Raw genomic sequence first — 57,671 nt, 5'->3', positions numbered from 1 at the left:
ACCGGTAATGAGCGCCGTTTTGCGCAAGGCCATAGGGGTTCCCTTATTATTCGGGCGCGAAATACGCTATCAATTGCTGCCGACTATCGAAGGATGCCGGAAACGTCTAGGTCAGATCGACATTCGGGATTCGCAAACTTGCGGATTGAAACGCATCGGATTTGTCGGAGCTCCTGGCTCCAGATAGGAAGCAGGACCTAGAGGGGGCGGTTCCGGCTGAGGGCGAATGAAACCCTAAGCGATGGTGTCCTTGGGCCAGAGGTATTCGCCGGTGAGCAGGATGCGCGCCCATCCCAGCGGCGAGACATGCGCCAGCAGATGATACGGGGTATACAGTCCTTCGCGACGCCGCGCCTCGACCGCATGACTGAGATGCAGGGTGTTCCAGTAGACGATGATGGCGGTGAGCAGGTTGAGGCCGACCTGCGCGCGCCGCTGCATCCCGGTGTCGAGGATCCATTCGATGATGAACAGCGTGCGCTCGATCCGGCCGACCTCGCGCAGGGCGGCGGCCAGGTCGTTCTGGCGCGGATAGGTAGCGAGCTTGCGCAGGATGCGGCTCGGCGCGACCTGCCCTGCGCTCATGGTGGCGGCGCAGCGGAACAGGTCGGGCCAGTTGGAGACGATCAGGGCCTCGCGGGCCTTGCCGCCCACCAGTGAGCGTAGTTCGGTTGGCGTGGCGGCGGGGTCGAGCACGTACAGTCGCTTGGACGGCAGATCGCGGATGCGCAGCACGAGGCGGTAGCCGAGCATGGCGCTGATCCCGAACAGGATGGTCGGTGAACCCGCTGGTGTTGGCATATTGCCCCTCGATCCGCCGCCCGGCCTCGTTCATCGTCAGCCGTCGAGCAGATAGGGTGCCTCGCTGACGGTCGCGGGGATCGGCTGCGATGCGAACGGCGCGAACCGGTCGGTGACATGGGTATAGGCCTTGATGCCGGGATCGTTGCCGTAGCGGGCATGGACCGTTTTCATCGCCTGGCCCTGTCGCGCAGCGGGGTAGAACTGTCCGCTGGCGGACGCGGTGGTCCCCATGCCCTAGACCCACACCATGGGCAGGTAGCGCTACGCAGCGTTCCGTATTCGATACTGCCATGCGGGATCGCCCCGTTGCGCGCGGCGCGACCGAGCCGGGTGAGGCCATCGGCAAGCCGCGCCTTGCGGTGGCCCATCGAAGCCTGCCGGCGAGGTTACCGTCTCGCTTCTAAATTGCAGGAGAGTCTCATTTCCACGTTGCGCTTACAAACAGCCATATATCCCCACGTATGATAATATATCTTATGTAAAATCTATATCAACAATCGTGGTTGGCCGCACGTCCCACTACGGCCAGCCCGCACGGCATCTGCCTGTCCTATTAGCGTCTCGTGTTCGTCATGACAGCGCTGGCTCAGGCGGTTCTTCTTCGAAGCGGTGAACGCAGGTTTCACCACCCCATCCACCCAGCGTCATGCCAATTTCCGGCATGTTTGAGAGACTACAATATCAAGGAAAGACGCCTGTCTGAGGGATGGCAGGATATGCCTCGTGGCACCAATGTATACATTGGCGCGAAAGGCACCGCTGCACGGGGCTCCCGAAGAGGTGCTCGGCGTGCGATCGGACGATGGTCCGGGTCATTAAGTCACGAGGGAATATATTGCTCCGTCACCCCGCAATGCCGTGCGACGAAATCGCCATGTACCGGCAGATGCTGGACTGCCGCGCGCGTCACCTCCGCGATGCGGCTTAACCGCGCCTTCGCCGCCTCCAGCGGCACCCCAGGGCGATCGGATCGAAACCCTCCGCCGTCAGACCCCGTCCGTCCATCACCGCCAGCCAGCTGGTGCGGGTGAAGAGGTCGTCGGCTTCGCGGTAGACGCGCTCCGCCCGGCAGTAGATGATGATGCGTTCGGCGAGGTTGTCGAGAATCGGCATGGCGGCTAGGTCGCGCCAATAGGCGGTGTCGCCGCGGGCGTTGGCGTGGAAGTGCAGGATCAGGAAGTCGCGGATGCTCTCGAACTCGGCGATCATCAGGCGGTTGTAGCAGCGGATGTCGGCGCCCTCGAAGGCGCGGGTGGGCAGCATCTCCAGCAGCCGGGCGATGCCTGCCTGGACCAGGTGGATGCTGGTCGATTCCAGCGGCTCCATGAAACCGCTCGCCAGGCCGAGCGCCACGCAGTTGCGGGCCCAGAAGGCATTACGCCTGCCGGTACGGAAGCGCAGCAGGCGCAGGTCGGCCAGTGCTTCGCCGTCCAGCCCCTCCAGCAGGGTCGCGACCGCTTCGTCGTCGGAGATATGCGCGCTGGCATAGACATGGCCGTCGCCGATGCGGTGTTGCAGCGGGATGCGCCATTGCCAGCCTGCGGGCTTGGCGGTCGAACGGGTATAGGGCGCGGGCGGCGCGGTCGTTGGGCAGCCAGTGCCCCCAATCCTCGAACCCCGTCCCCAGCGCTTGCCCCAGCAGCAGCGAGCGGAAGCCCGAGCAGTCGATGAACAGGTCGGCGGACAGCTGCGCGCCGTCGGCCAGCGTCACGTGCTCGATAAACCCCGTCTCGGGGTGAAGGCCGACTTCGACCACCTTTCCCTCGTGCCCCCTCGGCATGGTGGCGAAGGAAGGCGGCATAGAGCGTCGCGTCGAAGTGAAAGGCATAGCCGATCTGGGCGAGCGGCGTATTGCCCGGCTGGGGGCGGCTGAAGCGCCCCGCCATCGCCGCGGCGGTGCAGATCGAATAGGCGGCGAGCGGCTCGGCCTCGCCCGCCTGGTGCAGGCGCCGCCACAGCGCCTCGAACGGCACCGCGCCCGCATCGAGGCCATAGACACCGAAGGGGTGGAAATAGCTTTGCCCGCGCCGCCACCAGTTGGCGAATTCGATGCCCAGCTTGAATGTGCCGCCCGTCGCGCAGATGAAGTCGCTTTCGCCGACGCCGATCGTACCGATCTCTTCGAATTCGACCAGCGTGATCGCCGGTCCCTGCGGCCCCGCCACGCTGGCGAGCGCGGCTGCGGCCATCCAGTCCGCCGTTCCTCCGCCGACGATCGCGATATTGCGTAAGGGGGCGTCGGGGGTCATGCGGTGGTCCGGCACTGGAGGAACAGATTGCCCGTCAGCCGCCCACGCATAGGGTCGTCGGCATGGGGCGGGACGGTATCGATCAGGCGCTATGGAGCAGCGCAGCGCGGTAGAGGATCAGCCAGTCGGGCTGCGCCTCCACCCGATCGATTGCGGTGAAATAGGCGTGGTCGCCCGTCACGTAACCGCCTTGCCCAAGCTCTGCGAGTTCGGTGTCGAGATGCTGGCGATAGACGGCCAGGCGATCGGCATTGATCGTCTCATACCCGGTGGCGCGGTGGTGGAAAAAGCCGGTGCCCGCCGGGTGCTCGGACAGATAATGGACGCCGGCAAACTGCATCCGGTCGGCCGCGTCGACATGCGGCACGCGCTGGTCGGGCGACAGCGCGGCGGGCGGGGTCGTGACCAGCGAGAAATTGCCGCGCACGCGGGCGGGCCGGTGCCGAAATGCGCCGCGATCAGCGGGAGCGCAAAGCGGACCAGCCCATCGAGATAAGCGACCGGCGCAGGCGCAAGCAGGCCCGGGTAATGGCTGTCGACCGTGGCGGCTGGCGTAAAACCCGCCCCCGCCGCAACGGCCCGCAAGGGCCCCAAGTCAATAGGTGGCGCGCAGCGAGAAGCCGAAGCGCCGGTCGTTCATCGTATATTGCAGCGGCTGGCTAATCGTGCCGATATAGGTCAGGTTCACCGCATCCAGCGACACCGCGGTATGCGTGTTCACATTATAGCTGACCGAGGCATCGAGCGAGGCATAGGGCTTCTGGAACTGCGGAATGCCGTTCGCGCCGCTGCCTTACGTGGTGTCGAAATATTTGCCACGCCAGCTCCAGGCCAGACGGCCGGTGATCGGTCCCTTCTCATACAGGCCGACGAGATTGTAGCTGTGCTTGGACAGCTTTTCGAGCGGCACCGTCGTCGGGATGTTCGACCCCGTGGTCGCGAACGGGTTCGTCACGCTGCTGTCGACATAGGTGTAGTTGGCCTGCACCCCCAGCCCGCTGAGCGGCCCCGGCAGGAAATCGAAGAACTGCTGATACGCCGCCTCGAAGCCCTTCACCGTACCCTTGCCGGTGTTGACCGTCGTGCCGATCGCATAGGTGACGCCGTTGAAATTCTGGAAGGTGGTGCCGCCCGCCAGGAAGCCGTCGACCTTCTTGTAGAAGCCGCCGATCGTGAACGAGCCGGTTGGCGCGAAATACCATTCGCCGGTCACGTCGTAGTTGTCCAAGGTGATTGGCCGCAGGAACGGATTGCCCGAACCCCCGGTCGGATATTGTGCGATGATATTGTTGTTGCTGTCGCGCGCGATGAATTTCCGCTCGGTCGGATTGTTGAGCGAGACTTTGGGGGCCATCTGGTCGAAATTGGGCCGCGCCTTGATATAGCGGCGCTCGACATAGATCGGCGCCTGGGTGCCGTCGCTGTTGAAGATCGTGCCCGCAGAGCCCGTATCGGTGCGGACCAGCCGCACCCCGGCATTGCCATCGATCTTCACGCCCCCAGCACGCCTTCGTAATCCGCCGCGATATAAGCGGCGAGCGTCCGCTCGGTCTGGTGGTTCAGGTCGCGGGGCGAGAAGCTGTCCTTGGGCGTCGCGCCGAACTTCGCCTCGGTCTTGGTCAGGCCGTCCCAGAGCGAGCTGTCCGGCTCGAAATTGGGATAGAGGATTCCGCCGGTCAGGGTGCGGTTGTCGAAGAAATTGGGCGTCAGCCCCTTCAGTGCCAGCTCGGGTAATTGCGACAGGCGGACGAAGGGGATCCCTGCGGCCGACGAGCAGCTGGGGTTCGGGCCGGAGGGCAGCAGGCAGAAGCCGTTCCAGGTGCCGCGCAAATCGATCGTGCTGCCCGAATAGCAAAGCCCGCCGCGCAGCTTCTGGAGGAAACCGCCCTCGACATCATATTCCAGATCATATTTCAGCGAGAGCCGGTCCGCGTCGTTCCGCTTGATCGCATCCGCCATATAGGTGAAGGCGTAATTGTTCAGATCGGACAGCAGCGCCGGGTTCTGCACGCTCCAGACGGGGCGCGATCCGCGCAGGTCGAAATCGACGATGCTCTGGTTCTTGGTATTATAGGGCGTCTGCCCGGTCTGGTCGTAGAGCGAGATGACGAAGCCATTGCGGTGGGCACTGTAGCTCGACTTCAGATACTGGCCATCGAAGGTCGCGTGCAGCCGGTCGGACACGTCCCATTTGGCGTTCAGCGTATAGTTGCCGGTGGTGGTGGTCAGGTCTTGATTGAAGCGCGCGGACTCGAACACCTGATTGGCCAGCGAGCCAGAGGTCGCGTATCCGGCCTTGTCGAAGGTAAAGGCCGCGCCCGCCTGCGGCGTCGTGACCATGTTGCCGTTGTTGTTGTAATAGAAGTATTTGCCCTGGCGGTAGAAATTGTACCGCGAATAGAGCGCCTGTGCCGTGATCAGCAGATTGTCGGCCGCCTGCCACTGCCACGCACCCGCCATACCGATGCACTAGCGGTCGCCGCCATCGTCATAGATCTGCTCGCCATAAGGCACCTGCGCATTGGCAGGCGCGCCGGGGATGATGATGCCCGACGGGATGGGACCGAAGGCGCCGATCAGGATCGCGTCCTGCCGGGAGGAGCTGCGCGCATAGCTGGCGTTGATGAGGAAGCCCATCTCGCCGATGCCGGTCTGGAAGCGGTTGCTATAGAGCGCCGATCCCGATCCGCCGAACTTGTCGGCGCGGTGGTAATAATTGCCCTTCAGCGTAGCGCTGATGAGCTGGCCCGGCTGATCGAACGGTAGGCGGGTGCGGATGTTGACCACGCCCGCGATATCGCCCTCGATCATGCTGGCGGGCGGGTTCTTATAGACGTCAATGCCCGCCAGCAGTTCGGGCGGAGTCGCCTCCAGGTCGCGGGTGCGTCCGCTCGAGGCCGAGATGGCGGCGCGGCCGTCAATGAAGTTGCTGACCTGGGTCAGGCCGCGCACGGTGATGGCGGGGGTGGTGCGATGGCCGAAGTCGGTCGCGCCCTCGCCGTAACGGCGCTAGATCTGGACGCCGGTGATACGCTGGAGCGCCTCGACCGTGTTGGCGTCGGGCAGCTTGCCGATGTCCTGCGCGTTGACCGAATCGACGATCTGGTAGGCGTTGCGCTTGATCACCTGGGCCGAGCGGAGGGATTCGCGGACGCCGGTGACGACGATGTCCTGATCGCTGACCGTCCCTTGCGCAGCCTGGTCGGCAGTGACGTTACCGGTCGCCTGGACGGGCGGGCTGGTGGTCTGCGCCTCGGCAGTCCCGCAGGCGCCGATTGAGAGTGCCGCGATCGAGGCGCTACAAGATACGCGAGTAATATTCTTTCATCATCGCTCCCCTTTCGTACCAATCGCGTTGGCTTGAGAAGGCCATAGTATAGATTTACATTGTTAGATAAATAGCAAATTGGTCATGTTTATGGTGGCGTGACTTTTGGCCCAAGGCGAAGGGCAAGGAAGACATCACAAGGCAATCCCTGCTATCAGGGATGAAATCAGTTGTCGGATGATAAGGACAGGCGTCCGTCGCGGGAGCAGCCAGCGGGGGCCGTGGTCGGTCGCGCCGTGACGGTGACGGGCCTTCGCGACAACGCCTCCCACTCCTCCACCGCGAGGCCCGCATGACGGTCCCCTGACCCGGACGCCTCCAGCACCGCGCGCAGGCAGCGGGTGGTGACGGGGGCGAAGCGCACCTCCTGGAATCGCTCCACCCCGGTCGGATAGGTCCCCGCGATCCGCCGCCAGCCCCCCTGCCCCCAATATTCCAGATGCCAGGCGGCGGGCGGAGCGACGCCTTCGTCCGAACCTGCGGGATGGTCGGCGAAGAAGCGGATGCGCGCGCCGTTCAGCGTCACCGGCCGGAGCCAGCGATATTCGATCCAGGCGCTGGCCGGATTCTGCTTCGTCCAATTGCCCCACATATCGGGCGGCAGCGGACTTGCCCGCACCACGCCGTCGTTCAGCGCGGCGATCCAGTATTGCACCGGGCCGGGCGCGTTGGAGACGGTGGCCCAGGCGCTCAGTGCCCGGTTGCGCGTCGGCGGGGGCGGCGGGGCGGGCGCCCTGCTCGGCTTTACGGGGCGGATCGCGGGGGGCGAGACGCTGTCGTCCCACGCCATCGGATCGAGCGCGACCGAGCGGCGGAAATGCCCCCCGCCCTTCGCATCGGCGGTATGATAGGCCAGATACCAGCGTCCCTTGAACGGGACGGCCCCGGCATGCGAGGTGGTCGACGACACCGGGGGCAGCACCACCCCGCGATAGGTCCAGGGCCCCATCGGGCTCGGCGCCGAGGCATAGGCCTGGCACGCATGATAGAGCGTCGGCGTACAGGCGCTGCCCGGCCCGGTCGTGTTGGCGGCGTAGAGCAGATAATAGGTGCCGCGCCGCTTCATGATCCAGGGCGCCTCGAAGAAACCGGTCGCGCCGGTCACGACCTGCTCGGGGCCCTTGGGGGTGACCATGTCGGGGGCCAGCTCCATCGCGCGCAGCCGCCCGAACGTGCCCCAATAGATATAGATACGGCCGTCATCATCGATCAGCACGGTCGGATCGATATTCTGGATGTCGTTGGCCACCGGCACCGTTTGCGAGATGATCGGGCCGGAGGGGTGCGCGTCGCGCCATGGCCCGGTCGGGCGGTCGGCCACCGCCACGCCGATCGCGAACCGGTCCTTCGCCCCGCCGTCCCGCTGGAGCACCGGCGCATAGAGATAGAAGCGCCCGTCCCGCCCCTTCACGATCTGCCCGGCATAGGCGCGGCCCCGCTCGGCCCAGGCAAAGACGCGCTCGGGCCGGGCGATGGCGGGATAATGCCGCCACACGCCGCTGGCGGGGTCTTTCGTGGAGAGAAGCTGCCACTCGTTCATGATGAAGTCGTTGACGCCTTTGGGTGCCTCGTCGCGCCCCGCCAGGATCCACAGCGTGTCGCCATCGACCAGCGGCGCGGGGTCGGTGGAATAGTAACGTCCGTCGGCCAGGATCGGATTGCCCCGGCTGTTGATGGTTTCGGGGGCGAGCTGGGCGGCGAGGAGGATCAGCGGGATCATGGCGGGCATAGTGGCCGAGCCCGTCGCGTCTGTCGATATAGTATACGGTTTTATCCGCCTCGAGAGGGGGAGAAACGGCTATCGATCCAGCATCGCCGCACCCGGACACCCCGCCGCCCCCGCCCCCGCGCCCGGCCGATAGACCAGCCGCACCCGGCTCGGCCCGGTGGGGATGCAGGCGGCCAGGTGATAGTCGCGCGCCAGCACCTCGCGCAGCACCGCGCGGGTCGCCGGGTTGCCGAAGGCGAAGCGCGGATAATCGTCGACGATCGCGCCGGGCCGCGCGGCCAGGATGCGGCGGACCTCGGCGACGGGATCGACGCCGATCGCGGCCGCGCTCGCCTCGTCCCGGGTGGCGAGATGCCCCGGAAACACCCATTTCGACGGCAGGCAGCTATGCGTCAGCAGATAAAGCGCCGGATAGCCGTCATAGACATAGAGACAGCCGCGCGTCGGCATCGCGGCATTGGCGACGGCCCGCGCCTCGCCCGCGCCGCCCTTGGTCCGCTCGCTGAGGTGGAGCACGATCTGCCCCGCCGCGCCGATCGCCAGCAGGAAGGCCGCGATCCCGGCGCGGCGCCAGCGGGCCAGCGCGGGCGCGGCGACCAGCGTGGCGGGCAGGACGATGGGCAGCGCATAATGCGGGCTGCCGAACCGGCCATAGAGCAGGACCGCCGCGCTCGCGACCGCCAGCCAGACGAGCAGCAGGCGAAAGCCCTCGCGCCGCTCCGCCGGGACATGGCGCCAGGGCCGCCCGAAACCGATCGCCAGCGCCAGCGGCGACAGGATGCCGACACAGGCGGCCAGCCCCTCCAGCTCGTCGGCCAGCGGCCGCGCCGCCTGTCCGCCGAGCGAGACGATATTGGCGAAGAGCCAGGCCTGCCCCTGCCCCATCGCGGCATAGCCGCCCAGGGCGACCAGCGTCGGCAACAGCGCCAGCGCGACCCAGACCAAGGCCATCCCCGCCAGCCGCCCCAGCGGCACCGCCGTGCGCCAGCCCCGCCAGAGCAGGATGCAGCCGAACGCAAACCCCTCGGGCAGCACCGAATATTTGATCTGGAGCGCCAGCCCCACCGCCGCCATCGCGACCGCGCCGCAGGGAAACAGCCGCCCCCGCCCCTCGACCGCGCGCAGCACCGCGCTCGCGGCGACCAGCATCGGCGCATTGTAGAAGACCGGGGACTGGCCCCCTTCCCCCTCCATCAGGTTCAGCCAGAGGATATAGAGGATCGCCGCCACGACCGCCGCCCCCGGCCCCGCAAAGCCCCGCGCGACACGCTGGATACCAAAGGCGGTGGCGATGACGAAGCCGGTCGCGACCAGCTTATAGGCGAGGAACCCGTCCCCTCCCAGCCACCGCGCTCCCGCATAGAGGAGGAACAGCCCGATCGGCTTGCGGTCGAAGATATCGACATAGGGCATCGCGCCATGGAGCATCCGGTCGCCGACCAGCAGATAATATTGCTCGTCGAACCCGATCACCGGATTGCCGAACGTCCGCGCCCGCACCACCAGCGCGACCAGCGTCAACAGCAGCAGGACCAAAGCCTGCCCCCGCCACCCGCTTTGCCCCTGTCCCTTGCTCATGAGACGCGCGGGTGGGTCGCTTTGCGGGCAAAGGCAAGGATAAAGAGGGCCATGTCGAACGGCCCCGCCCCCGTTTGACGAAGGAAACGGCATCGATCAGCATCACGCCATGTCATCCCTCCTCTCGCGATTGAGTCGCGCAGCGATGCGCAAGCCACGGTGGCGAACACCATCGAATATCGCCGCAATGGGATTGGCCTGGCTGTTGAGCCGGTTGTCAGGCTTGAGCCGATGGCCTCTGAACCGCCATGATTGTCTTGTCGCCGCTGCGTTTCTGAGCGCGGGCCTGGCGGTGGATATATGGGGTTTGCGGTCGGAGAGACGGTAGGCGTCAGCCTGCGGTGTATCGTTCCAACATCGGCGGTCGATGCAAACACTCCGAGAAGCGGAAAGGTCGGGTGGATAGAGGGGCTATGTCGGCCGCGTCCGCGTGCAGCGGGTTCATTAGAATTATGTCGGCTTCGGGCAGGACGGCGGACTGGACGGCAATTGCGAGCGACCGCCGCTGCTTTGCCCAGGCGTCGACGAAAGCAACCTTTGCCTCGCTGCCCAATGCGTGGGGAACCCGCTCGACATCACAATCGATGGTCGTCCAACCCAAAACGAAATCGTCGTCGGAGAATGCCGGGGTGGCCTGGACATAGCGCAGTGCCACCAAGACCGCTAATCCCGGCTCGCTTGCGAAGTTGACCAATGGGATGCCAGGCGATGAATAGCGCCCACCCGATTTCGCCGCACCCGCCCCATCGAGGGCGACATATTCTGGTCGCGTAAGCCGCCATAGTTTCATTTGACCGCGTTTATCAGGCATGGAGTGGTTGCCTCAATACACCAGCCTTGCCGATCGGAAACGACGAACGAGACGCTGTGGGCGCTTCCGGAATCGATCGGAAAAGGAGAATGCGAGCGGCTCCTCAAAACCCGCGGCGGATAGGGAAATGAGAACTATCGACGCACGGTGATCGTCTGCGATATATGGAACATCCGGTATCGAGACGGGGGTTGAACGGTGAGCAAGGGGTATGATCTACTCGGGCTTTATCATGATGCCGACGATCCCCGCGTAATTGTTCCAAAGCGCGTCAAGGCGCTTGGCTGGACGATCAATGTCGGCCATCAAAGGGGCCGATTGGCTCTTGCCGGTGTCGGCGTGGCGATCCTGATAGCTGCCGCCTTGCAGTATGGATGAAAGCAGCTGCCGCGCAGGATCTAATCCCTATCGGGATCGAATATCAGGAAGGACCGAGTTGGGTGGGAAGTGGACCGACAGCTTGTTGCCAAAGCCATATGAACGCTTCCCTTAGATTCATGGAAGCTTCCGCTCCCAATCTTTTCGCTGCCCCTCCTGTGCGGCTAGTGGTGGAACGCCGGATGCTTGACGCACGGAGTCCGAGAGCAGGTCTCGCCGATATGGCTCCTGCGTCCACTTCTGTCCTGGCGGGCGCAGAAACTGAGTACCGTAAATCTGTGGCTGGCCGATGCGTTGAAGATAGCGGTCAAGCGTCGCGGCAGCGATCCAAGTGGCTTCTCGTTTTCCTCGTGCGACTGCGACGACAGCCAAGGCATGAGCCTTTAGACAGTCCTCGGCTTCATCACCGTGTTGAAAGACATAGGCAGCGTGGTAGAAATCATCGGCGCTGCTCAGTTTGCCAGCGTCGAGCAACGCCTGCGTCTGCGCACGTCGCGCTTTATCGGCTGGCAAAAGCACCTTCCAATCAATTGCCGCAGGATGATCCCGTGCCGCCTGGTCAGCGGCGAAGATGGCCGTCATCTCCTGATTGTTCGTGAGGGCGACCTTTTGTCCTGCACCAATGTGCTGAGCAGCCAATGGTGGCGAACTGATCAGTAACAGTGCAGCGATGAAAAAGCGCATTGTGATCCGCCAGCTTGTTCTTGCTTTCGCACTGATGACGGAATGGTCGCTTTTGGGGAAGAATAATCTGATCGCGAACGGCAACGATTGGGCCAGGCCGTGTAAAAACGGCTTCACAGCAGCTGGTCGTTATTTCCGGCACGGCGCGTTGAAGGTTGAGCGTTGGCGCTCAGCTCTGGATTGCTGCGATCATCGCCCGGACGCCGAGGATGGCGATCAGCCGCTTGAAGTTATAGGCCAGGATATGGAGGCTGGCCTCCGTTCTGACATTCTTGAGCGTTTTCGTTTGGAAGTGCGTCGAGCCCATCCATGCTTTCAGCGTGCCGAATGGATGTTCGACAGTCTGCCGGCGGATCCGCATGGCGTCTGGCGCACGATCGAGGCGTCGCTCCATCGCCTCGACGACTGCCTCATGTTCCCATCTTTTGACCCGGCGCTCCTTGCCGGTCGTGCATCGGTCATGAAGTGCGCATGTCTGGCAATTTGAGCTCCAGTAGCTATGGAGCGTCATACCGGCCTCGACCGACGTGTACCGATAGATCAGGTCTTCGCCGGCGGGACAGCGATAGACGTTTTCCTGCTCCAGATAGACGAAGTCCTGCTTGCCGAAGCGACCTCGCGCCTTTGCCCCCGAGGTCAGCGGCCTGGGCACGAAGGCGGTAACGCCCATCCCCTCGCAGGTCCGGATGTCCTCGCCCTTGAAATAGCCCTTGTCGGCAATGGCATCCAAAGCCTCCACCCCCATGGCGTCCTTGGCTTTCGCCGCCATGGGGGCAAGTTGCCCGCGGTCATAGCCAATGTTCAAAAGCTCGTGCGCGACGATGAGGTGATGTTCGGCATCGACGGCCGCCTGGAGATTTTAGCCGACGATGCTCGTGCCGCGCCCCGCACTCGCCATGGCGCGGGCGTCCGGATCGGTCAGCGACACCTGCTGGTCCGGCGCATTCCGGACTTCCTCCTCACGTACCGCAAGATCGCGCAACTGCGCGCGCAACCGGGCGATCTTCTCCGTCAATCGCTTCGCCTTCGGCTCGGCAATGTCACTTTCTTCGCGGTCGGCGCGATCAAGCGCGTCGAGATACCGGTCGATATTGTCCTGCACCTGCTTCATCCGCGAGGCGACCTTCGCGGCGGTGTAGTTCTTGTCGCGGTTGTTGACCGCCTTCATCTTGCTGCCGTCGATGGCGACCACCGCGCGTGTGAACAGCCCCAATTGCCGGCACAGCGTGATGAACCGGCTGCACACTGCCCGGATCGCAGCGCCATTCGCCTGGCGGAAGTTGGCGATCGTCTTGAAGTCGGGTGCCAACCGCCCCGTCAGCCACATCAATTCCACGTTGCGCTGCGCTTCACGCTCGAGCCGTCGGCTCGACTGGATCCGGTTCAGATAGCCATAGAGGTAGATCTTGAGCATCGTCGCCGGATGATAGGCGGGCCGTCCCGTCTCAGCTGGCGTCATGCCCGCGAACTCCAGCGCCTTCAGATCCAGCGCATCGATGAACGCCTCGACCGCGCGAACCGGGTTATCTGCCGATACGTAATCATCAAGCGATGCAGGCAGCAGATAGTCCTGCCGACGGTCTTCCCCGTGTACGAAATGGCCCATGCCCAAGCCTCCCGAAACGCCAAAGAAGCATAGCAGATTCCGACGTTTTTACACAGCCTCGGGCGTTAGCGTACACCTGTTATCCAGATGGCGATGTCAGCTTTCAATAAAGGCCGGAACCGAAACGGCTCACCCTGGAGGTATAACGGCGTTGAAAGCTTAGACGGCGATCTCCTCGCGTTGGCATTTGCCAAGATAAACGACATAACTCCTTCCCATGCTCGTATCGGGCGTGATCGAGGTGAAGACGATGGCATGGTTTCAAGCGGCTTCGGTTATCACGGCGACTGTTCCTGCGCTCCTAGGAGGCATACAAGCGGGTGGGGCTTCAAGCGCGTCAGCGGCTCCGCCTCAGATGATCGGCAGTCCGATCAGCTTCGAGGACTACCCACAACGAGCTTTGCAAAACAAAGAAGAGGGCTATGTGTCGGTCGAGGTTAGCGTCTCGGCGGATGGTGCCCCCTTGTCCTGCGAGGTTACCGAAAGTGCCGGGCACTCGGCGCTTGACGAGGTGACTTGCAGACGGCTGATGAAGGCGCGTTTCGAACCGGCGCGCGGCCCGGATGGCGTCGCGATTTCCGGCATTTTCCATACCGCTGTGGGCTGGAGCATGCCATCCCCAGGCGTGGTGCCGGACAACCGCGTGCTTGTACCGCTCGCGGCTTTGCCGAAGGGCTACGTGCAGGCGACCTCGACCTTTTTGTCGTTCGATGCCACTGGCTCTCTGGCCACCTGTGAGATTAGGGCGTCCAGCGGGAGTAAGGCATTTGACGAGATAGCCTGCGATCTTTTGCGCAAGCAGATGAAGATAACTCCACCTCACGCCCTCAAGAATGCGCCAGCAGCAGGATACCGCTACATCCCCGTCGCGGCTCTCCCGACCTCAAAGCGGTGAGCGCGAAGTTTAGAGGCGCGACGAATGTCCGCAGTTGGGCGCTTCCAGCCCTTCTCGTTTGGGAATGGTCGCACGGGACGGCGTTGCTCGATGGGCCTGAGCACGCCTGCCTCCGCCGCTGGCGTCTCGCAATCCGGCCCCGATTGCTCCTTCCCGCAATGATGCCGGATCGACGGCCAACGAGGGCGCAGCTGCCGTCGCCCCCCATCGGGCCGATAACGCGCAAATTCAGTCCACGACCGCGATCAGCGCCATCAGCGCAAAGCCGAACCAGGGCATGACCCATCGCGCCCTGCCGGACGTGGGCGCGCGGGCGCGATGGCGTTGCAGGCCGAAATGCAGGAAGGTGCCCGCGCCCAGCGCCAGGATGGTTGGCTTGGCCAGGGGCCAGGCCTGTTCCTGCCGTATCGCCACCGCCCCCAGCACGACGCCCAGCGGCAGCGCGGCGATGAACATGTTCTGCATCGTCAGGGCCCTGCGGCGGGAGAGCGGGCTTTCGGTGAGCACCTGCGCCAGCGAAAACGACGCCGCTCCCTTGTGCGCGATCAGCGCGAGGAACAGCACCAGGATCGCGGCTTCGCGCGACGTGGCGCCCAGGGCCGCCCCGGCCAGGAAGCTGTGCGCCGCCAGCGCGATGGCGGCCGCGAGCGCGGGGACGGCGGAGCGGCCGCTGCCCAGTGCCAGATGCTCGAGCAGGGCAAGGCCCAGGATCGTCGCGCCGCAGATGACGAAGGGCCAGGGATAGCCGGTGCCATGGGCGGCATAGCCCTGCGCTGCGTCCGGCAGCATGTGGATCAGGCCCGCACCCAGAAAGATACCGGCGGCCAGCGCGTCGCCCGTCGCGGCGATCGGCGACCCGTGCAACGGGCGGCTCGTGCGGAACCAGGGTATCGCCGCGACCACCGCCACGACGACCAATGTCCCGGTCAGCAGGATCAGGAGAAGCTCCCGGTTCACGCTGTCACGCCTCCCATCGCCTGTGCCCATCATGGATCGATGGCGATGTGATGATGTATCATTGGCAATTGGTCAACGTGGCTTGGTCGTCGGCGACACATAAGGGTCGGTGCTGCCCGACACGCCCCTTCGGCGTATTCTCGAATGGATAGCGGCTATGGTCTGGCGGAGGGAAAGATGCGTCTTTCAAACCGGCAAAGTTAAGGCGGGGAAAACCCGCCTTAACCAAGCATCGCTGCCGACCGTCAGTTCGTTTTGAGCTCCACCGTGTAGGAGAATTTGTCGCCGGTCTCCTTGATCGTGAACTCATAGCGCAGGTTGACGCTCTGACCCCGCGTGAAGCCCGACTCCAGGCTGAAGTTGACCGTCTGTCCGTTGGCGATCACCGTGCCGTTGCCCAAGCCGGTGAACGACGCCGCAACCGTCGAACCCGTGGTCAGATTGACCGCCGTCGGATTCTGGATGGTGAAGCTGCCGCCATTGGCGACGAACCGGAACTTGTCGACGGTAACGGTGGTCGGACAGCCCGTCCCCGCGCAGCTCTGCGACTTCTGCATCGATGCGGAGGTGGTGTAAGGCAGCTTCAGAAGCTCGGTGGAGAAGCTGTCGACGCGGTACAGGGACAGGGTTGGCGCCACCGCCGTGATCGCGACCGTGACAGGAGCGCTGTCGACCGTGCCGTCGTTGACGACCAGCGTGGCGACATAGGTACCGGCCAGATCGGCGGTGAAGTTGGTGACCGCCTGTGTGTTCGCCGACAGGGACGCGCTGCTTCCGGCGGGCTTGGACGTCAGATTCCAGTCATATTTCAGCGGATCGCCATCGGCGTCGCTGCTGCCCCGTCCGTCCAGCGTGACGGTCGATCGCGTCAGGACATTCTGATCCTTCCCCGCATTGGCGACGGGCGCGGCGTTCGCCCGGCTCGACGTGATCGTCACGCTGTCGGCCACGCTCTTCAGCGCGCCGTCGCTGACGATCAGCGACAGGATATAATTTCCGGCGACATCCGGGGTGAAGGTCGGCTTCGCGGCCGTGGTGGACGACAAGGCGGACGAACTGCCCGAAGGACGGGCATCCATCGTCCATTGATAGGTGAGAGCATCGCCATTGGCATCGCTGCTGGCACTGCCGTCGAGCGTTACCGTGGTGCCGTTCTTGACGTTCTGATCCGGGCCCGCATTGGCGACCGGCGCCGCATTGGCGACCGCAGCCGTGATGGTGACATCGGCAGGCGCGCTGTCGACCTTGCCGTCGTTGACGATCAAGGTCGCGACATATGTGCCGGCGACATCGGCCGTGAAGGTCGGCTTTGCGTCCGTCACGGACGACAAGACCGCGGCGCTACCCGATGGCCGTGACTTGAACGCCCATTTGTACGTCAGCGCATCGCCATTGGCATCGATGCTGGCGCTGGCATCCAGCGTTACCGACGTCTTGGTCAGAACATTCTGATTGGCGCCGGGATTGGCGACCGGCGCCGTGTTGGTCGGGGTCGGAGTCGATGTCGCGGTGGGCGTCGGGGTCGGGGTCGGCGTGGGCGCGGTAACCACCGGTATATTTCCGCTCCCGGAACTTCCATCACCCCCACATCCTGCAAGCAGGACGGTCAACGATATACTTCCTACGACAACAAGGTTCTTCAACTTCAACATATGGCATCCCCCCTGTGACTTGCCTTTAACTAATCCCTTAGGGGTGATTTTTGCAGGTGTATAGTCCAGTTTCCCCTGACTTTCATAAATCTCCATATCGGACCAAATTGCGTCATGCCGCTATGCTTTTCCGGATCGATGGCGACAGCGGCGAATATAGGTCGCAACAGCGCGGGCCCAGGCCCGTAGCTGGTCGATGTCACGCATTCCCGACCAAAGAACCGGCGCAAGGATGCCGGAACGGGGCGTCGCCGATCGATCATTTCCCGGCCTGTCGGAAGCGGACCGCCGCCCCCCTCATAACGAATACGTCACGACAGGGTATCGTTTTTGCCGTCAGTCATGCTATCGGCCGGAAATATGGGCGGGCTTTCGGTGGATCCTCTGCGGCGATCGGGGTGGACGGCGTTTTGCGCGTCCTGACCTTCCTTCACAGTTTCGAGCCGGGCGGGGTCGAGCGGATCGCATTGCGGCTCGTCCGGCGCTGGCGGGACAGCGGGATCGATGCGCCGCTGTTCCTGGGGCGGACCGATGGCGCGATGGCGCGGGATGTCGGGGCGGGGCTGGACTTCGCTACGCCCCGGCGCCGCTGGCCGGGCATCGCGCATTGGGAGACGATCTGGATGGTCGCCACCCTGCCGCGCGCGGTGCGGGCGATGCGGCCCGACATGCTGTTCTGCGCGGGCAATACCTATGCCTTTGTCGCGGTGATGCTGAAGCTGATCCTGGGGCGGAACTGCCCGCCGATCGTCGCCAAGATCAGCAACAATCTCGACCGCACCGACGCGTCCTGGTTCTACCGGTTCTTCTACCGCATCTGGCTGCGCATCCAGGGGCTGGCGATCGACCATTTCGTCGGCATGGAAAAGCCGATGCGCGCCGAGATCGTGCAATGCGTCGGCGTGTCGCCCGCCCGCGTCGCGATCATCCCCGACCCGGCGCTGTCCGAGGCGCAGATCATGGCGCTTCGGACGCCGGTCGCCGCGCGGCCGCCTGTAGCGGGGCGGCGCTTCGTCACCATCGCGCGGCTCGCGCCCCAGAAGAACCTTGCGCTGATGCTGCGCGGCTTCGCGGCGGGCAGCGATCCCGCCGACACGCTGACCCTGTTCGGCGAGGGGCCCGAGCGGCCTGCGCTGGAGGCGCTGGCGGCCACGCTCGGCGTCACGGACCGGGTCGACTTCCGCGGCTATGTCACCGATCCGGCGGGGCGGCTGGGGGAGTATGACATGCTGCTGCTGTCCTCCGACTATGAAGGCGTGCCTGCGGTGATCCTGGAGGGGCTGGCCGCCAATATCGGCATCATCGCCACCGATTGCAGCCGGTCGATGGCCGCGCTGTTGCAGCAGGGGGTGCTCGGGACGCTGGTGCCGGTCGGCGACGCGGCGGGCTTTGCCGCGGCGATCGCACAGGCCCGGCCGGGGGCGCAGGACGCGCACCGCACGCTGCACCAGGCGCGGCGCTTCGCCATCGAACAGGGCGCGGACCATTATCTGCGCGTGATGCACGGCGTCCTGCGGCGTCGCGCCGCGCCCGCCCCGCTCTGCGGCGAACCGGTCCTGCCGCTCCTGTAAGTGGCTTCGATCAGGGGGGAATTCCTGACCGGGCGAGAGGCTCCGCCGGATAAGTCAACCCTCCCGAAGAAATTCGCCTTAATTGTGACATCATCGCCACAGTATGAAGGGCCCATCACGTCGGCGATGGGAGTGGCTGGACGATGTTCTACAAGGGGAGCGCGCGGCCCGGGTGTCGCGCGGGATGGTCGACGATCGCGCTGGCCTGGGGCATGGCGACACCGCTTCAGGCGCAGACCGCGCCGCCCCCCGCCACCACCGACATCCCCCCACCCGAAGTCACCGTCACCGGCAAGCGCATCCCCGGCTCGGTCGTCGGCGCGGTCGAGCCGGTCGCGGTCCTCGATGCGCAGGCGCTCGACGCGCTGGGGGTGAGCAGCCTGAGCGACCTGTTGAAGAAGGTGAAGGCGCTGGCCAGCTCGTCGGGCGGGGGCGATCCGGTCATGCTGCTCAACGGGCGGCGCGTGTCGGGCTTTTCCGAATTCCAGTCGCTGCCCTATGAGGCGATCGAGAAGGTCGAGGTGCTGCCCGAGCAGGAGGCGGCGCGCTTCGGCTATCCGCCCAATGTCCGGGTGATGAACTTCATCACCAAGAAGAAATTCCGCGCGGTCACCGTCCATGTGCTGCCCGGCATCACCCCCGAGGGCGGGGGCGGCACCCAATACACCGAAGTCACCTCGGCCCGGATCGACGGGCCGCGCCGCCTGACCTTCAACGTGTCGCATCTGCGCCAGGACCCGGTGCTCCAGAGCCAGCGCGCCATCGTCCCCGATCCCGAGACGCTCTATGCGACGACCGGCAATGTGACGGGCGTCAACGGCGCCAGCCTGGACCCCCGGCTCGATACGCTGGCGGGGCGGGCGGTGACGATGGCGGGGGTGCCGCTCGATCCCGCCGCGCGGGCGTCGCTGGCCGCCTATGCGAACAGCCCGGCCGGGGTCACCGACCTGGGGCCCTATCGCACGCTCCAGCCGCTGAGCGACACCATCCATAGCGAGGCCAGCCTGGCCGCGCCGCTCGGCAAGACCATGTCGGGCTCGCTGATCCTGTCGATGGAGGCGGTCCAGACCAGGGGGCTCAACGGGCTGGCCCCCGCGCTGCTGCGCGTGCCGGGCGGCGCGGGGAATCTTCCCTTTGCCAACGACACGCTCCTCTATCGCTATCTGCCCGGCAGCGTGCTGCACCAGCGGACGACCAGCATGGCGCTGCATGGCGGGGGCACGCTGACCGGCGATGTCCGCCGCTGGAGCTGGGCGATCACCGGCAATTACGACCGGATGGTGTCGCGCGGCACCTCGGAGACGGGGGTGCCGCTGGGCGCGCTCCAGGCGTCGATCGATGCCGGGGGCGATCCGATGGCGGCGATCGATCCCGCCCTCGCCACCGAGCGCACCCTCAACCGCAGCCGCGCGGTGTCGGACACGCTGGGGGTCAAGGCGACCGCCAACGGCCCGGTCGCCCGCCTGCCCGCAGGCGAGGCGATGCTGACCGTCACCACCGACTATGCGCGGGTCGACAGCGATGCGCGCACCGATCTGGCGCTGCCCGCCGACGGCATCGGGCGCACCACGCGCGGGGCCAGCGTCAATGCCAGCGTGCCGCTCGCCTCGGCGCGCGAAGGCTCGCTGGGCTTTCTGGGCGAATTGCAGCTCAGCGGCATGGCGGGCGTGTCGCAGGTGTCGGGCTTCGGGCGGCTCGGCACCTCCAATCTGGGGCTGAACTGGACGCCATTCCGCCCCGTGCAGCTCAACGCCTCGGTCAATGTCGCGCAGGCCGCGCCCGCCGTGACCCAGCTGGTCGCGCCGGTCGTGGCGACGCCCAACACGCCCTTTTTCGATTTCGTCACCGGGCGCAGCACGCTGGTCACCACGATCATGGGCGGCAATCCGAACCTGGCCCCCGAAAAGCGGCGGGTGACGACGCTGGGCCTGGCGGTGCAGCCGATCAAGGACAAGGAGATCCGGCTCAGCCTGGACTATCTCGACACGCGGATCGACAACCAGGCCGCCTCGCTGGGCGGGGCGACCCCGGCGTTCCAGCGCGTCTTTCCCGACCTGTTCGCGCGCGACGCGCTGGGCGCGCTGACCCGCGTCGACCTGCGCCCGGTCAATCTGGCGTTCGAGCGCGAGCGCAAGCTGCGGCTGACCTTCGACGTGCAGACCCAGCTGGGCAAGAGCCCCCCGCCCCCCGCTGCGCCCCCCGCCCCGGATGCCGCCAAGACCGCGCCCCCGCCGCGCCCGCGCAAGCAGCCCGGTTTCCTGATGCTGTCGGCGACGACCAGCTACCGGCTGGAGGACCGGCTGACCCTGCGCGACGGCGGGCCGGTGCTCGACCTGCTCGACGGGGCGACGCTGAACGGCACGGGCGGGCGGCCGCGCTGGGATGTCGAGCTGAACGCCCATGTCTCGAAGGGGGTCGCCAATCTGGGCGTGTTCGGCCGCATCCAGGGCCCGACCCGCATCCGCAGCGACATCGCCGCCTCGGACCTGCATTTCTCGGGGCGGACCTGGCTGGTCCTCTACAGCTTCATCAAGGTCGAGAGGATCGTCGACAAGCCCTGGGCCAAGGGGCTGAACGTCAGCATGGCGGTCGAGAATCTGCTCAACGACCGGATCAACGTCACCGACCGCGACGGCCAGACCCCCAACCGCTTCCAGCCCGCCTATCTCGACCCGATCGGCCGCTCGATCCGGATCGGGGTGCGGAAATTGTTCTGAGGGGGGCGAGGTGGGAAAGGTTTGGGATATAAGCGAGAATCGGATAGGTCCTCGCGATGCTTCTACGTCTCGTCTTCATGGGGCTGACCTTCGCGATCGCGACGGCGGCCATCGCGCAGCCCCCTGCCCCGGACAGTCGATTGCTGCGCGCGTCGGGCCGCTTCGTCGATACGACGGTCGGCTTTTGGGAAATGCACAGTCAGCCGGAATTTGCCAAGACACCGACGCTTGCCGAGCTGACGCGCGCGGCGCCCCGCGAGGCGGCCGTCGACTTCAGCCTGTCGTTCAACTGCGCCGTCAGGACGAACGGCAGCCTGTCCGATTGCCGGCCGATCTACGGGTCCCCCGACTCCATCGACAAGGCCGCGTTGGTGCGTGCGCTTGCACCGCTATACCGGCTGAGCCGGGCGAGCGCCGCGTTGGCCCATGACCAGGCCTATCGCCTGACGATCGATGTCGCGCTCGACGCCGTCGACAGCTATGGCATGCCGAAGGAGTGCCACCCGCCCTTCTGCATGATCGAGGGCGCCACGCCTCCCCCGCCACCACCGCCCATCCACGACCCGGTGCTGGCCGCTGCCCTGGCACGCACGCGGGCCTGTTTCGACCCGGCATGGGAGCGATGGGGAACGCTGAGATTCGCGGCGGAAAAGGCATTGCGGGATCGGTCGGGGCGACCGGCGACCGACGAAGATCGACGGCTGGCGCTCGATTATGTCCATAGCAGGCATGCGATCGTCGCCTGTATCGCGGACCTTCGTGCGACGGCCCGGCTCTTGCCCCTCGATGCCACCGACAGCAAGTCCGTCCAAGGCGCCATCGACGGGATGACCAGCAGCTATGAGGGCCAGACCCGCTATGAACTGGCGATTCTGATCGGCTTGCTGGACCCTGCGGCTGCCAAAGTCGAGGCGTCCATTCAGTGAGTCCTGACGCCCCCCCGCTTTGATCGGAACACCCCGCCTGGCGATGTCGCCGCAGTCGCACGAGAGGTGGCGACGGAGCGCGCCTGAGGCGTGCCCGCGTCTCCAACCCGACATTCCTGAACGCCAGAGAACAACCGCGTTCAGCCTCGCGAAGGACGGCCCGTGATACGTCCGTGCCATGCCCGGTGATGGGCATGGAGGGACCAGTCATGAAGGTGACGCGTATCATTGTCGCCGGCCTCGCGATCGCAACGCTGGGGCTCAGTGCAAATGCCAGTGCGCAGGAATGGGGACCGCCCCCGCCTCCGCCACCTCCGGGCTGGGGTCCCCCACCGCCCCCACCCCCGCCCCCTCCGCCGCCTCCGCCCCCGCATTGGGGTGGCTATGACGGGGGCTATGGCTGGCGCGATGCGGGCTATGGATACCGGCCCTATCGGCCGTATCGCCCCTATCATCGCTGCTGGACCGAATATCGCGGCTGGGAGCGGGTGCGGATTTGCCGGTGATGGAAAACCGGGCGTGAGGCAAGCCGAGCCCCTCCCCTTCAGGGGAGGGGTTGGGGTGGGGCCTCTCTACCGGGCGATGCGCTTGTGGAACCGCCCCACCCCCTGCCCCTCCCCTGAAGGGGAGGGGTGTATCGGTCGGGAAACGCCGATCGATCAGTCCGAGCCGAAGATATCCCGCGTGAACAGCTTGTCCGCGACGTCGGCCAGTTCGGGGTCGTTGCGATTGGCGATGATGACGTCGCAATCGGCCTTGAACGCGGCCAGGTCGCGGACCACCCGCGAGCCGAAGAACGCGTCTTCGTGCAGGGACGGTTCATAGACCACGACCTCGATCCCCTTGGCCTTGATCCGCTTCATGATCCCCTGGATCGAGGATTGGCGGAAATTGTCCGACCCCGCCTTCATCGTCAGGCGGAAGATGCCGACGCGGCCGGGCTTCCTGGCGATGATCTGGTCGGCCAGGAAATCCTTGCGGGTGCGGTTGGCGTCGACGATCGCGCGGATCAGGTTCTGCGGCACGCTGGTGTAATTGGCCAGCAGCTGCTTGGTGTCCTTGGGCAGGCAATAGCCGCCATAGCCGAAGCTGGGATTGTTGTAGTGCGTGCCGATGCGCGGGTCGAGGCCGACGCCCTCGATGATCTGGCGCGTGTCCATGTCGCCCGCGATCGCATAGCTGTCGAGTTCGTTGAAGAAGGCGACGCGCATCGCGAGATAGGTGTTGGCGAACAGCTTGATCGCCTCGGCCTCGCGGGTGCCGGTGAAGAGCACGGGAATGTCGGTCTTTTCGGCGCCTTGGACCAGCAGGTCGGCGAAGATGCGCGCGCGCTCCGACTGTTCGCCGACGATGATCCGCGACGGGTGGAGATTGTCGTGCAGCGCGCGCCCCTCGCGCAGGAATTCGGGGCTGAAGATGACCTGTGTCGTATCCAGCCGCGCGCGGACATCGTCGACGAAGCCGACCGGGATGGTCGACTTGACCACCACCGTCGCTTGCGGCGCATGGGTCTTGGCCAGGGTGATGACCGCCTCCACCGAGTGGGTGTTGAAGCTGTTGGTGTCGATGTCGTAATTGGTCGGCGTGGCGACGATGACGTAATCGGCGCCCGCCAGCGCCTCGGCCGCATCGGTCGTGGCGGACAGGTCCAGGTCGCGGCCGGTCAGGAAGTCCTGCAACTCGGCATCGATGATCGGCGAGGTCCGCGCATTCACCATCGCGACCCGCTCGGCCGAGATGTCGACCGCGACGACCCGGTTGTGCTGGGCCAGCAGCACGGCATTGGACAGTCCGACATAGCCCAGGCCGAAAACGGCAATCTTCATTTCAACATCCCCAGACGGGGCGGGCCATCGGTCCGTCCGTCAGCTTGCGTTGCACCTTGTCCCGCGTGCCATGCATGAGCGGTCCCGCAATCGCAAATGCCGTGGCGAAGGAATGGGCCCCCCTTTCCTCCCTGCAAGGGGAGGAATGCTGCGCCCTCCCTACAACCCCAGCGCCTTCCGCACCTTGTCCCAGCCGACATATTTGAAATTCTGGGTATCGGGCGCATTGTCGCCGTCCTGCGCGACGAACAGGCCCTTGGGGTAAGTGGGGCCGAAATCGCCCAGCGCCAGCTCGATCCCGTCGGTGTCGCTGGTCCCGTCGATCGCCCCTCCGCCGATGCGGAAGCGCCCCGCATAGATCACGCCGGGCAGGCGATAGAGCGTATAGGCATTGTCGCCCTGGCTGGAGACGACCAGATAGCCGCCCTTGATCCCCTTGGGCGCCAGCGCCAGCCCCTCGGCATCGGCGACGAGGGTGCGGCCGTCGACCCGCGCGATCGGGGTGGCGGTGCCGGGCGCGGCGGGGTCGGCCGCGAAGCGCCACAGCCCGACATCCTCCTCCGCCACATAGAGCAGCCCGGTCCGGTCATCGACCACGCAGCCCTCGGCCTGGCTGCCCAGTGTCATGCTGCGCACGGTCTCGACGCGCGGGGTCGCGCCGGACAGGTCGATGCGGACCTGATCGATCCGCCCGTCCTTCAGCACGACAAAGCCGAACAGCGCCTTGTCGCTGGCGCGGGTCCACAGGCACATGCCGTACGCCTCGCCCGCCCCCACCGGATAGCGGCCCATCGGCACCAGCCGACGCGCCACGGTGTCGAGGGTGAACAGCGCGACATGCGCCTGCGCCTTGTCCGCGCGGTCGCTGGCCGCGACGATCACCCGCCCCCCCGTCTCGCGCAGATCGACATTGTTCAGCCGCGCGGCCGGGGTGAAGGACAGCCGCCTGCCCGCCAGGTCATAGACATGGATGCCCGCCTGCTTGTCCGTGCCGATCACCAGGCTCGCGGCCGGATTGGCGGCGTTGCGCCAGATGGCGGGATCGTCGGCCGCATCGGAGGTGCTGTCGACCGGATCGGTCTCGGCGCTGGCCGCCACGGTCGGCGCGGTGATCGGCGTCGCGGCGGGCACGCTGGCGCACCCGGCGAGCAGCAGCGCCGTCAGCGCCGCCCTCACAGCTTCACCCGCACGCCACCGAACACGGTGTAGCCGAACTTCTCATATTCATAGGTCCGGTAACGCTGCCCGAAATAGCGGACGCCCGGCGTGTTGGTCAGGTTCTTGCCCTCGGCGAACAGGTTGATGCCGCGCGCCAGCTGCACGCTGCCCGTCACGTCGAGCTGGCCGCGCCCTTCCCAATACAGATCCAGCGCGGGATTGTCGGCGTTGATCTCGTCCAGATAGTCGCTGCGCTTGGTATAGGCGACGCGCAGATTCACCGGCCCGCGCTCGTAGAAGACGCTGGCATTCCACATATGCGTCGACTGGCCCGGCAGCGCGAAGCGGCTGCGCCCGGCATAGCTCCCGTCGAAGCGCGCGCTGCCCTTGGTATAGGTGTAATTGGCGAACACGCCCAGCCCGCCCAGCATGCCGGGCAGGAAGCTCAGCTGCTGCTGCCAGTTCAGCTCGACGCCGTACAGCTCGCCACGCCGCGCATTGACCGGACGGCTGAGGATCGCGCCGCCCACGCCGTTGTAAACGCCCGTGCTGGTCAGCGTGTAGCGATAGTCGGACAGGTCCTTGTAGAAGCCGTTGACCGAGATCACCCCCAGCGGCCGGATGTAATATTCCAGGCCCGCATCGACATTGTTCGACAAGGTCGGCTTCAGGTCGGGATTGCCGAACTCGACCCGCACCGTATTGCCCTCGGTCGTCTCCAGCACGCGCGGCGCGATCTGCGGGAAATTGGGGCGGTTGATCGCGCGGCTGAGGGCGGTGCGCAGGATCAGGTTGGGGGTGAAGGCCTGGCGCAGCGTCAAATTGGGGAAGATATCGGCATAGCCATTATGCCCCCGCGCGGTCGTCACCGCCCCGGTGCGGGAGACGCTGGGCGCGCTGCTCTCGAAATCGGTGGTCTCGACGCGAAGCCCGGCGATCAGGGTCGTGCCGTCCTTGACGTATTTGGCCATGCCGAACAGGCCGAGGATCTTCTCCTCGGCGGTATAGTCGGCGGTCAGCGATTGCGGCAGGCGACGCTCGGACGCCGCCTTGGTCGCATCGAAATAGGCGTCGGCCAGCCCGGTGTCGAAGCGCTGGCCCAGGTCATAGCCGAAATTGCGCGACTCCTGGTCGGACAACAGCCCCGCCAGGCTCTGGCTCGGCGCGGCGGACGAACGGCGATCGCGGAACCGCTCCTCATCGGCATTGATATGCCGCGCGCGATATTTGCCCCCGGTCGAGAAGGTCACGAGATCGCCGACCGGCAAGTCGGAGCGGACGGCGACGGTGAACTCGTCATTCTTCGTCGTGTTCGACCGATAGGCATTTTCGCGGAAGCTATAGGTGCCGAGCTGGAGATGCTCCTTCGAGCTGAACAGCGAATAGCCGGGCAGGTCGGAATCACTGAAATCATAGGACAAGGTCGGCCGCAACGACGATCGGAACAGCAGTTCGTCGCGACGCGGATAGGTCTGCGAACTCTCGCTATACGCCACATCCGCGCGAATCGTGCCTTCGCCCAGCCGCTGCTCGATCCCGGCGGTCGCCGACCAGATCTCGTTCACCTGTTTGCGGTGGCGGACCTGCTTTTCGATGCGGGTGTTGCGGTAGGTCGCGGCGCGGTCGGTCGATCCCGACTGGATCGTCCCCTCGCTCCACAATATGCCGATACGGTCGCGATATTCGTCATCCTCGAACCGGGCATAGGTGCCGCGCACCCAGGCATGCGTCGCGTCGGTCGGGCGCCACTCGAACGCGCCGGTGCCCGCGATCCGCTGGCGCTTGGTGTCGTAATCCTTGAACAGCGTCTCGGTGACGCGCAAGCCGGCGGGCGTCTGGCTCCATGTGTTCTCGACATTGTCGGGCCGGCGATGGGTCATCGAATAGCTGCCCGAGAGCAGCAGGCCGAACTGGCGATCCGGGCCGAAGGTGTCGCTGACCGCGGCCGATCCGCGATAGTCGCTACCCTTGCCGTACTGGTTGTAGCTGGCCCCCGCCATGCCGGTCAGCGCAAAGCCCTTGCGGTCGAAGGGCGAGCGGGTGGTGATGTTGACCGCGCCCGCGATCGAATCCGCATCCTGATAGGGGAGCAGCGACTTCGTCACTTCGAGGTTCGCGACGATGTCCGAGGGCAGCGTGTCGAGGTCGACGGCGCGCGTCGTCGGGTCGACCGAGGGGATCTGGATCCCGTCGACCGAGACGGCGGACCATTCGCTCGGCGCGCCGCGCACGTTGATATAGCGGCCCTCGCCCTGGTCGCGCTCGATCCCGACGCCGGGCGCACGCTGGAGCGCCTCGGCGATGTTGGGGTCGGGGAAGCGGCCGATCGCGTCCGACGAGATGATGGTGACGGTGTTGTCGGCGGTCCGCTGCTGGTTGAGCGCGCGCGCGGTATTGTCGAGCAGCGAGGCGCCGGTGACGACGACCTCATGGTCCGGGCCAGCGGCGGGCGGCATGGTCAGCACCACCGGGCGGCCGCGATCGGCCGCGGGCACGACATGGGTCACCGACGCGCGGCCGAGATAGTCGATGCGCAGCGTGACGTCGCCCGCCTCGTCGGGGGTGACGATGCTGAACGCGCCCTGGAGATTGGTGGTCGCCTGCGCCTCGGTCCCCTCGACGGTGACGCGCGCACCGGGCAGCGCGACGCCGGTCGCGTCATAGAGGCGGCCCGACAGGATCGGCCCCGACACGGGCACCCCCGCCGGTGCCCCCGCCGGCATTTCCCCCGAAGCCTTGGCCAGGACGGGCGCGGCGGCAAAGCCCAATGCGATGAGCGAGGCCCCCGCGAAACCGCGGATGCCGAAACGGATGGCGTGCATGATGCTTCCCCTGGGCGCTTGGTCGTGCCGACACCCCCCGGCGCCGGTCGTTCCCGCCCCCGTGGCGGGGGTTTGTTACGAAGCGATGTGAAAGGGATGACGATTGGGTGACGCGGGCGTCACGCAATCGTTTTTCGAGGCGAAGGGCGGCCCGGCACAGGATGATCCGAAAAGGGATAAGGCGGCCATTCGGCATCTGGACCGCCGCCCTCGACGCGATAGCATGGCCCGATGCGTATTCTCGTCACGGGTGGGGCCGGTTTCATCGGGTCGGCGCTGGTCCGCCATCTGATCCGGAATAGCGGCGATGAGCTGCTCGTCCTCGACGCGCTCACCTATGCGGGGACGCTGACGGCGCTGGCCCCCGTGGCGGCGGATCCGCGCTATCGCTTCGTCCGGGCGGATGTGCGCGACGGGGCGGCGGTCGCCGGGGCGATCCGGGATTTTCGCCCCGACATCATCACCCATCTGGCGGCCGAGAGTCATGTCGACCGCTCGATCGACGGCCCCGCCGCCTTTATCGACACGAACGTCACCGGCACCTTCACCCTGCTGGAAGCGGCCTGCGCCTATTGGCGGGGCTTGCCGCTGCCCGCACGGGCGATATTCCGCTTCCACCATATCTCGACCGACGAGGTGTTCGGTTCGCTGGGGGAGACGGGCCGGTTCACCGAGGCCACCGCCTATGACCCGCGCTCGCCCTATTCGGCCAGCAAGGCGGCATCGGACCATCTCGTCAGCGCCTGGGGCCACACCTATGGCCTGCCGGTGATCGTGACCAACTGCTCGAACAATTACGGTCCCTATCACTTCCCCGAAAAGATGATCCCGCTGATGATCGTCAAGGCGCTCGCCGGAGAGACGCTGCCCGTCTATGGGCGCGGCGAGAATGTGCGCGACTGGCTGTTCGTCGAGGATCATGTCCGCGCGCTCCAGGCCGTGTTCGAGCGCGGCACGCCGGGGCGGCGCTACAATATCGGGGGCGATGCCGAACGGCGGAACATCGACGTGGTGCGCACGCTCTGCGCGCTCCTCGACCGCCTGCATCCGCGAGCCGACGGGGCGTCCTATGCCGCGCAGATCGGCTTCGTCGCCGACCGCCCCGGCCATGACCGGCGCTATGCGATCGATGCGACGCGCATCCGCACCGAGCTGGGCTGGACGCCGCAGGAGAGCTTCGAGAGCGGGCTGGAAAAGACGGTGCGCTGGTATCTCGCCAACGAACCCTGGTGGCGCCCGATCCTGTCCGAACGCGCGACCGACCAGCGACGCGGGCTGGCCGGATCACTGAGCCCGATCTTCAATGCCTTGTGATAGGATGCGCGCCATGAAAGGCATCATCCTGGCGGGCGGCACCGGTAGTCGGCTTCATCCGGCGACGCTGGTCGTCAACAAGCAGCTGCTGCCGGTCTATGACAAGCCGATGATCTATTATCCGCTGTCGGCGCTGATGCTCGCCGGTATCCGCGAGATCCTGATCCTCTCCGGCCCCGACAGCCTGCCGCATTACCGCACCCTGTTCGGCGACGGCAGCGCGCTGGGCCTGCGCATCGCCTATGCCGAGCAGCCGCGGCCCGAGGGGCTGCCCCAGGCGTTCACGATCGCGCGCGACTGGCTGGCCGGAGAGGCCGCCATGCTGGTGCTGGGGGACAATATCTTCTTCGGCAACGGGCTGGGGCCCATGCTGCGCCGCGCGGTCGCCGATGTGCGGGCCAGGGGCGGGGCGACGGTCTTTTCCTACCGGGTCGAGGATCCGGAGCGTTACGGCGTCATTGCCTTCGACGAAGCGGGGCGCGCCATATCGATCGAGGAAAAGCCCGAGCGGCCACGGTCGCGCTTCGCCATGACCGGCCTCTACCTCTTCGACGCGGCGGTGTGCGACCATGCCGCCACCCTGACCCCCTCGGCGCGCGGCGAACTGGAGATCACCGATCTGGCGCGCCGCTATATGGAGGCGGGGACGCTGCGTGTCGAAGCGATGGGGCGCGGCTTCGCCTGGCTCGACACCGGCACGCATGACAGCCTGCTCGAAGCGGCGGAGTTCGTCCGCACGATCCAGCGTCGCCAGGGCATCCAGATCGCCTGCCTCGAGGAGATCGCCTATCTTCAGGGCTTCATCCCGCGCGAGCAGGCCGAGGCACGGGGGCAGGCGCTGGCCCGGACCGCCTATGGCCGCGCGATCCTGAGCGCGATCGAGGACGCGCCTGCGCCGCTGCCGTTCGGCGAGCGGCGCCAGGGGGACAGGCGGCAGGGCTGAACCCTCACCCCCTGATCAGATACAGCGCGCGCAGCTTGGCGATCTTGGCCGCGTCCAGCCCCAGCTCGTCCTTGAGATACCCCATCGTCCCGCCCGGATGGCGGTCGGTCACCGCGAACACCGCGTCGATATAGCGGCGGTCGACCCCGGCAAAGGTGCGCGCCGCCTCGGGGGAGAGTTTCGCCCAGAAGCCGGTCGGGTGGGCGGGCGGCGGGGCCATGTGCTGGTTGGAGAGGAGGTAATCCTCGACGATCCTCGCCCTCGGCACGCCCAGCGCGGTCAGGAGCAGCGCGGCCGCCACCCCCGTCCGGTCCTTGCCCGCCGTGCAGTGAAAGGCCAGCGGCACGTCACCCGCCAGCAGCTCGGCGAACATGCGGGCATACTGGCCGCGAAACTGGTCGAGCAGCTTCGGATAGGTCGCGGTCATCGCCGCGACCACCTGCTCATGCGTCCAGGTCGACGGATCGCCGGGCAGCGCCAGGCCGCTCATGTCGAGCGCGTAATCGTCGCTCAACACCTTCGGCTTGCGGCCCGCGGGCCAGAGCGTCGGCTCGCCCGCCCGCTCGCGCGCGTCGCGAAAGTCGCAGACGGTGCGGATGCCCAGCCTTTGCAGATAGGCATAGTCCGCCGGGGTCAGGTCGTGCATCTGCCCCGAGCGATAGAGCAGCCCCCATTTCACCATCCGCCCGTCGGCGGTGCGATAGCCGCCCAGATCGCGGAAATTGCGGCCGCCCTGAAGCGGCAGCACGCGCCGATGCACCGCCCCCGCCACCGGGGCGGGCGCCGAAGCCCCCACCCCCGCCGGGACCGCCAACAGCATCGCCAGGGCGACCGCGCGGCGCATCAGAACTTCACCGTCGCTTCGAGGCCATAAGTGCGCGCCTCGTTGAAGAAGCCCGACACGCCGGTCGCGGTGTTCAGCGTCTTGTAGAACAGATGCTGCTCGTTCAGCAGGTTGCGCGCCCAGGCCGACACGCTCAGCCGCGCGCCGGTGTCGTTCAGCGCGATGTCGGTCACGCCGATCCGGCCGTTGACGATGAAGCCCGGATCGCCCTTGGGCTGGTTCACCCCCGGTGCGGGGTCGTTGTAATTGGCATAGAAGCCGCTGTCGTAATTGGCGTCGAGATGCGCGACCAGGCTGTAATCGCCCATCGGCCGCTCATAATCGATCGCGCCGCTGGCGGCATGCGCGGGAGTATAGACCGGATAGATCTTGATCGGCGTGGCGACGACCGTGCCGTTCACCCCCTGCGGGAAGGGGTTCACCGTCGCCGGGATGGTCAGGTCGTTATAGGAATAGCTGGCGGTCAGCGTCAGGCCCGCCATCGGCGCCACGGTCAGCTCCGCCTCGATCCCCTTGGCGCGGCCGGTGCCGGGCGCATTGGTCGTCTCGATCGTGGTGCGGGTGGTCTCCAGCAGCTTGCCGTTCGCGTCGAACTGCAAATAGTTGGCCTGGAAATCGATCTGGATCGACTTGTACGCGCCGGTATAGGCGGCCAGGTTCAACCGGACGCGGCGGTCGAGGAACTCGCTCTTGGCGCCGATCTCGAACATCGACAGCGTTTCCGGGTTGAACGGCGCATAGGTCAGCGAGCGTGAATTGGCGCCGCCCGACTTATACCCCTCCGACCATTTGCCATAGACATGCACCGCCTGGGTCACGTCATAGGCCAGCGTCACCAGCGGATCGACCCGCGACCAGGCCGCGTCCAGCGCGCGCGGCGCGACCACGCCGTTGACGCTGGGGGTCTTGCCGTTGACGATGAACAGCTCGCCCCGCTTCATGTCGCGGGTATAGCGCGCGCCCGCCGTCAGGTGCAGCCGGTCGTCGGCGATTCCCGGAGTCCAGGTCGCCTGGCCGAACGCGCCGATGCTGCGCGTCGTGATCCGGCTGGCGCGGTCATAGGGGACGGTGGCGATATTATAGGTGGCGACCGTGGCGGCGGTGCCGTCGGCGTTCCACACCATCGAGTTGAACGCCTGGGCATTGTCCTCGGTATGCTCGCGGTACGCCATCGCGCCCAGCACATATTTCAGGCGCGGCGTGTCGCCGATCAGCTGGATTTCCTGGCTGAACTGGTTCTGCGCGAACCCGGCCAGGCTGTAGCGGCTGAACGCGCCGTTCGGCTTGTAGGTCGAGCTGTTCTGCCCGCCATTGTCATACTGGCTCTGGTTCAGCTCGCGATAGGCGGTGATCGACTTGAGCTGGAGCCCTGGCGCGATGTCCAGGCCCAGGGTCAGGCGGTGGCCATGGGTCCGGCCGATGCTCTCCTGCTGCGGCACGCCGATGCTGGCGGTGCGGACGCGGTTCGGCTGGAGCGGCAGCGCGGGCGCGCGGGCCAGCGTTCCGGCCGTGATCGACTGGAGATAGAGCGGGGTCGAGGCGTCATAGGAGGTGTCGAAGGCATAGTCGGCGCTGACGCCGCTTTCGGGCTTCCACAGCACCTCGACATGCGCGCCGTGCCGGTCGAAGCCGTTGAAATCCGACTGGCCGGGCAGCGGGTTGGCGACCAGGCCGCCGCGCTTGGTGACGACGCCGTCCAGCTTGACGCTGAAATTATGCCATTCGGGCAGGTTGAGATGCGCCTCGGCCTTGTGGCTGCCGAAATTGCCGATGCCCGCGGTCGCGGTCAGGCCGAATTCGCCGGTGGGCTTCTTGGTCACGATGCTGACCGCGCCGCCCTCGGTATTGCGGCCGAACAGCGTGCCCTGCGGACCTTTGAGCACCTCGATGCTCTCGATATCATAGAGCGCGGTGCCCAGCCCCTGCGCGCGGCCCAGATACACGCCGTCGATATAGACGCCCACGCCCTGATCGCGCGCGGGCTGGTTGCTGTCGGCCAGCACGCCGATGCCGCGGATGTTCATGATGAGCGCCGAGTTGCGCGAATAGAAGGGCGCGACGCGAAGCGACGGGATCGCGCCGTCCTGAAGGTCGACCAGCGACTGGACATGGCGGTTCTGGAGATCCTCGGCGGACAGGACCGAGATGGCGATCGGGGTCTTCTGCAGGCTCTGGGGGCGCTTCTCGGCGGTCACGATGACCTCGTTGAGCGAACCGTCGGCATTGGTCTTCTGGTCGTCGGGCGCGGCGGTCTTGGCGGGTTCGGGCTCGGCCGCAAAGGCGGGCGTGGCAAGCAGAAGAGCCAGCGCGCTGGACGCAAAGAGCCGCCCCGCGAAACACAGGTTGAACGAGGTCATGATATGGATTCCCCCCAAAGGATTATGCGGCCGTCCCTTGGTACCGGATCATTGCGGGATGATGACGTTTTGCGGGGATGCTGCGGTTTTTATGATGACGATTGTGTCATCATGGGGGCGGGTCAATCCTACGCCGAGCCCGGCAACCCGAGAATATCGCTGCGATCCGTGCCGTCCATCGGCAACGTCGCCTTCAGAACAGGCGGTCGAGGTCGCGCACGCCTTCGACAACCGCAACGATCTCGACCTGATCGGCGTCGGCGTCATGCTCGTAGAGGATCAGATAGCGCCCATGAACGAGCGTGCGGGCGCCTGGTCGGATGTCGTCGCGGGACGTGCCGATGCCGGGGAAATCCCGCAACCGTTCGATCTTGGCGTCCAGCGCCAGCAGCAGCCTGTCGGCAGCATGGTCGTCATCCCGCGCGATATAGGTCCAGATCCGTTTGAAATCCTCGCGGGCGCGACGCGATAGGACGATCGCGGTCATCTCAGCCCGCAGCGTCGGCTTCGCCTCGGGCTTCTTCGATAATCGCCTTCATGTCGAGTGGACCGGCAATACCACTGGTCTTGCCCTTGTCCCATGCGTCGCGCAGCAGCCGCAATTCCTCCGCACGAAAGGCCCGGCGCTCGTTCCACAGGCGCATCGCATCGCGCACCACTTCGCTCGCCGACGCATATTCCCCCGCCGCGATGGCGGCATGGATCGTCTCCGCCATCGGCTCGGGGACCACGACGGTCATTCTGGCATATTCACCCATCGTAGAACTCGCATCCATCGATGCCGTTCATAATAATTCATACCGGCAGAGGCTGCAAGGATATCGCCTGCCCGCTCTGTGAGGAGCAAGGGGTGGAGCAACATGGCCCGCTCCACCCCCGGTCGATCAGAAGCGCAGGCGCAGGCCCGCCGCGATCGTTTCCTGGTGATCGTCGCGGCCGGTCTGCGCGCTGCCGGTCGCATAGAGGTCGATCCCGTTGCGGAAGCGATAGGCGACCCCGCCCGTGGCCGTGCCGACCAGCGGCGCGCGCGCGGAGCCGAGCGCGACCAAGCCCAGGCCGCCCCCGGCATAGCCGCCCAGCGCGACCGCGCGGTTGCCCTCGATCTGGTAGCGCGCGCCCAGCGTCACGAACGGGCGGAACGGCGCGTCCGACGCATCGCTGCGCCCGACCGTGATCCCGGCATCGGCAAAGCCCGCGACCAGATCGCGCCGCGCGACGGTGAGCGCGAAGGGGCTGCCCCCCGTCTCGCCCACGCCCGCCCGGCGGGTGCGCAGATAGGTGATCCCGGCGCGCGGGGTCAGCGCCCAGCCCTCCGGCATCTCGGCGGCATAATGGACCGACAGATCGCTGGTCCATGTGTGCAGGTCATAGCGGCCGAAGCCCGAGGCCGTGCCCGGCAGCGCACGGGTGGTCCGCGCCTGCGCACCGTCATAGACGATCGACGCGCCGAAGCCGAAGCCGTTCGGCATCGCATAGCGGCCATGCACGCCCGCGACCACGCCATCGGCCCTGGTCGAGGCGGCGAGCGGGGCGATCGACTGACGCGTGTCGAGCCAGCCGCCGAACGCGCCGATCATCCACTGGCGATCGCCGTAACCGACCCCACCCAGGAAGCCATAGCCGCGCGTCTGCGCCGTGCTGGTCCCCTGTGCCCGGTCGGCGCCCAGCGTGTGCCACTGGCCGAGCGTCTGGGCGAAGGTGAAGACGCCCGCATCCTCCCGCGTGGTGGCGAAGGCGGGCCCGCGCGCCGCCTGGACCAGCCCCAGCGCATTGTCGACGCCGATCTGCGAGGCCGAGGCATAGGCCTCCGGCGTGATCTGCGCGAAGCCACGCGGATTGGACGCGCCCGAGGCGGTCAGCAGCGACGGCAGCGCGGCGAACAGCGTGCTGGTCGCGGGCTGCTTGGCCAGGGTCGCATTGGCATAGTCGATGCTGCGCGCCACCTGCGGACTGAAGGCGGCATCGCCCAGGAACTGGCCGAGCAGCTGGATGCGGTCGGCACGCTGGACGATGAAGCCGAACAGGTCGGCGGGCTTCAGGACATTGGCATAGCTGCCCGAGATTCCGCCGCTGGCGACGATCAGGTCATAGGAGGTGCCGGGGCGCAGCGCGCCGCTGGAGACGATCTGCAACGTCGATCCGCTGCCGATCGTCATCGCGCCGTTGACGATCAGCTTGTCCGACACGGTCGGGGTCAGCTCGAAATAGGATAGCGAGCCGCTGGCCAGCGTGACGTTGCCGTTGACCGTCATCGTGCCCGGCGACGCGCCGGGGCTGAGGATGCCCGCGACCGTCACATTGCCGTTGACCGTGCCCGCCGAACCGAAGGTCGCGCCCTGGCGAACCAGGAACTGCGCGGCGCTCATCGTCGAACCGGCGAAACCGACCAGGCGACCGCTCGTCATATCGACCGAGCCGAAGGCGGCATTGCCCGACACCGTGGCATAACCGCCGGTCATCGCCAGCGCCTCGACATTGGCGACGTTGGTGAAGGCGACCGGCGCGGCAGCGGTGCCGCCCGACAGCGCGATCGTGTCGGTGCCCGCCCCGCCATCGACCGCGCCCGCAAAGGTGCCCGCGATGGTGAAGCGCTGGTTTCCGCCGGTGAAGGCGACCTGGCCCGCGGTCAGGCTGCTGCCCGAGGCGATGGTCAGGTCGGTCGCGGCGTTGACCTGGGCATAGCTTTGCGCGCCCGTCAGGGTCAGCGCGCCGGTCCCTTCGGTCGCCAGCGTCTCGAACCCGGTCAGCGTGCCCGCCGCCAGCATCTGGTTGCCCGCCAGCTCCAGCGTGACGGTGTCGTTGCCCGCGCCGCCCGCGACGCTGCCGATCAGGACCGAACCCGCCGCCAGGCGGAAGCTGTCATTGCCCGCGCCCAGGTCGATGACCCCGGCCAGCGTGCCGCCCCTGGCGATGGTCAGCGCCGTATCGCCGTCACCGAAGCCGAGCGGCGCACCCTGCGACCCCAGCGAACCGGTGACGGTCAGCGCGTTGCCGGTCAGCGACACAGTCTCGAATCCGGTCGCCACCCCGCTCAGCACCACCGGCGCATTGGCGGCGAAGCGCAAGCTGTCGGTGCCCGCGCCGCCATCGTAACGGCCCGCCGCATTGGTCGTGCCCAGCGCCAGCAGGTCGTCGCCCGCGCCCAGCGAAACGCTGGCGATGTCGCCATCGACGCGCAGCTGCTCGGCCGCGTCCGAGCCCGTGACCGATCCGATCCGGTTGCCCGCCAGCGCGACGTTCAGCCCGGTGCCCGCCAGCGCGACCGTGTCGAAGCTCTGGTCGAGCGTCAGCGACAGCGTGCCGGTGCCGGTCACCGCCAGCTGCTGGAAATTGCTGCGCTGGCCGATGCCGCTGCGGTCGCCCGCGAGCAGCACACCGTACAGGTTGGTGCCCGTGCCGCCATCGAGAGTGCCTAGGACGCGCGAATTGGGCCCCTCGACGAAGCTGTCATTCCCGCCGCCCAGCGCGACCGAACCGGCGATGGTGCCGGAATTGACGACCGTCTCGTTCGCATCGGTGCCGGTGATGGTAACCGGGCCGGTGCTGGTCAGCGTCTGGCCCGCCGCGACGGTCACCGTTCCGCCCGCAACCCCGATCGTGTCGAAGCGGAAAGTACCGGCATAGGTGACATTGCCCTGCCCGACCTGGTTGAAGCGCTGGAAATTGACGAACTGGTCGCCATTGACCGTCCCGCCCCCGGTCGCGTCGACGATCAGGCTGTTCGTGCCCGTGCCGCCATCGACCGTCCCGACCAGCGTCGCGCTGGCGCGGTGCAGGAAGGTGTCGTCGCCCGCGCCGAGGAACACATTGCCCTCGATCCGGCCGTAATTCTCGATCCGGTCATTGCCGTCGCCCAGCGCGATCGACCCGAAAATGCTGCCGGTGTTGACGATCCTGTCGTCGGTCGCGCCGATGCTGTGGATCGCACCCGCCAGATAGGGACTGCCGATCTGGCGCACGAGCGTGTCATTGGCGGCCAGCGTGGTGCCCGCCCCGCCGCGAATCGTCCCGGCATTGGTCAGGTCGAGCGCGGCGCCGTTGGTCCTGACCGCGACGGACAGCGGCCCGGTCGCCTCGATCGTGCCGGTCGCGGCATTGGTGATCGTGGCGGTCGCGGTGCCGTTGCCGAAGACCGACACGGCCGCGGCGATATAGGTGGTGGGTGCGGTGGGATCCTTCGGGACGCTGGCGCCCGCATAGGGATCGGTGATCGTCACCCCGCCGCCATTGGCGCGGATCGTACCGCTGTTCGTGATGGCGATGCTCTGCGCGCCGGTGGCGGCGGTGCCCGAGCCGTTGAAACCGGCGCGGACGCCATAGGCCGATGTCCCGCTGGCGTCGATCGTGCCGCTATTGTCGAGGCGGATCGCACCGCCCGTGCCCCGGTAATCGTCGATCGTCAGCAGGGCGGCCGACCGGCCCTGCCCGGTCGCGGTGATCGATCCGCTGTTGGTGACGGCGATCGCATAGGAGCGCGCGGCGTCCGATACCGGCGTGCCGTAATAGCTGTAGCGGCCCGCATAGGCGTTGACGCCCTGGGTGACCGTGCCGCTGTTGTCGAACTGGATCGACCCGCCCAGGTCATTGTTCATCTGAAGCAGGACGCCCGATCGGCCCTCGTCGGTGGAGGCGATGGTGCCGCTGTTGGTCAGCGCGATCTTCTGCGGCTGCGGCGCATCCGGTGGCGTCGTACCGTAATAGCTATAGTCGCTGGCAAAGGCGTTGAACCCCTGGGCGATCGAGCCGCTGTTGGTGGCGGTGATCGCACCCCCATTGACCGACAGGTTGACGCTGCGACGGCTGGCGTCGTTCAGGATGCTGCCCGAATTGGCGAAGCTCAGGTCGCCGACGGCATAGATGGAAACGGCGGTGCGCTTCAGCGCCGCATCGCCGACCGTGCCGGTGTTGGTGAAACGCGCAACCTGGCCCGAGATGGCGCCCTTGACGACGGCCTGGTTGGTCAGCGCCGCCAGCATGGCCTGCGGCTGCGGCTGGTAGTAGGAATAATAGCTGTCGCCCAGCACCAGATCGCCATCGACATTCGCGGTGTTGACGATCTGGCCATCGCCCAGAATCCCCAGCGAGGCCAGCGCGGTCTGGGACTGGATGGTCACGACGGTATCGGCACCGATCGCCTGAAGGTCCTCACGCTCGAAGTTGACGGCGGTCAGGGTGCCCAGCGTCGCGGTCGTCGATTTGGTGAAGGCATGGCGATAGATGTCGAACCCGCCGCCCCCGTCGATCGTGCCGCTGACGCCCGACTGGCCGTCGGTCTCGACGAACAGGTCGCTGCCGTCCCCGAAGCGCAGATTGCCGGTCAGCGTGCCTCCATTGGAGGTATAGATGGCATTGGAATAGGAGCGGCCGCCATAGCTGGCATAGCCCAGGTCGACATCGCCGGTGATCGTGCCCGCATTGACGATCTGGCCACCGCCCAGCCGGATGGCCAGTTGCCCGGTCGCGCCCGCGATCGTGCCACCGGTCAGATTGCGCAGCGTGGTGCCGTAACTGTAATTCTGGCCGATCGCGATGCCGTCCGTGCTGGCGATGCGGCCGCTATTGTCGATCGTGCCGGTCGTATAGTCCATGATGACGGCGGTGCCCGCCACCTCGATCGTCCCGCTGTTGACCAGCGTGGTGAAGCCCGAGACGCCGGTCGCGGCGCGGCCGCCCGAGGCCTGGACGATGCGGCCGCTATTGGTGATGCTCTTGGCATATTGGATGCCCGCCGCGCCGTTCAGCGTGATCGTGCCGTCATTGGTCACGCTCTTGCCGCCCGAAATGGCGGTCAGCTGGCCATAGGTGGTCGGCCGCGTGTCGGCGACGCTGATCGTGCCCGCATTGGTGAAGCTGTCCTCGCTGCCCAGCGAAACGGCATTGGCCGCATAGACGTTCGTGTTCGACACCGCGAGCGACAGCGCGCCGCGGCTGGTGATGGTCAGCGCATTGGCGGCATAGGTTTCGCCCGGTGCCTGGCTGCGCGAGATCAGCTGGATCACCGAGCCGGCGGTGCTGGCGATATCGGCGGTCAGGTCGACCGTCCCCTGCCCCGCCAGATAGAGCGGTCGCGTCGAGGCGGCGCCAGTCAGGGTCAGCTTGGCCTTGTCGAACAGTTCATAGCCGAGGGTGACGAACGGGCTGGTGGTCGGCAGAGTCGCGGCCGTGTCGGCCCGCACGCGCAGGCGCAGCCCCGCGCTCGCCCCCGACACCGTGCCGGTGATCCCGGCGAAGCGGTCGCCGCTGCTGCCGGCGAGTTCGGTGACGAGCAGATCGCCGCTCGTCAGCCTCAGATTGCCGTTCAGCACACCGCCCGGCAGCGCGAAATAGGTGTTGTTGTTGCCGTAATAGCTGGTCGACGAGGACGGGCCGAAGGTGACGTCGCCGTTGATCGTGCCCGCATTGGCGATGCGGGCATTGAACACCGCGAAATCGCCGTTCGGCCCGATACCGCGCGTGCCCCCGGTGACGACGCCGCCCGCCTGGTTGTTGAGCACGCCGTAATAGTCGATGAACACGCCGGTCCCGGTCGCGGTGATCGTGCCGCTGTTGCTCAGGCTGCTCGACAGCTTGAGCCCGGCGGTCGTGCCCTCGATCCGGCCGGTGTTGGTCCAGTTCGAGCCCGACGAGCCCGACAGGATCGCACCCACTCCGCCAGTCGAGCGGATCGTGCCCGAATTGGCGAAGCTCGGCCCGAACAGCGACACCGCGGTGCCGCTGGCGGTGATCGTGCCCGAATTGACGAACGCACCCTGCGAGTTGAACGAGACGCCGCCCCCGGTTGCGGTCACGGTGCCGCTATTCTCGAAACGGTTCGCATAGTTCATCGAGACGGCATAGAGGCCGGTCTGCGCTCCCGTGCCGGTGATGCTGCCGGCGTTGGTGACGCTGGGCGAACCGGACGAACCATATTCATCGGACAGCACGGTGCCGGTGTCGCTCAGCGCGGCGTTGTTGACGACCGCTCCGCCGCCCGCGACCCGCAACGGCCCCGCCACCGCAAAGTCCTTGGCCAAGGTGGTCGTCGTCTTGGTATCGGGAGCGAGGGTCAGCTGTTCGAAATTGGTCGGCAGCGTCAGCGCCGAGGACAGGGTCGTATCGCTGGTGAAGCGGATGCGCAGCGTGTCGGTGCCCGCCCCGCCGTCGATCGTACCGCTGATCCCGGTGCGGATCGCGCCATTGGCATAGCCGACGGTCAGCGTATCGTTGCCCTGACCTAGGCGGACATTGCCGGTGATCGTGCCGACGGCGTTGTCAATGGTCATGGCTCCGCTGAAGGTGACCGTTGAGCTGGTGACATCGCCGACGATCGTACCCGCGTTCGTCAGACTGAACGTACCATAGTGGTCAATCGCCGTCGTACCGGCCGTGGTGATTCGCCCGCCCGCCGCGTTGGTGAGCGTCATGCCCCCCCCCGAGATCGCCGCGCCGGTCCCGATATTGCTGATCGTGCCGCTGTTGGTCCACGACATCGACGTTATGTTGGCCAGCGTCGCAGCCGTGCTGTTCGTCGTGATCGTGCCGCTGTTGGTCCAGCCATAGCTATACGCTACGGCCGAACTGTAGGTCGCGCCCACATCGATCGCGCTGCGGCTGCCGCCATCGATGGTGCCGGCATTGGTCAGCGTGCCGACGGGGCCGCTGATCGCGCCGATCGTGCCGCCTGCGCGGTTGGTGATCGTCTGGAAGCCCGCATAGGTCGGGTTGCTCGACAGCAGCGCATAGCCGTCCGAGCCGGTCCCCGTGCCGCTGATCGTGCCGCTATTGTCGATCGACGCGGTCGTGCTGCCATAGCCGTTGCCGGTCTGGCCGAGGACGATGCCGTTCGCGCCGCTGATGCTGCCGCCCGCGCGCACCGTCACCGACAGCTGGCCGCTGGAATAGCTGTTGGCGGTGGTCTGGCGGACGAACTGCACGCCGGTCTGGCCTGCGCCATCGACCCGGCCGCCCACGGTCAGCACCCCATAGGGATAGCTGGTGGCCGAGGTCGGGATCGCAAAGGCGATGGCCGGCGCGCCGCTGTTCGTCACCGTCGCCCCGGTCGCCACATCGACCGTGGTGCCCGAGGTCGTGACGGTCAGGCCGTTGCTGTCGGTGCCGCTGCACGTCGTCGTGGTGTTGGCCTGGGTCGGATCGGGGGTGCATTGGGCAAAGGCCGGGCCCGCCACCATCACCGCAAGCAGAATGGCACTCGATTCCAGAGCGCGCGCCTTCACCTGCCGAGCGCGCGACATTGCCTTCACCATTTTTCGAAAATCCCCAATTGTCGGACGATTCCTATGATGAAGTCGGCGTCATGTCACGTGAAATCATGACGTGATCGTCATGACGAAATAAAGTCATTTATCTTTTCTTGGTACGACCGGAGTTACCGAATTTCCATCATTGACGGTTCGGGGGTCGGAAAGGATCGGGCGTTCCGATCACTTGCGCGGCCAGTTGCCGGTCGACGGCACCGAAGCAAATCGGCACCGCTCAGGGATGCGGCGTCAGTACATGGTCCGGATCGAGCAGTTCCAGCGCCGCGCCCTCCCTCGATTCGTCGGCCCCCAATCCGTCAGCACGGTGCCAGCGCCACAGCACCAGCGCGGTGCCGCCCGGATTTTGCGCGGAGGGGACCAGCGCGCCCTCCGCGCCGCTCGCGATCAGTTCCTGCGCCAGCACCCAGCTGGGCGGGAGGCCGCCCTCGATCCCGGCGATGGCCTTCCAGGGTGCGGCCAGGGCCAGGGCGATCCGCTCGTCGGCCGCGCGGCCCTGTCCGTCGGTCAGGTCGGCGATCGCGGTCGCGTCCAGCCGATAGGGGGCGAGCGTGCCGGGCTTGGCGAGGCCCTGATAATATTCGGCGATGGCGGTGGCGTGGTCGGTGCCCAGATAGAGCGCCGCCTGCCCCGGCGCGTTCCAGCGTCCGCCATGCCGCCGCGCCCCCTCCCCCGACCAGGGATCGCGCTGGTAACGGATCGCCAGCATCCGCCAGAGCGGGCAGCGCAGCGCGCGCAGGGGATAGGGCACCCTGTCCCCCTTTGCCGTCAGGAATAGACCCCCTCGGCCATGCGATCCAGGTCGCTGAGGACCAGCGCGGCATGGCCTTCCTCGACCAGCTGTTCGGGGGTCTTGCCGAAGCCGGGCAGCGGCTGGTGGCGGAACCAGATGATCGCGCGCCCCTCGTCGCCCGACAGTTCGGCCGCGCGCGCGATGATGCGGGCGATCTCGCCGAGCCGCGCCTGGACCGCCGGGCTTCCCGGCTTGGCGGCCATGGTGTTGCGGTTGACCTGCGCCAGCTTGGCCAGCCGGGTCAGCGGCAGCCGCAACCGCTCGGCCATGCGGCGCGGGGCGATCATGTCGTGATCGCGGATATCGTCGAGAAAGGCGGCGAGCATCGGCACACTCCTTGCCCGTTATATGCCTGTTTTATGCCCCATTCGCAAGACGAGCCTGACAGGCGGAGCCATTGCGGCCATGGGGAATTGATCCAGATCACCCATCCGGCATCGGGATCGGAAAGGGTGAGGATCGGGAGCGGGATTTGAAGGAAGCGATCGGCTTTTCCAGCGAGGGCCTGGCCGAGCATGTCGCCTTTGCCCGCTACCGCGAACTTTATGCGCAAGGGGCCGATGTGGTGCGGCTGGACGGGCCGTTCCGGGCGCGCGTCACCGGCTGGCGCTTTCGCCACCTGCTGCTGTTCGACCGGCATCTGTCGGGCATGGCGCATGCGCGCGAGGAGCGGGTGCAGGCGGACGGGTTCGACCATATCGTCCTCCACCATGTCCTGTCGGGCACGCTGGTCGGCCATCCGCGCAGCGGATTCGAGCGGGCGGGGCCGGGCGACATCGTCTTTCTCGACACGCGGCGCGGCCACCGGACCGAGGCGCGCGACCTGCACATGATCACCGCCAGCATCGCGCGCGACCTGGTCCATGCGGCGCTGGGCAGCCTGGGGGCGCTGCATGGCCAGGTCGCGCACGCGCCCGACACCGCGATGCTGGGAGATTTCCTGCAATCGCTGGTCCGCCATGCGCCGATGCTCGACGACGGGCACGACCGCGCCTTTGCCCGCGCGCTGATCGAGCTGCTGCCGACCGCGCTGGGCGGCCCGCGCGACGTGGCGGTGGAGGCGCGGCGCCAGGACCATCTGCGGCGCGAAACGGTCGACCGGCTGATCGACCGCGAAATCGCCGACCCGCAGCTGACCGGCACGGCCATCGCCGAGCGGGTCGGCCTGTCGCGCGCGACGCTCTATCGCCTGTACGAGCGCAATGGCGGGATCGCGCGCTATGTCCGGCATCGCCGGGTCGACGCGGTCCGCCGGGCGCTGGAGGGGGCGGTTCCCGTATCGCTGGACGAACTGGCGCGGGCTTATGGGCTGGGCGATGCGGCCGGGCTGACCCGCGCCTTTCGCGCCGAACATGATGTCGACCCCGACGCCTATCGGACCCGGATGCGCCAGGGCCAGGCGGACAGCGCCACGCTGGGGGCACGGCGCTGGAACGGCTGGATGAGCGAACTGGACTAGCGGGCGCGCCGATAGGCGAGTAGTGCCGCGCCGCATCCCAGCGCGCAGGTCGCGCCCAGCACCAGCGCCACCGCATCGGCCAGCCCGGTCAGCGCATGGCTGGCGATCCCGACCAGCCACGGGCCCAGCGCGGTGCCCGACAGGGTGATGACCGTCAGGAAGAGGGCCGTCGCCTCGACCCGGAGGGCGGACGCGATGCGCGCCTGAAGCCCGATCAGCCCGTTGGCCAGCGTCACCGACAGGCCGATGACCGCAACGGCCAGCGCGGCCAGCGTCGCGTCCCCGGCCCCAGCCCAGCCCCCGGCCCGCGTCAGCGGCCACAGCGCCAGGCCGCACAGCCCCAGGCCCAGCAGCATCAGGCCGGGCGTGGTCCCGCGCCCCCTCCCCCGCCCCAACCGGTCGGACAGCCAGCCGCCCAGCCCATGGCCCAGCACCCCGGCCAGCATCATCACCAGCCCGACCTGCGCGCCCGCCAGCGGCGGGGTCAGGCCATGCTGCCGGATCATCAGGCTGGCCGACCAGCTGGTCAGCGACTGGAGCGCCAGCGCGGCGCACAGCGCGGACAGGATATGCGGGGCCAGGCTCGCGCGGTCGGCCACCATCGCGCGCAGCGCCTGTCGCATCCGGATCGCGGCGCTGCCCGGCCGGGCGACGGGATCGGGCCTTCGCCCCACATGCCAGGCGAGCGGCAGGCCGACCGCCCCCATCGCGAACAGCACCAGCCGCCACGGCGCCGGCCCGGTCGCGGGTGCCAGTCCGGCGAACAGCGCGAGCAGCGCACCGCCCCCGATCATCGCCAGCCCCCGACCCAGCGAAGCCCCGGCGGTGAACAAGGCGATGCCGCGCCCGCGATGGCCGGGCTCCATGGCCAGCCCGATCAACCCGACCGCGGCGGGGCCGATCGCGGCCTGGGCCAGCCCCATCAGCATCCGGGCGGGGACCAGCAGGGCGACCGACGCCGCGCATCCGCACAAGATCGTCGCAACGCTCGACCCGAGAAGCGCCAGCGCCAGCAACCGCGCCAGCGGCCAGCGCCGGGCCGCCAGCACCATCGGGACGATCGCCAGCCCATGGACCAGCGCGAAGGCCGGCCCCTGGACGAAGCCGATCGCGTCGTCGCCCAGATGCAGCTCGGCCTTGATCGGCTCGACCAGCACGGACAGCAGGAAACGGTCGCCGACCGCCAGCATATGGACCAGCGCCATCAGTACCGCGACGCCATATCCCCTGTGCGGTGTCGATCGCGTCACGCAATGCCCCTGGCGTCAGCCCCGCGCGGTCCTCCGGGATGGGGGCCATGCGCTGTCGCGATCGCAACGCTCATAGGATGCGGCGGGCCCCTCGCAAAGCCCGATCCGGATCGGCAGCACGGGCGACGGGTTTTGCAGCGCGGTCACGTCCGCCCAGTCGCCACCCAGCCAGCGGGCGCGGTCCTGGGGTGCTACGATCATCGGCAGCGTCGACCAGGGCCCCTCGCCCCCCACACAGCCCAGCATCGCGAAGCCATGCGCGCCCGCATGGCTTCGCCACAGCCCCGCCACGGTGAAGACCGGCTGGCCGTCGAGCGTGAACCAGACCGGGCGATCCTCCCGCCCGTCGGGCGAAGACAGCGCGCCGCGCGCGGCGGTCACCGGAATCAGGCAGCGTTGCGCGGGAACCTCGGCCAGTCGCCGCCACCAGGGCAGGGTCAGGCTGAAGATCCGGGTGGTCGGCCAGCACGCCTCGCCCCCGCTGATGTCCCAGCGCTGGGTGTCGAGGCCCAGCCCCTGCGCGCCCTGCCGCAGGACGAAGGCGGGATGGCCGGGCACGAGATCGCGCAGCCGCGACCATGCGCCCCAGGAGGCCCGATGCGTCCAGGCGACGGCGAATTCCGCGCACAGCTCGTCCGCGCTGCGGTCCAGCGTCGCGCGGTCGGACACGGGATGCGTCGCGCGCGGCAACGGCCCGGGCAAGGCGGTCATGACGCCCTGGCCCACACCCATTTGCGACGATTCTGCGAATAGCGGCGTCGGACCGGCTGGCAGAACAGCAGGTGGCGGCGATGGTCGTTCTCCAGCGTCACGACCCGGCACAGGACGAAGACCGTTCTCCACTGGCGCGTCCGGGCGAACGGAAGGGCCAGCGACATCTTGGGGAAGCGCAGGATCACGATGGTTTCTTACCAGCTTGGACAGGGTGGGACGGGGTGACGCCATGGGAAGCGGCCCCGGCCCGGTCTTCGCAATCTAGATCAGTCCGGGGCGGCTGCCCATTACGGAATGGCCGGCGTCTCACGATTGAGACGATCGCTCCGGAACCGGATGGAATCCGGGGTTAAAGCCGGATTTCGGCCCCGATCGCCTCCGCCGCCAGCCCGCGTATATCGACCCGCGCCTTCAACCGCGCGCACAGCAACGCCGTGCCGCTGATCTTGCGCTGGACGAACAGCGTCTCGACATGGGGCACGTGCCAGGTGTCACGGTCGGCGATCATCGCCTTGGTCTCCTCGCGCACCACCGGCACGAAGGCGCGGTCGCCGAAGTCGAAGGGGCCGGGACGCGCCATCGTGTCGTCGATCGCGGCGATGATCCGGTCGACCGCCGGGCGGTGCGCGGCGACCGCCCTTTCGCCCAGGAAACCCGTCTCCACCGCGATCTCGCGGATGCGGTCGCGGTCATGCGCCAGCCCCGCCTCGATCAACCGGCGATAGGAGGCGGCGGTCTCGGGCGGCACTTCGCGCGCCGCGCCGAAGTCGAGGAGGACCAGACGCCCGGTCTCCGCCTGCCAGCGGTAATTGGCGAAGTTCGGATCGGTCTGCATCATCCCGAAGTCGAACAGCTCGCGCAGGACGAGCTGGATCAGCGCGGTCATCGCGCCGTCGCGGGTGGCCTGGTCGGCCTCGACCAGCGTCTCGATCGGCTGGCCGGGGATATAGTCCATCGCCAGCACCAGCGACGTGGTCAGCGACGGCTCGGGCGCGGGCACGACATAGCGCGGATCGCCCGCCAGCCGCTCGCCAAAGCTACGCATCCGATCGGCCTCACGCCGGTAATCCGCCTCCTCGGCCAGTTGCCGCTTGGCTTCCTCCAGCAGCGGCTTCAGGTCGACCGAGGGCGGGATCAGGTTCGACACGCGCAGCAGCGTCGCGACATTGTCGACATCCGACCCGATGCTGCCCTGTACGCCGGGATATTGCACCTTGATCGCCAGCACCCGGCCATCGGGCAGGGTCGCGCGGTGGACCTGCCCGATCGAGGCGGCGGCCATGGGGGCCGCCTCGAAATGGCGGAAGCGGCGTCGCCAGTCGGGGCCCCATTCGGCCCGGAGCAGCTTGTCGAGCTGCGCGGGCGGCATCCGGTACGCCTGGTCGCGAAGCCGCGCGAGGATGGTCTGGAGCTCGGGCGGCAACAGGTCGCCCGCATCCATCGAGATCATCTGGCCCAGCTTCATCGCCGCGCCGCGCAGGTGCGACAGCCGGTCGGCGACCCGCGCGGCATTGCCGGGGGTGAGGATCAGGTCGCCAAGCTTCGGCCGCTCGCCGCTGGCCAGTCGCCGCGCGCCCTCGGCCAGCATCCCGCCCGCGACCCCGCCCGCCAGCCGCCCGAACGCACCCGCGCGCGCGAAGCGGCCGCTGGGAACGGCGCGGTGCCGGGGCGGCTGCCCGGGCTGGGATGGGGGATTGCTGTCGTCATCGGCCATGATCCGGGATAGCGGCGGGCGGGCGGCTTGGTTCCGTCGCCCCGGCGATCACGCTTGCCGCGACCCAGCCCGCCAGGATCATGACGAAGGGCATGGCGGGATAGTGATAGCGGGTCTGGCCGGTGAAGCCGAAGGCCAGGACGGTGCAGAAGACCGGCATGGCGGCGGGGATCAGCATCGCCGCGCCGGGCGTCCCCCGCCACGCCGCGCGCGCCGCCCGGCCGGTGCCGACCAGGCCCAGCGCCAGCACCGCCAGATAGAAGAGCTGGTTCACCCCCTGCATCGCGCGCCACAGCCCGCGCCGCGCGGGATGGCTGGCGTCGAGCGGCCAGAAGCCGTCGCTGTCCTTCCACCAGAGCAGCGCCATCTTGCGCAGGCCGAGCAGCCCCCAGCGCAGCGGATGCGCGGCGATCCAGTCGATCGCCAGCGTCTTCAACCGGCGCTCCATCTCCATCTGGCGCTCGACCCGCTGGGCAAAGGGGATGCCGACCTGATCCCACAGCGGCGACCGCTCGACCTGGAAATAGCCGCCATCGGCCAGGTCGTTGGCCCCGGCATGCAGCGCGACGCCGCTATTGCTCGACACCAGGACCGGCGCGCCGAGCATCGCCTGGTTGCGCCAGCTCCAGGGCAGCAGGACCGCCGCCATGCCCGCCAGCACCAGCGCCAGCGTCAGCCCCGCCCGCCGCACGCCATGGCCGCGCCACGCCACCGGCAGGACCAGCGCCAGCAGCACCGGGAACAGCATCATCTGCGGCCGCATCAGCGCCCCCGCCCCCAGCACCAGCCCGGCGAGCAGCGCAGGGCCGATCCGCCCCCGCGCCTTCAGCATCAGCGCGGTCCCCGCCATGACGATCGCGGTCGAGCTGGGTTCGGCCGCGGTGTCTCCGCTATAGGCGATATGCGCGGGATAGACGGCATAGAGCAGCGCCGCGAGCCGGGCCGCCCCCTCCCCTGCCCCCAGATGCCGCGCGAACCACAGGATCAGCGCCAGCGTGGCGGCCTGCGCGATCAGGTTGACCAGGATCGGGCCGACCAGCGACGGCCCGAACAGCGCAGTCGCCAGCCCCAGCAGCGCGGGATAGCCGACCGGCCAGAAGGCAGTGGGAAAGCCCGCTTCCTGATAGCCCAGCCCTTGCGCGATCTCGCGCCCCCGGATCAGATACCAGAGCGAGTCGCCGCGCGGCGCGATCGGAAAGGCCAGGATCAGCCCCAGGCGCAGCGCGATGGCGATCAGCAGGATCGCGGGGATCACCCGGCGCGAGGTGGCGAAGCCGTGCCAAAGGCCGGACGGCGCGCGCACAGGATATGGCATGGCGTGATCCCCCCGTGACGATCCTGTCCCCATCGCCGTCCCCTTCCCCCCGGATGCCTCCCCCAAGCCTCCCCCACGGGACAGGCGAGGGCGGCCGCGCATCGGAACGGCGATCCGGCTTAGGATAGCGGGGGCGCCGGGGACAAGGGGACGGCTTCGGGGCGCTGTGCCGGGGCGGGATGGCCGACCGCGCCCGGCTCGTCAGCCGGTGACGGCGACGATCCCCAATGACGGCTCCATCGGCAGCCGATCGGCGCTGCCGTCATGCACGCCGTTCAGATCGTCGGGATCGGTGGCCAGGCCATAGGAGACGCCGCGTGCGCCGGTCCCGATCGCGCCGTGCGACAGCAGGATCGTCGTCCGGCTGGTCCGCACCGCGCCGGTGATCGGCACGGCCTGTCCGTTCTCGGTGACCTGAAAGCCCAGGATCGCGCTGGCCGGGGTGAAGTCGACGCCGTCCGCCAGCGCCAGCGTCACCTCGGTCTGGCTCGCCCCGACCGCGCGCGCCGAGGCCAGGCGCGGTCCGCGCGGGCCCGGTTGCCCCTGCAACCAGGCCAGGACCTGCGCGGCGAAACGCTGGCCCGACCGGACCTGCCCCTGTTCGCTCTGGTGGATGCCGTCGACCACCGGCAGGTCATAGGTGGTGAAGCCATAGCGGACATGGGGATCGCCCAGCGCGACGGTCATCTCCGCCTGGCGCTGGATCGCCTGCATCCGGTGCAGCCCGGCGTCGTTGCCCCCGATATTCTGCGACCCGCCGATGAAGACGGTCAGGTCGGGCAACCGCGTCTCGCTGCGCAGCGCGGCGATCAGCGTGCGGATCAGCCCCAGCTGGGTGGCGAGATCGCCGGTCAGCCGGTCCGCGACGTCGTTGCGCCCGACCTGCAACAGCACCGCATCGACCCCGCCCGCCGCGACGATCGCCCGGACCAGATCGGCGCGCATCGTCGATTGGGACGCGGCCCATTGGATCAGCGTCGTGCTGCCCACCCCGCCACGGACATAGCGCACCGTCCGCCCGGTCGCGGCGTTGATCGCCAGCCCCGCCGTCTTGCCGAACGCCCCCCGGCCGAGCGGCACGAAGCTGATCCCGTCACCGGTCGACACGACCGCCGAACTGGTCGCCGGGCCGTCATAATTGGACAGATATTGCGCGCTGCTGCTCGACCCGGCGAAGGCGATGGTCAGCCGGTCGGCCGCCAGCGTGGTCGGCCGCGCGGGGGTCGGTGTCGGCGTGGGAGTCGGTGTGGGCGTCGGGCCGGGTTGCGGGGTCGGGGTGGGGGTCGGGATGATCAGGTCCGACGGCGCCTTGTCGTCGGCGCAACCGGGGATCAGCGGCAATGCAATCGTACAGGCGGTGCCGGTCAGGAAAAGGCGTCGGCTCGGAAAGGGCGTATCGGTCACGGATCAACTCATGGCGGGGGAAGCGGAGCGGCCCTGCGCCATTAACCATCAATATAGATTAAATGTGACGCGAAATTTCATTCCGGCGTCATGCGCCCCTCCCCCTCGAACGACCGGAGGATGGGGCACGGCCCCGCCCCCTCGCCCGCGCACCGCTCGGCCAGCGCGTGGAGCGAGGCGCGCGCCTGTTCGAGCGCGGCGATCTGCGCATCCAGCGCGACGATCCGCTCCCGCGCGAGCTGGCGCACCCGCGCCCGGTCGTCGGTCGCGTCGAGCGCCAGCAGCTCGCCGATCTGCTCCAGCGTGAAGCCCGCCGCCTGGCCCGAGCGGATGAAGCGCAACCGCCCCAGATCCTCCGCGCCATAGCGCCGGACCCGCCCCCCCGCGCTCGCCCCGGCGGGGCGTTCGGGCGTGTCGAGCAGCCCGCGCCGCTGGTAATAGCGGATCGTCTCCACCCCCACCCCGCCTTCTCGCGCCAATCCGGCGATGGTCCATTCCGACACGTCTTGACTCCGTACCATGGTACGGATGCCATATGGCGCATGGACCCCAGTCGGAGAAGGACCATGACCGCCACCCGCAAAGCCATTCTCTACCGCATGGTGATGCCGACCCACACCTGCCCTTACGGCCTGAAGGCGAAGGACCTGCTGCGCCGACAGGGGTACGAGGTCGAGGACCATTATTTGCGCACCCGCGAGGAGACCGACGCCTTCAAGGCCCAGCATGGCGTGAAGACCACCCCGCAAATCTTCGTCGAGGGCGAGCGGGTGGGTGGTTATGACGATCTGCGCCGCTTCTTCGGCAAACGGGTCGCCGATCCCAAGGCGACCAGCTATCGCCCGGTCGCCGCGCTCTTCGCGATGACCGCGCTGATGGCGCTGGCCGCATCCCAGGCGGTCTATGCCACCCCCTTCACGACCCGCGCGGCCGAATGGTTCATCGCGTTCAGCATGGCGGTGCTCGCCCTTCTGAAGCTCCAGAATGTCGAGAGCTTCGCGACCATGTTCCTGAACTACGACCTGCTCGCCAAGCGCTGGGTCCCCTATTCCTATATCTACCCCTTTGCCGAGGGGCTGGCCGGGGTGCTGATGATCGCAGGGGTGCTGACCTGGCTGTCCGTCCCGATCGCGCTGTTCATCGGGGGCATCGGCGCGGTGTCGGTGGTGAAGGCGGTCTATATCGACCGGCGCGACCTCAAATGCGCCTGTGTCGGCGGATCGAGCAACGTGCCGCTGGGCTTTCTGTCGCTGACCGAGAATCTGATGATGATCGGGATGGCGGTGTGGATGGTGGTGGCCAGGTAAATTCCTCCCCTGCAAGGGGAGGTGGCGCGCGTAGCGCGTCGGAGGGGTGTCCCCCTCTCGATAGCGCGACACCCCTCCGTCAGCGCTGCGCGCTGCCACCTCCCCTTGCAGGGGAGGATTTGGGAAAGTTTCCCCGGGGAAACATCCTTCCCCCTTCCCTCCACCTTGCCCGATTGAATGAACTTTGCCATTAACCACCCCCAAAAGCTTCAAGGGGTGCGCGAGTGGCGGAAGATCATGCAATGCTGTCCCAGATCGGGGATCTGGCCAGCGCGGGCGAGCGGATGATCGAGCGGCTGCGGCGCAAGGCGTTCCTGCCCGAAAGCCGCAAGGGCCTGCACGTCCGCTTCGGCATTGCCGAGGCCGCGCAGCTGCTCGGCTGTTCGACCAACCGCATCCGCATGGCCGAGGAGGATGGCCGCCTCCCCCCCGCCCCGACCACCGAGAATGGCCGACGCCAGGGCTATACCGTCGAGGAGCTACTCCACATGCGCGAGGTGCTGGGCGCCTCCCCGGCGCGCGCGCCGCTCGACATTCCGGCGATCATCGCGGTGCAGAATTTCAAGGGCGGCGTCGGCAAGTCGACCGTCACCACACATCTCGCCCATTATTTCGCCGTGCAAGGCTACCGCGTGCTGGTCGTCGATTGCGACAGCCAGGCGACGACGACGACTTTGTTCGGCTTCAACCCGCATTTCAACGTCACCCGCGAAGAAACGCTCTACCCCTATCTGTCGATCGACCCGACCCAGACCGACCTGGCCTATGCGGTCAAGCCCACCCCCTGGCCCAATGTCGACCTGATCCCGTCGAATCTCGAACTGTTCGACGTGGAATATGAGCTGGCCGCGGCGGGCAGCGACGGCGGATCGGTGCTGGCCGCGCGGTTCCGCAAGCTGAAGCGGGGCCTCGCCGATCTGGCGCGCAATTACGATGTGGTGCTGCTCGATCCGCCCCCTGCCCTGGGCACGATCAGCCTGGCGGTGATGCAGGCGGCCAATGCGCTGCTGGTGCCGATGGCCGCGACCACGCCCGATTTCTGTTCGACCGTCCAGTTCCTGTCGATGATGGATCAGGTGCTCAACCAGCTGACCGGGGCGGGCATCGAGGTCGATTACCAGTTCGTCCGCCTGATCTGTTCCAAGTTCGACGGCAACGACCCCAGCCATGCCATGGTCCGCGCGATCATGGAGCAGAGCTTCGGCCCCGCGCTCCTCCCCGTCCCCATCCTGGAGTCGGCCGAGATCAGCCATGCCGCGATGCGGATGATGACCGTCTATGAGCTGGAAAAGCCGATCGGTACGCCCAAGACGCACAAACGCTGCCGCGCCAATCTGGACGAAGCGATGCGCCAGGTCGAGCAGCTGGTCCGCCAGAGCTGGGGCCGGGTCGAACCGCTGAGCGAGGAAGCGGTGATCCATGCCGCGGCTTGATCGGCTTCCCCTTTCCTACACGATAATGTTCTGCCTATGTTCCGGGCGGGAGGCATAAGATGGCGCGTAAACAATCCGATTATCTGGCGGCCCTGCTGGCGGAGGAAGAGGGCGACGCCCCCTCCCCCAGCCCGGCCCGCGAGGCCGTGGCGGAACGCAGCCGGGGCACGACCCTGCTCGGCCGCGAGTCCGCGCTCGCCCGCGTCGCCAGCGGCGAGGTGCGACAGGTCACGCAGCTGCTGCTCGACCCGGCGCGGGTGAAGATCTGGTCGGGCAATGCCCGCAACTACGACCTGCTGACCGAGGCGCATTGCCGCGAGCTGATCGACTCGATCATCGCCGAGGGGGGGCAGAAGGTCCCCGCCGTGGTCCGCCGGATCGAGGGCGATCCCGATCATGATTATGAGGTGATCGCGGGCACGCGGCGCCACTGGTCGATCAGCTGGCTGCGCGCCAACAGCTATCCCGACATGGTCTTCGTGGCACAGGTCGCGCAGCTGGACGACGAGGCCGCGTTCCGCCTTGCCGATCTGGAGAACCGGGCACGCGCCGATGTATCGGACTATGAGCGGGCGCGCAATTACCTGGCCGCGCTGACCGCCCATTATGGCAACCACCAGACCCGCATGGCCGAGCGGCTGAAGCTGTCCAAGGGCTGGCTGTCCAAGATGCTGAAGGTCGCCGCGCTGCCCGACGAGGTGGTCGCCGCCTTCGCCTCGCCGCATGAGGTGCAGCTCAAGCCAGGCTATGCGCTGGCGCAGGCGATGCAGGACAAGGGCGAGGCGTCGGCCATCATGAGCGTGGCCCAATATATCACGCGCCAACAGGCCGAGCGGCGCGAGGCGGGGCAGTCGCCCATCCCGGCCAACGAGGTGCTCCACCGCCTGCTGACCGCGCGCAAGATGATGCTGGGGGAGGATGGCGAGCCGGAACGCTACAGCTATCACAACCGCTATGGCCGCCCCGTGCTGTCGGTCCAGTCGGCCAACCGCCAGGGCGTGACGGTGCGGCTTCATGCCGGTTCGGGCGCGGATGTCGAGGAAATCGTGACGGCGCTGCGCGGTGCTTTGGCGCATCTCGAACAGACGGGCAGGGGGCTTCAACCCTGATGTTTCCCCGGGGAAACACGCTGGCCCGCCCATCTTGCATGTTTCCCCGGGGAAACATGCGTCGGGGTCATGACGCATGAGCACGAAGCCCAAGGACGGATCGGCCGAACAGTTCGAGCTGTTCCTGCCCTATCTCGCCGACCTGCCGCTACGCGACCAGCGCGAGATGATGGAGCGGCCTTTCTTCAGCCTGGCCAAGTCGAAACGGGTCAAGCCGATCGACTATCGCTCGCCCGATGGCAAGCTGTGGGTCCATGTCTCGGGCAATCCCGATTATGGCATGGCGACGATCTGGGATGCCGACATCCTGATCTATTGCGCCTCGATGCTGGCCGACATGGCGCGGCGGGGGATCAACGACGTGCCGCGCAAGCTGCACCTGATGCCCTATGACCTGCTGCGCGCGATCGGGCGCCAGCCGACGGGGCGTGCCTATGAGCTGCTCGGCCAGGCGCTCGACCGGCTGGTGTCGACCACGGTCAAGACCAATATCCGCGCCGAGAACAGGCGCGAGGCGACGTTCAGCTGGCTCGACGGCTGGACGCAATTGGTCGACGAAAAGACCGAACGCTCGCGCGGCATGACGATCGAGCTGTCCAGCTGGTTCTATGAAGGCGTGATGATGACGGGCGGCGTGCTGTCGATCGACCGCGCCTATTTCGACATTTCGGGCGGCCGCGAACGCTGGCTGTACAAGGTCGCGCGCAAACATGCCGGCGGGGCAGGGGAGGGGGGCTTCGCCATCTCCATGCCGACCCTGTTCGAGAAATCGGGGGCCGAGGGACAATATCGCCGTTTCAAGTTCGAGATCGCCAAGATCGCCGAGCGCAACGAGCTGCCCGGCTATGCCCTGACGCTCGAACAGGCCGAGGGCAAGCGCGAGCCGAGCCTCAGGATGCGTCGGCGGGCGGAAGGGGAGGGGGCTGGCCCAGCCGTCCCTGCGCCCCCGAAAAAGACCAGGGCCGCTGCCGCGCCATCCCCCAAGGTCCCGACGCCGGAGGACACTGCGCCGCTCCCCTCCGACCAGGACCTGGATGCCAGCGGGCTGATCCGTCGCAGCGTCAAGAGCCTGTCGACCCGCTCGACCTTCGGAGAGATCACCGACGCGACCCTGGCCCTGCTGCGATCCGAATGTCCGGGCTGGGACTATCAGACCCTGCACGCCGAATTCAAAGCCTGGGTCGAGGGCGATCCGGCCCGCACGCCGGTCAGCTATCAGAACGCCTTTATCGGCTATGTGCGGCGTTTCGACGCGAAGAACCGGCACCTGCTTCGCTGACGACAGGGGAGGGGAGCGCGGCAATGGCGCTCCCTTCTCGCCATTTTGGCCGCTGGAATTGCGACGCAGGAGGGATGCGCAGCCTGAACGCGTTCCCGAAATATCGCGTGTTCGATCGTCGCTACGATCGCGTGTCCCGGCTGGTCGCCACTTTGAACCTCACCACGCGGGATCGGTCGAAAACTGATTCAATCCGACCCACTCCAATGGCGTCCGTCCCGCCTTTTCGATATATCGGGAACGGGCAACGATACTCCCGGAACGGTCGGGCGATACATCGGGAACGCCCATCACGATACTCCGGGAACGGACACTCGATATGTCGGGAACGCGAGAGACCTAAAAAAGCGAGCGAATCCGGCATTTTAGCCTGTGGAAAACACGGCTTAACCCTTTAAATCCCTTCTAACGCTCTAACCCTTCCAGATATGTTTTTTTGAGCTTTTTTGAAGAGCTTGATGAGTTTTCTGAATCAGTCGCCTTTTCGCTTTGGGTTTGCGGCCCATCGATTCACAAAGGGCCATGCCGATCGCACGCGAACATCGCTGGCTCTACCCGATCGACTGGCGCGAACTGTCCGCGTTGATCCGCTTCGGCAGAGCCAAGGGGCGGTGCGAGCATTGCGGGCGGCCGCACGGACGCGAGATCGTGCATCTGGGCGACGGAACTTGGTGGGACGACACCCGCGCCCGCTGGCGCGACGGCCGGGGCAGGGGGGTCAGGGCGCTGCCCAGCCCCACCGCCATGATCCACGCGCAACCGGGCCTGGCCGGCATCGCCCCGCCCCTACCGTTCCGCCGAACCCGCGTGATCCTGGCCAGCGCGCACCTCAACCACGACCCCGCCGACAACCGGCCGCGCAACCTGGCGGCGCTGTGCCAGGCCTGTCACATGCGCCATGATGCGGGGGAGCATCGCAGGCGGCGGCTGCGGAATCGCTTCCGGGGAAGCGCCATTCGCGATCTTTTTGCCTGAAGTGACGGCGCGTTTCCGGGGGGCAACTGTGATGTTCATGCGAGAGCGATAGGCTGTCGCTTGCGGATCATGGCGTTGAGGATGACGAGGAGTTGCCGTGTGACGGCGATAAGGATGGTCTTTGGCGCCTTGCCCTTGGCACGCATCCTGTCGCGCATGGTGGCGAGGACGGTGGGCCCGATGCCGGGAACGGCCGTCAGCAGCCGGGCCTGTTCGGACAGGGCGTGATCCTGAGCGATGAAGCCTGCGATCTGGCGGCCGAGATCGGCAATCTGCTGGCCGAGCAGAGTGATCATGGCTTCGATGGCTTGGGCGATTTCGGGCTGACCTGCGCTATGGCGATGGAGCTTTTCGGCTTTGCGCATGTCGACCAACTGCCTGCGACGGCGCAAGAAATCGGCCAGACGCGAACGGGCTGGGCTGAGTGGGATGGTAGCGGGCAGGTCCAGCGCCGCGCCCATCTGCGCCAGGACACGGGCGTCGACGCGATCGGTCTTGGCCAGCGTACCGGTGGCTCTGGCAAACTCGCGGGCCTGGCGCGGATTGACGCGTGAGAAGGGATGGCCGCGTGTCGCCAGCGCAGCGATCAGGTCGCCGTCGCAGCCGCTGGTGGCTTCGAAGACGAGGCGGATGTCGTGGTCGAGCGTGTCGAGCCAGGTGGTGATGGCATCCGGTGTATTGGCGATCTGCCCGCTCCGACCTGATGGCAGTTCGCAGATGTCGATAAGGGCACGCGAAAGGTCGCAGCCGATGACGGCCTGTGGCATGGGTAAGGCTCCTGTCCATGTCGTGCGGGATCGGGAGTCCCAAGCAACTGTTCAGGGTTGTGACCAACGCGGAAGGGACCCTTGCTCCCTATCGGGCTCCAGACCCTCGGGGGGGACGGGCTCCCTTCCGCAACACCTTCATACCAGCATCACATCAGACAGGGGGGGAAGGGGGGATGGTTCGGCCCTGGGGCGAAAACTGCCACGCAAGAGGCCATAGCTGTGTAACCGTTGAACCTACGATGCATCATTCACATGGGTTTTGCGGCTGAGGACGTTCTTTGCATACCGCGCATTTACGAGGATTACGTGAAAACCATGCTCCTCCAGCACTCCGAAAAGCGGGGATCCAATAGACGCCGGTGGTTCCATAGCCACGCTTGTGACGCCACACGCTTTGAACCAGCGCGCCATGTCATTAAGATCACCGGTGAATGTGTTGACTGCGCGTACGGGCCGATCGTCCGCATCGGGATTGACCGCTGCCATGTGCATGGTCGAACCGATGTCGATGGCCGCCGCGCCCGGCATAACCATTGGCATTTCACCAACCTTTGCCGATGATGCCAACGCCGCCCTGGCACAGGGTAGCCGGGGACTGTCAGGAATTTCGTGTGCGGGCGGGCGGGATGAACATTATGCCGCCATGGCCCGGGAGTGTCAGGAATTTCGTGTGCGGGCGGGCGGATGAACATTACGCCGCCATGGCCCGGATGAAACGCTCGCCGAAGATGACGGCGAACTGAGC

General features: G+C 66.9%; 43 protein-coding genes and 5 pseudogenes (1 of these 48 running past the window's edge). 13 read left to right on the top strand and 35 right to left on the bottom strand.

What is annotated here, in order from left to right; all coding sequences use genetic code 11:
• The 12 genes and pseudogenes from gmd to ABIC44_RS13265 all read right to left on the bottom strand — a co-directional run.
• Positions 1-33, bottom strand: the beginning of a protein-coding gene (gene gmd, locus ABIC44_RS13320; RefSeq protein WP_354295967.1) for a GDP-mannose 4,6-dehydratase. The gene continues 1,035 nt to the left of window position 1, outside the view; only the first 33 of its 1,068 coding nucleotides appear in the window; the start codon lies at positions 31-33; its stop codon lies off the left edge, out of view.
• Between the two features lie 201 nt (positions 34-234).
• A pseudogene (locus ABIC44_RS13315) lies at positions 235-1,035 on the bottom strand (Tn3 family transposase).
• 693 nt (positions 1,036-1,728) lie between these two features.
• Positions 1,729-2,584, bottom strand: a pseudogene (locus ABIC44_RS13310) (tryptophan halogenase family protein).
• A 49-nt stretch (positions 2,585-2,633) separates the two neighbouring features.
• A pseudogene (locus ABIC44_RS13305) lies at positions 2,634-2,993 on the bottom strand (tryptophan 7-halogenase); the annotation flags it as partial.
• A gap of 142 nt (positions 2,994-3,135) precedes the next feature.
• Positions 3,136-3,492 (bottom strand): annotated as a pseudogene (locus ABIC44_RS13300) (DUF6445 family protein); the annotation flags it as partial.
• 156 nt (positions 3,493-3,648) lie between these two features.
• Entirely contained in the window at positions 3,649-3,774 is a 126-nt protein-coding gene (locus ABIC44_RS13295; protein ID WP_354295966.1) for a hypothetical protein, read from the bottom strand.
• A gap of 72 nt (positions 3,775-3,846) precedes the next feature.
• A complete protein-coding gene (locus tag ABIC44_RS13290) occupies positions 3,847-4,548 on the bottom strand; it encodes a TonB-dependent receptor domain-containing protein (protein WP_354295964.1) in 702 nt (233 codons plus the stop codon).
• A complete protein-coding gene (locus ABIC44_RS13285) occupies positions 4,545-5,513 on the bottom strand; it encodes a hypothetical protein (protein ID WP_354295962.1) in 969 nt (322 codons plus the stop codon). The genes ABIC44_RS13290 and ABIC44_RS13285 overlap by 4 nt, the downstream gene beginning before the upstream one ends.
• A gap of 9 nt (positions 5,514-5,522) precedes the next feature.
• Positions 5,523-6,005: a hypothetical protein gene (locus ABIC44_RS13280; RefSeq protein WP_354295960.1), complete on the bottom strand. Its 483-nt coding sequence runs from the start codon at positions 6,003-6,005 to the stop codon at positions 5,523-5,525.
• Positions 6,006-6,547: 542 nt separating this feature from the next.
• Positions 6,548-8,110 carry a family 43 glycosylhydrolase gene (locus ABIC44_RS13275; RefSeq protein WP_354295958.1) on the bottom strand — a complete coding sequence of 521 codons (1,563 nt, stop codon included), beginning with the start codon at positions 8,108-8,110 and terminating at the stop codon, positions 6,548-6,550.
• A 69-nt stretch (positions 8,111-8,179) separates the two neighbouring features.
• Positions 8,180-9,688, bottom strand: coding sequence for a glycosyltransferase family protein (locus ABIC44_RS13270; RefSeq protein ID WP_354295956.1), 1,509 nt, complete (start codon positions 9,686-9,688; stop codon positions 8,180-8,182).
• A gap of 331 nt (positions 9,689-10,019) precedes the next feature.
• Positions 10,020-10,499 (bottom strand): RES family NAD+ phosphorylase, encoded by a 480-nt coding sequence (locus ABIC44_RS13265; RefSeq protein WP_354295954.1) that lies wholly within the window; start codon positions 10,497-10,499, stop codon positions 10,020-10,022.
• A 198-nt stretch (positions 10,500-10,697) separates the two neighbouring features.
• On the opposite strand from ABIC44_RS13265, the gene ABIC44_RS13260 reads away from it, so the two are divergent.
• Entirely contained in the window at positions 10,698-10,877 is a 180-nt protein-coding gene (locus ABIC44_RS13260; protein WP_309704398.1) for a DUF5808 domain-containing protein, read from the top strand.
• A 117-nt stretch (positions 10,878-10,994) separates the two neighbouring features.
• Here ABIC44_RS13260 and ABIC44_RS13255 read toward each other — a convergent pair whose 3' ends face one another.
• Both ABIC44_RS13255 and ABIC44_RS13250 read right to left on the bottom strand, forming a co-directional pair.
• A complete protein-coding gene (locus ABIC44_RS13255; RefSeq protein WP_354295953.1) occupies positions 10,995-11,678 on the bottom strand; it encodes a hypothetical protein in 684 nt (227 codons plus the stop codon).
• A gap of 52 nt (positions 11,679-11,730) precedes the next feature.
• A pseudogene (locus tag ABIC44_RS13250) lies at positions 11,731-13,167 on the bottom strand (IS1182 family transposase).
• Positions 13,168-13,522: 355 nt separating this feature from the next.
• Between ABIC44_RS13250 and ABIC44_RS13245 the strand changes: the two are divergent.
• Positions 13,523-14,062, top strand: coding sequence for a TonB family protein (locus tag ABIC44_RS13245; protein ID WP_354295951.1), 540 nt, complete (start codon positions 13,523-13,525; stop codon positions 14,060-14,062).
• A gap of 228 nt (positions 14,063-14,290) precedes the next feature.
• Here ABIC44_RS13245 and ABIC44_RS13240 read toward each other — a convergent pair whose 3' ends face one another.
• Positions 14,291-15,019 carry a ZIP family metal transporter gene (locus tag ABIC44_RS13240; RefSeq protein ID WP_354295949.1) on the bottom strand — a complete coding sequence of 243 codons (729 nt, stop codon included), beginning with the start codon at positions 15,017-15,019 and terminating at the stop codon, positions 14,291-14,293.
• A 245-nt stretch (positions 15,020-15,264) separates the two neighbouring features.
• Entirely contained in the window at positions 15,265-16,569 is a 1,305-nt protein-coding gene (locus ABIC44_RS13235) for a PKD domain-containing protein (protein ID WP_354295948.1), read from the bottom strand.
• Positions 16,570-17,069: 500 nt separating this feature from the next.
• Between ABIC44_RS13235 and ABIC44_RS13230 the strand changes: the two genes are divergently transcribed.
• The 3 genes from ABIC44_RS13230 (at position 17,070) to ABIC44_RS13220 (ending at position 21,885) form a co-directional block, all read left to right on the top strand.
• Positions 17,070-18,242: a glycosyltransferase gene (locus ABIC44_RS13230; RefSeq protein WP_354295946.1), complete on the top strand. Its 1,173-nt coding sequence runs from the start codon at positions 17,070-17,072 to the stop codon at positions 18,240-18,242.
• 143 nt (positions 18,243-18,385) lie between these two features.
• Positions 18,386-20,959: a TonB-dependent receptor domain-containing protein gene (locus ABIC44_RS13225; protein WP_354295944.1), complete on the top strand. Its 2,574-nt coding sequence runs from the start codon at positions 18,386-18,388 to the stop codon at positions 20,957-20,959.
• A gap of 77 nt (positions 20,960-21,036) precedes the next feature.
• A complete protein-coding gene (locus ABIC44_RS13220; RefSeq protein WP_354295942.1) occupies positions 21,037-21,885 on the top strand; it encodes a hypothetical protein in 849 nt (282 codons plus the stop codon).
• Between the two features lie 659 nt (positions 21,886-22,544).
• On the opposite strand, the gene ABIC44_RS13215 is transcribed toward ABIC44_RS13220, so the two are convergent.
• The 3 genes from ABIC44_RS13215 to ABIC44_RS13205 all read right to left on the bottom strand — a co-directional run bounded on the left by ABIC44_RS13215 (position 22,545) and on the right by ABIC44_RS13205 (position 27,691).
• Complete coding sequence (locus tag ABIC44_RS13215; RefSeq protein WP_354295940.1) at positions 22,545-23,711, bottom strand: nucleotide sugar dehydrogenase; 1,167 nt, start codon at positions 23,709-23,711, stop codon at positions 22,545-22,547.
• Positions 23,712-23,870: 159 nt separating this feature from the next.
• Positions 23,871-24,887: a phytase gene (locus tag ABIC44_RS13210; protein ID WP_354295939.1), complete on the bottom strand. Its 1,017-nt coding sequence runs from the start codon at positions 24,885-24,887 to the stop codon at positions 23,871-23,873.
• Complete coding sequence (locus ABIC44_RS13205) at positions 24,884-27,691, bottom strand: TonB-dependent receptor (RefSeq protein ID WP_354295937.1); 2,808 nt, start codon at positions 27,689-27,691, stop codon at positions 24,884-24,886. The genes ABIC44_RS13210 and ABIC44_RS13205 overlap by 4 nt, the downstream gene beginning before the upstream one ends.
• A gap of 231 nt (positions 27,692-27,922) precedes the next feature.
• On the opposite strand from ABIC44_RS13205, the gene rfbB reads away from it, so the two are divergent.
• Both rfbB and rfbA read left to right on the top strand, forming a co-directional pair.
• Positions 27,923-29,005: a dTDP-glucose 4,6-dehydratase gene (gene rfbB / locus ABIC44_RS13200; protein ID WP_354295935.1), complete on the top strand. Its 1,083-nt coding sequence runs from the start codon at positions 27,923-27,925 to the stop codon at positions 29,003-29,005.
• A gap of 13 nt (positions 29,006-29,018) precedes the next feature.
• Entirely contained in the window at positions 29,019-29,948 is a 930-nt protein-coding gene (gene rfbA / locus ABIC44_RS13195) for a glucose-1-phosphate thymidylyltransferase RfbA (RefSeq protein ID WP_354295933.1), read from the top strand.
• A 4-nt stretch (positions 29,949-29,952) separates the two neighbouring features.
• Here rfbA and ABIC44_RS13190 read toward each other — a convergent pair whose 3' ends face one another.
• From ABIC44_RS13190 to ABIC44_RS13160, 7 genes are all read right to left on the bottom strand, one after another.
• Positions 29,953-30,792, bottom strand: coding sequence for a tyrosine-protein phosphatase (locus tag ABIC44_RS13190; protein ID WP_354295932.1), 840 nt, complete (start codon positions 30,790-30,792; stop codon positions 29,953-29,955).
• The gene (locus ABIC44_RS13185; protein ID WP_354295931.1) at positions 30,792-33,149 is read right to left on the bottom strand and encodes a TonB-dependent receptor; all 2,358 of its coding nucleotides are present in this window, start codon (positions 33,147-33,149) and stop codon (positions 30,792-30,794) included. Before ABIC44_RS13185 ends, ABIC44_RS13190 begins: the two co-directional genes overlap by 1 nt.
• 193 nt (positions 33,150-33,342) lie before the next feature.
• A complete protein-coding gene (locus ABIC44_RS13180; protein WP_307104963.1) occupies positions 33,343-33,636 on the bottom strand; it encodes a type II toxin-antitoxin system RelE/ParE family toxin in 294 nt (97 codons plus the stop codon).
• A gap of 1 nt (position 33,637) precedes the next feature.
• Positions 33,638-33,889, bottom strand: coding sequence for a ribbon-helix-helix domain-containing protein (locus ABIC44_RS13175; protein WP_354295930.1), 252 nt, complete (start codon positions 33,887-33,889; stop codon positions 33,638-33,640).
• Positions 33,890-34,033: 144 nt separating this feature from the next.
• Positions 34,034-41,380, bottom strand: a complete 7,347-nt coding sequence (locus ABIC44_RS13170) for an autotransporter outer membrane beta-barrel domain-containing protein (protein WP_354295929.1) — start codon at positions 41,378-41,380, stop codon at positions 34,034-34,036.
• A gap of 241 nt (positions 41,381-41,621) precedes the next feature.
• Positions 41,622-42,155 (bottom strand): RES family NAD+ phosphorylase, encoded by a 534-nt coding sequence (locus ABIC44_RS13165; protein ID WP_354295928.1) that lies wholly within the window; start codon positions 42,153-42,155, stop codon positions 41,622-41,624.
• Positions 42,156-42,172: 17 nt separating this feature from the next.
• The gene (locus ABIC44_RS13160; protein WP_354295927.1) at positions 42,173-42,523 is read right to left on the bottom strand and encodes an antitoxin Xre/MbcA/ParS toxin-binding domain-containing protein; all 351 of its coding nucleotides are present in this window, start codon (positions 42,521-42,523) and stop codon (positions 42,173-42,175) included.
• 146 nt (positions 42,524-42,669) lie between these two features.
• Between ABIC44_RS13160 and ABIC44_RS13155 the strand changes: the two genes are divergently transcribed.
• On the top strand, positions 42,670-43,656 hold the full coding sequence (locus ABIC44_RS13155) for a helix-turn-helix domain-containing protein (RefSeq protein WP_354295926.1): 987 nt from the start codon (positions 42,670-42,672) through the stop codon (positions 43,654-43,656).
• Here ABIC44_RS13155 and ABIC44_RS13150 read toward each other — a convergent pair.
• From ABIC44_RS13150 to ABIC44_RS13120, 7 genes are all read right to left on the bottom strand, one after another.
• Positions 43,653-44,906 carry an MFS transporter gene (locus ABIC44_RS13150; RefSeq protein ID WP_354295924.1) on the bottom strand — a complete coding sequence of 418 codons (1,254 nt, stop codon included), beginning with the start codon at positions 44,904-44,906 and terminating at the stop codon, positions 43,653-43,655. The genes ABIC44_RS13155 and ABIC44_RS13150 overlap by 4 nt on opposite strands.
• 15 nt (positions 44,907-44,921) lie before the next feature.
• Entirely contained in the window at positions 44,922-45,617 is a 696-nt protein-coding gene (locus ABIC44_RS13145) for an SOS response-associated peptidase family protein (protein WP_354295923.1), read from the bottom strand.
• Complete coding sequence (locus ABIC44_RS13140; protein WP_279333562.1) at positions 45,614-45,805, bottom strand: hypothetical protein; 192 nt, start codon at positions 45,803-45,805, stop codon at positions 45,614-45,616. The genes ABIC44_RS13145 and ABIC44_RS13140 overlap by 4 nt, the downstream gene beginning before the upstream one ends.
• Positions 45,806-45,969: 164 nt before the next feature.
• Positions 45,970-47,334, bottom strand: coding sequence for an ABC1 kinase family protein (locus ABIC44_RS13135; RefSeq protein WP_354295921.1), 1,365 nt, complete (start codon positions 47,332-47,334; stop codon positions 45,970-45,972).
• Complete coding sequence (locus ABIC44_RS13130; RefSeq protein WP_354295919.1) at positions 47,324-48,649, bottom strand: ArnT family glycosyltransferase; 1,326 nt, start codon at positions 48,647-48,649, stop codon at positions 47,324-47,326. The genes ABIC44_RS13135 and ABIC44_RS13130 overlap by 11 nt, the downstream gene beginning before the upstream one ends.
• A 201-nt stretch (positions 48,650-48,850) precedes the next feature.
• Positions 48,851-50,053 (bottom strand): sialate O-acetylesterase, encoded by a 1,203-nt coding sequence (locus ABIC44_RS13125; RefSeq protein ID WP_354295918.1) that lies wholly within the window; start codon positions 50,051-50,053, stop codon positions 48,851-48,853.
• 77 nt (positions 50,054-50,130) lie between these two features.
• A complete protein-coding gene (locus ABIC44_RS13120) occupies positions 50,131-50,574 on the bottom strand; it encodes a MerR family DNA-binding protein (RefSeq protein WP_354295916.1) in 444 nt (147 codons plus the stop codon).
• A 45-nt stretch (positions 50,575-50,619) separates the two neighbouring features.
• Here ABIC44_RS13120 and ABIC44_RS13115 point away from each other — a divergent pair, with 45 nt between their 5' ends.
• The 5 genes from ABIC44_RS13115 (at position 50,620) to ABIC44_RS13095 (ending at position 56,156) form a co-directional block, all read left to right on the top strand.
• Positions 50,620-51,360: a MauE/DoxX family redox-associated membrane protein gene (locus ABIC44_RS13115; protein WP_354295914.1), complete on the top strand. Its 741-nt coding sequence runs from the start codon at positions 50,620-50,622 to the stop codon at positions 51,358-51,360.
• A gap of 242 nt (positions 51,361-51,602) precedes the next feature.
• Positions 51,603-52,793, top strand: a complete 1,191-nt coding sequence (locus ABIC44_RS13110) for an AAA family ATPase (protein ID WP_354295990.1) — start codon at positions 51,603-51,605, stop codon at positions 52,791-52,793.
• Positions 52,794-52,852: 59 nt separating this feature from the next.
• A complete protein-coding gene (locus tag ABIC44_RS13105) occupies positions 52,853-53,902 on the top strand; it encodes a ParB/RepB/Spo0J family partition protein (protein ID WP_354295912.1) in 1,050 nt (349 codons plus the stop codon).
• 76 nt (positions 53,903-53,978) lie between these two features.
• Positions 53,979-55,181 (top strand): replication initiator protein A, encoded by a 1,203-nt coding sequence (locus tag ABIC44_RS13100; RefSeq protein ID WP_354295911.1) that lies wholly within the window; start codon positions 53,979-53,981, stop codon positions 55,179-55,181.
• A 522-nt stretch (positions 55,182-55,703) separates the two neighbouring features.
• A complete protein-coding gene (locus ABIC44_RS13095) occupies positions 55,704-56,156 on the top strand; it encodes a hypothetical protein (protein ID WP_354295909.1) in 453 nt (150 codons plus the stop codon).
• A gap of 35 nt (positions 56,157-56,191) precedes the next feature.
• Here the strand turns inward: ABIC44_RS13095 and ABIC44_RS13090 are convergent, their stop codons facing one another.
• Positions 56,192-56,923, bottom strand: coding sequence for an IS110 family transposase (locus tag ABIC44_RS13090; protein WP_354295908.1), 732 nt, complete (start codon positions 56,921-56,923; stop codon positions 56,192-56,194).
• Between the two features lie 237 nt (positions 56,924-57,160).
• Entirely contained in the window at positions 57,161-57,466 is a 306-nt protein-coding gene (locus ABIC44_RS13085; protein ID WP_354295906.1) for an IS110 family transposase, read from the bottom strand.
• Between the last annotated feature and the right edge of the window lie 205 nt (positions 57,467-57,671).

This window comes from Sphingomonas sp. 1185, from assembly GCF_040544655.1.
GTDB lineage: Bacteria > Pseudomonadota > Alphaproteobacteria > Sphingomonadales > Sphingomonadaceae > Sphingomonas.
Note: the sequence above shows the minus strand (reverse complement) of the source record. Positions and strands in the feature narration are given on the sequence as shown.

Bases quoted from the DNA above. Each gene is read 5' to 3' on its own strand.
- ABIC44_RS13285 (WP_354295962.1), bottom strand. From the start codon at position 5,513: ATGGCGGGTGCGTGGCAGTGGCAGGCGGCCGACAATCTGCTGATCACG.
- ABIC44_RS13275 (WP_354295958.1), bottom strand. From the start codon at position 8,110: ATGCCCGCCATGATCCCGCTGATCCTCCTCGCCGCCCAGCTCGCCCCC.
- ABIC44_RS13270 (WP_354295956.1), bottom strand. From the start codon at position 9,688: ATGAGCAAGGGACAGGGGCAAAGCGGGTGGCGGGGGCAGGCTTTGGTC.
- ABIC44_RS13265 (WP_354295954.1), bottom strand. From the start codon at position 10,499: ATGCCTGATAAACGCGGTCAAATGAAACTATGGCGGCTTACGCGACCA.
- ABIC44_RS13245 (WP_354295951.1), top strand. From the start codon at position 13,523: ATGATCGGCAGTCCGATCAGCTTCGAGGACTACCCACAACGAGCTTTG.
- ABIC44_RS13225 (WP_354295944.1), top strand. From the start codon at position 18,386: ATGTTCTACAAGGGGAGCGCGCGGCCCGGGTGTCGCGCGGGATGGTCG.
- ABIC44_RS13220 (WP_354295942.1), top strand. From the start codon at position 21,037: ATGGGGCTGACCTTCGCGATCGCGACGGCGGCCATCGCGCAGCCCCCT.
- ABIC44_RS13215 (WP_354295940.1), bottom strand. From the start codon at position 23,711: ATGAAGATTGCCGTTTTCGGCCTGGGCTATGTCGGACTGTCCAATGCC.
- ABIC44_RS13205 (WP_354295937.1), bottom strand. From the start codon at position 27,691: ATGCACGCCATCCGTTTCGGCATCCGCGGTTTCGCGGGGGCCTCGCTC.
- rfbB (WP_354295935.1), top strand. From the start codon at position 27,923: ATGCGTATTCTCGTCACGGGTGGGGCCGGTTTCATCGGGTCGGCGCTG.
- rfbA (WP_354295933.1), top strand. From the start codon at position 29,019: ATGAAAGGCATCATCCTGGCGGGCGGCACCGGTAGTCGGCTTCATCCG.
- ABIC44_RS13190 (WP_354295932.1), bottom strand. From the start codon at position 30,792: ATGCGCCGCGCGGTCGCCCTGGCGATGCTGTTGGCGGTCCCGGCGGGG.
- ABIC44_RS13185 (WP_354295931.1), bottom strand. From the start codon at position 33,149: ATGACCTCGTTCAACCTGTGTTTCGCGGGGCGGCTCTTTGCGTCCAGC.
- ABIC44_RS13180 (WP_307104963.1), bottom strand. From the start codon at position 33,636: ATGACCGCGATCGTCCTATCGCGTCGCGCCCGCGAGGATTTCAAACGG.
- ABIC44_RS13175 (WP_354295930.1), bottom strand. From the start codon at position 33,889: ATGACCGTCGTGGTCCCCGAGCCGATGGCGGAGACGATCCATGCCGCC.
- ABIC44_RS13170 (WP_354295929.1), bottom strand. From the start codon at position 41,380: ATGTCGCGCGCTCGGCAGGTGAAGGCGCGCGCTCTGGAATCGAGTGCC.
- ABIC44_RS13160 (WP_354295927.1), bottom strand. From the start codon at position 42,523: ATGCTCGCCGCCTTTCTCGACGATATCCGCGATCACGACATGATCGCC.
- ABIC44_RS13145 (WP_354295923.1), bottom strand. From the start codon at position 45,617: ATGACCGCCTTGCCCGGGCCGTTGCCGCGCGCGACGCATCCCGTGTCC.
- ABIC44_RS13135 (WP_354295921.1), bottom strand. From the start codon at position 47,334: ATGGCCGATGACGACAGCAATCCCCCATCCCAGCCCGGGCAGCCGCCC.
- ABIC44_RS13130 (WP_354295919.1), bottom strand. From the start codon at position 48,649: ATGCCATATCCTGTGCGCGCGCCGTCCGGCCTTTGGCACGGCTTCGCC.
- ABIC44_RS13120 (WP_354295916.1), bottom strand. From the start codon at position 50,574: ATGGTACGGAGTCAAGACGTGTCGGAATGGACCATCGCCGGATTGGCG.
- ABIC44_RS13115 (WP_354295914.1), top strand. From the start codon at position 50,620: ATGACCGCCACCCGCAAAGCCATTCTCTACCGCATGGTGATGCCGACC.
- ABIC44_RS13110 (WP_354295990.1), top strand. From the start codon at position 51,603: ATGCTGTCCCAGATCGGGGATCTGGCCAGCGCGGGCGAGCGGATGATC.
- ABIC44_RS13105 (WP_354295912.1), top strand. From the start codon at position 52,853: ATGGCGCGTAAACAATCCGATTATCTGGCGGCCCTGCTGGCGGAGGAA.
- ABIC44_RS13100 (WP_354295911.1), top strand. From the start codon at position 53,979: ATGAGCACGAAGCCCAAGGACGGATCGGCCGAACAGTTCGAGCTGTTC.
- ABIC44_RS13095 (WP_354295909.1), top strand. From the start codon at position 55,704: ATGCCGATCGCACGCGAACATCGCTGGCTCTACCCGATCGACTGGCGC.
- ABIC44_RS13090 (WP_354295908.1), bottom strand. From the start codon at position 56,923: ATGCCACAGGCCGTCATCGGCTGCGACCTTTCGCGTGCCCTTATCGAC.
- ABIC44_RS13085 (WP_354295906.1), bottom strand. From the start codon at position 57,466: ATGCCAATGGTTATGCCGGGCGCGGCGGCCATCGACATCGGTTCGACC.